Source organism: Parafrankia sp. FMc2, from assembly GCF_041008525.1.
Lineage (GTDB): Bacteria > Actinomycetota > Actinomycetes > Frankiales > Frankiaceae > Parafrankia.
This window is the reverse complement of record NZ_JBFLUG010000047.1, coordinates 1-55,479: the sequence shown is the minus strand read 5'-3', so window position 1 is coordinate 55,479 and position 55,479 is coordinate 1. Positions and strand designations below refer to the sequence as shown.

The 55,479-nt window shown below is 72.9% G+C and carries 42 protein-coding genes and 1 pseudogene; 12 read left to right on the top strand and 31 right to left on the bottom strand.

Annotation, left to right across the window (positions count from 1 at the left end; genetic code table 11):
* Positions 1 to 98: 98 nt before the first annotated feature.
* Complete coding sequence (locus AB1460_RS17995; RefSeq protein WP_368962677.1) at positions 99 to 1,583, bottom strand: glycoside hydrolase family 3 protein; 1,485 nt, start codon at positions 1,581 to 1,583, stop codon at positions 99 to 101.
* A gap of 155 nt (positions 1,584 to 1,738) precedes the next feature.
* Here AB1460_RS17995 and AB1460_RS17990 point away from each other — a divergent pair, with 155 nt between their 5' ends.
* The gene (locus tag AB1460_RS17990; RefSeq protein WP_368962675.1) at positions 1,739 to 3,643 is read left to right on the top strand and encodes a class I SAM-dependent methyltransferase; all 1,905 of its coding nucleotides are present in this window, start codon (positions 1,739 to 1,741) and stop codon (positions 3,641 to 3,643) included.
* A gap of 137 nt (positions 3,644 to 3,780) precedes the next feature.
* Positions 3,781 to 4,701, top strand: coding sequence for a L,D-transpeptidase (locus tag AB1460_RS17985; RefSeq protein ID WP_368962674.1), 921 nt, complete (start codon positions 3,781 to 3,783; stop codon positions 4,699 to 4,701).
* A 15-nt stretch (positions 4,702 to 4,716) separates the two neighbouring features.
* On the opposite strand, the gene AB1460_RS17980 is transcribed toward AB1460_RS17985, so the two are convergent.
* Together AB1460_RS17980 and AB1460_RS17975 are read right to left on the bottom strand one after the other, a co-directional pair.
* Positions 4,717 to 5,748: a M48 family metalloprotease gene (locus tag AB1460_RS17980; protein WP_368962672.1), complete on the bottom strand. Its 1,032-nt coding sequence runs from the start codon at positions 5,746 to 5,748 to the stop codon at positions 4,717 to 4,719.
* Positions 5,749 to 5,756: 8 nt separating this feature from the next.
* A complete protein-coding gene (locus tag AB1460_RS17975) occupies positions 5,757 to 6,206 on the bottom strand; it encodes a BlaI/MecI/CopY family transcriptional regulator (RefSeq protein WP_368962670.1) in 450 nt (149 codons plus the stop codon).
* Positions 6,207 to 6,504: 298 nt separating this feature from the next.
* Here AB1460_RS17975 and AB1460_RS17970 point away from each other — a divergent pair, with 298 nt between their 5' ends.
* On the top strand, positions 6,505 to 6,912 hold the full coding sequence (locus AB1460_RS17970) for a TOBE domain-containing protein (protein ID WP_071084577.1): 408 nt from the start codon (positions 6,505 to 6,507) through the stop codon (positions 6,910 to 6,912).
* Between the two features lie 88 nt (positions 6,913 to 7,000).
* On the opposite strand, the gene AB1460_RS17965 is transcribed toward AB1460_RS17970, so the two are convergent.
* A complete protein-coding gene (locus tag AB1460_RS17965; protein ID WP_368962668.1) occupies positions 7,001 to 7,969 on the bottom strand; it encodes a dihydroorotate dehydrogenase in 969 nt (322 codons plus the stop codon).
* On the bottom strand, positions 7,966 to 9,642 hold the full coding sequence (locus AB1460_RS17960) for an MFS transporter (RefSeq protein WP_368962667.1): 1,677 nt from the start codon (positions 9,640 to 9,642) through the stop codon (positions 7,966 to 7,968). Before AB1460_RS17960 ends, AB1460_RS17965 begins: the two co-directional genes overlap by 4 nt.
* Positions 9,643 to 9,785: 143 nt before the next feature.
* On the opposite strand from AB1460_RS17960, the gene AB1460_RS17955 reads away from it, so the two are divergent.
* Both AB1460_RS17955 and AB1460_RS17950 read left to right on the top strand, forming a co-directional pair.
* Complete coding sequence (locus tag AB1460_RS17955) at positions 9,786 to 10,514, top strand: TetR/AcrR family transcriptional regulator (protein WP_368962666.1); 729 nt, start codon at positions 9,786 to 9,788, stop codon at positions 10,512 to 10,514.
* Positions 10,515 to 10,615: 101 nt separating this feature from the next.
* Positions 10,616 to 11,023: a DUF962 domain-containing protein gene (locus AB1460_RS17950; RefSeq protein WP_368962664.1), complete on the top strand. Its 408-nt coding sequence runs from the start codon at positions 10,616 to 10,618 to the stop codon at positions 11,021 to 11,023.
* Positions 11,024 to 11,080: 57 nt separating this feature from the next.
* Here the strand turns inward: AB1460_RS17950 and AB1460_RS17945 are convergent, their stop codons facing one another.
* The 4 genes from AB1460_RS17945 to AB1460_RS17930 form a co-directional block, all read right to left on the bottom strand.
* Positions 11,081 to 13,840 (bottom strand): ATP-binding cassette domain-containing protein, encoded by a 2,760-nt coding sequence (locus AB1460_RS17945; protein ID WP_368962663.1) that lies wholly within the window; start codon positions 13,838 to 13,840, stop codon positions 11,081 to 11,083.
* A gap of 149 nt (positions 13,841 to 13,989) precedes the next feature.
* The gene (locus AB1460_RS17940) at positions 13,990 to 14,856 is read right to left on the bottom strand and encodes a DUF1206 domain-containing protein (RefSeq protein ID WP_368962661.1); all 867 of its coding nucleotides are present in this window, start codon (positions 14,854 to 14,856) and stop codon (positions 13,990 to 13,992) included.
* A gap of 142 nt (positions 14,857 to 14,998) precedes the next feature.
* Positions 14,999 to 15,718, bottom strand: a complete 720-nt coding sequence (locus tag AB1460_RS17935) for a RibD family protein (protein ID WP_368962660.1) — start codon at positions 15,716 to 15,718, stop codon at positions 14,999 to 15,001.
* Positions 15,687 to 16,136, bottom strand: a complete 450-nt coding sequence (locus tag AB1460_RS17930; RefSeq protein WP_368962659.1) for a hypothetical protein — start codon at positions 16,134 to 16,136, stop codon at positions 15,687 to 15,689. The genes AB1460_RS17935 and AB1460_RS17930 overlap by 32 nt, the downstream gene beginning before the upstream one ends.
* Positions 16,137 to 16,213: 77 nt before the next feature.
* Here AB1460_RS17930 and AB1460_RS17925 point away from each other — a divergent pair, with 77 nt between their 5' ends.
* The gene (locus tag AB1460_RS17925) at positions 16,214 to 17,113 is read left to right on the top strand and encodes an exodeoxyribonuclease III (RefSeq protein WP_368962658.1); all 900 of its coding nucleotides are present in this window, start codon (positions 16,214 to 16,216) and stop codon (positions 17,111 to 17,113) included.
* A 146-nt stretch (positions 17,114 to 17,259) separates the two neighbouring features.
* Here AB1460_RS17925 and AB1460_RS17920 read toward each other — a convergent pair whose 3' ends face one another.
* From AB1460_RS17920 to AB1460_RS17905, 4 genes are all read right to left on the bottom strand, one after another.
* Positions 17,260 to 17,850, bottom strand: a complete 591-nt coding sequence (locus tag AB1460_RS17920; protein WP_368962657.1) for an Hsp20/alpha crystallin family protein — start codon at positions 17,848 to 17,850, stop codon at positions 17,260 to 17,262.
* Positions 17,851 to 18,431: 581 nt separating this feature from the next.
* A complete protein-coding gene (locus AB1460_RS17915) occupies positions 18,432 to 19,184 on the bottom strand; it encodes a DUF4230 domain-containing protein (protein WP_368962681.1) in 753 nt (250 codons plus the stop codon).
* Between the two features lie 92 nt (positions 19,185 to 19,276).
* Entirely contained in the window at positions 19,277 to 21,058 is a 1,782-nt protein-coding gene (locus AB1460_RS17910) for a PP2C family protein-serine/threonine phosphatase (protein ID WP_368962656.1), read from the bottom strand.
* A 284-nt stretch (positions 21,059 to 21,342) separates the two neighbouring features.
* Positions 21,343 to 21,810 carry a GlsB/YeaQ/YmgE family stress response membrane protein gene (locus AB1460_RS17905; RefSeq protein ID WP_368962654.1) on the bottom strand — a complete coding sequence of 156 codons (468 nt, stop codon included), beginning with the start codon at positions 21,808 to 21,810 and terminating at the stop codon, positions 21,343 to 21,345.
* Between the two features lie 649 nt (positions 21,811 to 22,459).
* Between AB1460_RS17905 and AB1460_RS17900 the strand changes: the two genes are divergently transcribed.
* Positions 22,460 to 23,776 (top strand): ABC transporter ATP-binding protein, encoded by a 1,317-nt coding sequence (locus tag AB1460_RS17900; protein ID WP_368962653.1) that lies wholly within the window; start codon positions 22,460 to 22,462, stop codon positions 23,774 to 23,776.
* Positions 23,773 to 24,558 carry an ABC transporter permease subunit gene (locus tag AB1460_RS17895; protein ID WP_368962651.1) on the top strand — a complete coding sequence of 262 codons (786 nt, stop codon included), beginning with the start codon at positions 23,773 to 23,775 and terminating at the stop codon, positions 24,556 to 24,558. Before AB1460_RS17900 ends, AB1460_RS17895 begins: the two co-directional genes overlap by 4 nt.
* A 27-nt stretch (positions 24,559 to 24,585) precedes the next feature.
* On the opposite strand, the gene AB1460_RS17890 is transcribed toward AB1460_RS17895, so the two are convergent.
* Positions 24,586 to 26,397: a hypothetical protein gene (locus AB1460_RS17890; protein WP_420497304.1), complete on the bottom strand. Its 1,812-nt coding sequence runs from the start codon at positions 26,395 to 26,397 to the stop codon at positions 24,586 to 24,588.
* A gap of 346 nt (positions 26,398 to 26,743) precedes the next feature.
* Positions 26,744 to 28,303, bottom strand: a complete 1,560-nt coding sequence (locus AB1460_RS17885; protein WP_368962648.1) for a lipopolysaccharide biosynthesis protein — start codon at positions 28,301 to 28,303, stop codon at positions 26,744 to 26,746.
* A 350-nt stretch (positions 28,304 to 28,653) separates the two neighbouring features.
* Here AB1460_RS17885 and AB1460_RS17880 point away from each other — a divergent pair, with 350 nt between their 5' ends.
* The gene (locus AB1460_RS17880) at positions 28,654 to 30,369 is read left to right on the top strand and encodes a glycosyltransferase family 4 protein (RefSeq protein WP_368962647.1); all 1,716 of its coding nucleotides are present in this window, start codon (positions 28,654 to 28,656) and stop codon (positions 30,367 to 30,369) included.
* Positions 30,370 to 30,460: 91 nt separating this feature from the next.
* Here the strand turns inward: AB1460_RS17880 and AB1460_RS17875 are convergent.
* Positions 30,461 to 30,607: pseudogene (locus AB1460_RS17875) on the bottom strand (IS3 family transposase); the annotation flags it as partial.
* A 302-nt stretch (positions 30,608 to 30,909) separates the two neighbouring features.
* Entirely contained in the window at positions 30,910 to 31,671 is a 762-nt protein-coding gene (locus tag AB1460_RS17865) for an FkbM family methyltransferase (RefSeq protein ID WP_368962646.1), read from the bottom strand.
* A 730-nt stretch (positions 31,672 to 32,401) separates the two neighbouring features.
* Between AB1460_RS17865 and AB1460_RS17860 the strand changes: the two genes are divergently transcribed.
* Entirely contained in the window at positions 32,402 to 32,830 is a 429-nt protein-coding gene (locus tag AB1460_RS17860; protein ID WP_368962644.1) for a hypothetical protein, read from the top strand.
* On the opposite strand, the gene AB1460_RS17855 is transcribed toward AB1460_RS17860, so the two are convergent.
* The 5 genes from AB1460_RS17855 to AB1460_RS17835 all read right to left on the bottom strand — a co-directional run bounded on the left by AB1460_RS17855 (position 32,825) and on the right by AB1460_RS17835 (position 41,307).
* Positions 32,825 to 33,313 carry a transposase gene (locus AB1460_RS17855; RefSeq protein WP_368962642.1) on the bottom strand — a complete coding sequence of 163 codons (489 nt, stop codon included), beginning with the start codon at positions 33,311 to 33,313 and terminating at the stop codon, positions 32,825 to 32,827. The two genes, AB1460_RS17860 and AB1460_RS17855, sit on opposite strands and share 6 nt — an antisense overlap.
* A 233-nt stretch (positions 33,314 to 33,546) precedes the next feature.
* Positions 33,547 to 35,298: a chromosome condensation protein gene (locus AB1460_RS17850; protein ID WP_368962641.1), complete on the bottom strand. Its 1,752-nt coding sequence runs from the start codon at positions 35,296 to 35,298 to the stop codon at positions 33,547 to 33,549.
* A 176-nt stretch (positions 35,299 to 35,474) separates the two neighbouring features.
* Complete coding sequence (locus tag AB1460_RS17845; protein ID WP_368962639.1) at positions 35,475 to 35,648, bottom strand: hypothetical protein; 174 nt, start codon at positions 35,646 to 35,648, stop codon at positions 35,475 to 35,477.
* A gap of 33 nt (positions 35,649 to 35,681) precedes the next feature.
* Positions 35,682 to 39,758 carry an alpha-(1->3)-arabinofuranosyltransferase domain-containing protein gene (locus tag AB1460_RS17840; protein ID WP_368962679.1) on the bottom strand — a complete coding sequence of 1,359 codons (4,077 nt, stop codon included), beginning with the start codon at positions 39,756 to 39,758 and terminating at the stop codon, positions 35,682 to 35,684.
* Between the two features lie 382 nt (positions 39,759 to 40,140).
* On the bottom strand, positions 40,141 to 41,307 hold the full coding sequence (locus AB1460_RS17835) for a dolichyl-phosphate beta-glucosyltransferase (RefSeq protein ID WP_368962637.1): 1,167 nt from the start codon (positions 41,305 to 41,307) through the stop codon (positions 40,141 to 40,143).
* 824 nt (positions 41,308 to 42,131) lie between these two features.
* Between AB1460_RS17835 and AB1460_RS17830 the strand changes: the two genes are divergently transcribed.
* Complete coding sequence (locus AB1460_RS17830) at positions 42,132 to 42,614, top strand: hypothetical protein (RefSeq protein ID WP_368962635.1); 483 nt, start codon at positions 42,132 to 42,134, stop codon at positions 42,612 to 42,614.
* Here the strand turns inward: AB1460_RS17830 and AB1460_RS17825 are convergent.
* The 3 genes from AB1460_RS17825 to AB1460_RS17815 all read right to left on the bottom strand — a co-directional run bounded on the left by AB1460_RS17825 (position 42,560) and on the right by AB1460_RS17815 (position 45,139).
* On the bottom strand, positions 42,560 to 43,045 hold the full coding sequence (locus AB1460_RS17825) for a ribose-5-phosphate isomerase (RefSeq protein WP_071084611.1): 486 nt from the start codon (positions 43,043 to 43,045) through the stop codon (positions 42,560 to 42,562). The genes AB1460_RS17830 and AB1460_RS17825 overlap by 55 nt on opposite strands.
* A 167-nt stretch (positions 43,046 to 43,212) precedes the next feature.
* Positions 43,213 to 43,881, bottom strand: coding sequence for a disulfide bond formation protein DsbA (locus AB1460_RS17820; protein ID WP_368962633.1), 669 nt, complete (start codon positions 43,879 to 43,881; stop codon positions 43,213 to 43,215).
* Positions 43,882 to 43,975: 94 nt separating this feature from the next.
* A complete protein-coding gene (locus AB1460_RS17815) occupies positions 43,976 to 45,139 on the bottom strand; it encodes an AI-2E family transporter (protein ID WP_368962632.1) in 1,164 nt (387 codons plus the stop codon).
* A gap of 389 nt (positions 45,140 to 45,528) precedes the next feature.
* Between AB1460_RS17815 and pepN the strand changes: the two genes are divergently transcribed.
* Positions 45,529 to 48,087, top strand: a complete 2,559-nt coding sequence (gene pepN, locus AB1460_RS17810; RefSeq protein WP_368962631.1) for an aminopeptidase N — start codon at positions 45,529 to 45,531, stop codon at positions 48,085 to 48,087.
* A gap of 181 nt (positions 48,088 to 48,268) precedes the next feature.
* Here pepN and AB1460_RS17805 read toward each other — a convergent pair whose 3' ends face one another.
* From AB1460_RS17805 to AB1460_RS17780, 6 genes are all read right to left on the bottom strand, one after another.
* Positions 48,269 to 48,664, bottom strand: coding sequence for a DUF5130 family protein (locus AB1460_RS17805; RefSeq protein WP_368962630.1), 396 nt, complete (start codon positions 48,662 to 48,664; stop codon positions 48,269 to 48,271).
* On the bottom strand, positions 48,651 to 49,103 hold the full coding sequence (locus AB1460_RS17800) for a hypothetical protein (RefSeq protein ID WP_071084621.1): 453 nt from the start codon (positions 49,101 to 49,103) through the stop codon (positions 48,651 to 48,653). Before AB1460_RS17800 ends, AB1460_RS17805 begins: the two co-directional genes overlap by 14 nt.
* An 82-nt stretch (positions 49,104 to 49,185) precedes the next feature.
* Complete coding sequence (malQ, locus tag AB1460_RS17795) at positions 49,186 to 51,576, bottom strand: 4-alpha-glucanotransferase (RefSeq protein ID WP_368962628.1); 2,391 nt, start codon at positions 51,574 to 51,576, stop codon at positions 49,186 to 49,188.
* Positions 51,573 to 53,372, bottom strand: a complete 1,800-nt coding sequence (locus AB1460_RS17790) for a sensor histidine kinase (RefSeq protein WP_368962627.1) — start codon at positions 53,370 to 53,372, stop codon at positions 51,573 to 51,575. The genes malQ and AB1460_RS17790 overlap by 4 nt, the downstream gene beginning before the upstream one ends.
* Positions 53,347 to 54,090, bottom strand: coding sequence for a response regulator transcription factor (locus AB1460_RS17785; RefSeq protein ID WP_368962626.1), 744 nt, complete (start codon positions 54,088 to 54,090; stop codon positions 53,347 to 53,349). The genes AB1460_RS17790 and AB1460_RS17785 overlap by 26 nt, the downstream gene beginning before the upstream one ends.
* Positions 54,091 to 54,212: 122 nt before the next feature.
* On the bottom strand, positions 54,213 to 55,430 hold the full coding sequence (locus AB1460_RS17780) for a mechanosensitive ion channel family protein (protein ID WP_368962625.1): 1,218 nt from the start codon (positions 55,428 to 55,430) through the stop codon (positions 54,213 to 54,215).
* Positions 55,431 to 55,479: the final 49 nt, after the last annotated feature.

Sequence of the window (55,479 nt, the reverse complement as noted above, 5' to 3'; positions counted from 1 at the left end):
GTTGGGGGAGGTGGTGGTGCTTGTATGTTTTTTGTATTGCGTGGTCGGTGGTCTACGTGGCGCTGCAGTGGTGCGTGGGTGGGAGTCGTCAGAGGTGTCTAGGCGAGGGGCAGCAGGTCGCAGGCCGGCTGGTCGAGCAGGGTGATTGCTCGGGCGGCGATCGCCTCGGCGGCCGCGGTGCGAGCCTGTGGGGTGCCGGGGGCGGTGGGGGTGCTGTGGGCCAGCCGCCACTTGAGGCGCAGCAGGCGGCGTACGGAGGCGTCGACGCGATCGGGGGTGACCGCGCCGGAGCGCACGGCGGAGACCACGGCGTCGCGGGCCTGGACGACGTCCGGCGGCATCAACAGCATGTCCACGCCGGCCTGGATGGCTCGCACGGCCGCCGTGGCCGGAGAGTTGTGGTCGGTGATCGCGGCCATGTTGAGCGCGTCGGTGATGATGATGCCGTCGTAGCCGAGATCGTGACGGAGCAGGCCGTCGACCACCGCCCGGGACAGCGGCGCGGGGGCATCACGGTCGAGCGCGGGGACGTTCAGGTGGCCGATCATGACCATGGGGGTGTCGGCGGCGATCGCGGCGCGGAAGGGCGGCAGGTCGACGGCGTCCAGGGCCGCGCGGTCGCGGGTGATCGTCGGCAGCGCGACATGGCTGTCCACCGACGTGGCGCCGTGGCCGGGGAAGTGCTTCGCGGCCGCCGCCACGCCGGCCTGGCGGTATCCGTTGATGGCGGCCGCGGTGAACCTCCCGACGGCGCCGGGGTCGTCACCGAACGACCGTTCGCCGATCACCGGGTTCGCGGGGTCGCTGTTGACGTCCGCGTCCGGCGCGAAGTTGACGTTGATGCCGAGGGCACGCAGGTCGGTGCCGGTGATGCGCGCCGCCTCACGGGCGTCGTCCGGACGACCCGTGGCGCCCTGGGCCATCTGGCTGGGCAGCAGGGTCACGCCGTCACGGACCCGCAGGACCGGACCCTGTTCCTGGTCCGTGGCGATCAGCAGGGGCACTGCGGCCGCGGCGCGCAGGTCGGCAGACAGGCCTGTGACCTGGGCCGGGTCGACTATGTTGTCCGGCAGGGCGCCCGGGCCTGTCCCGCCGGCGTCGAAGTAGATCACCCCGCCCAGGCTGTGGGCGGCGACTGCCTCGGCCGCCGTGGCGACACCGGAGGTTCGCCGGTTGCCGGCCATCGCGGTCGGGTCCCGGTCCGATCCGGAGGTCCCGAACACGTAGCCCATGATCATTTGACCGACGCGCTGCTCCAGCGACAGCCCGGCGAGGGTGGCCTCGACCCAGCGGCTCTCCTCGGGGGACGCCTCGACCGGAAGGCCCCCCGGGCCGCCCGCGGCGAGGGCACCGCGGTCGGCGGCCTGACCGGTCGGCGTTCCGTCGCCAGGGCGCTCGCGGCCCGGCTGACCGGCGCCGGAGGTCTCCGGGGCCCTGGAATCCGCGCCGGCCGACGGCCCGAGGCGATCGGAGGCGACGTCATCAGAACCGCGCCCCCGATTGACCACAGCGAACAGTGTGATCCCGGCCAGCACAGCTGCCACGACCACGATGACCAGGCCCGCAGGCCGTATACGCCGCACATTCCACCTCCTGCCCGCCGCCGGTTCGGATACCGGTGCGAACGGTATCCACGCCACTCATTACGTCCTCGCGGTGGGGCCCGCGCGAACCGTCGCGGTGCAGGCATACCGTGCCGGTCAGGCTGATCCCGTCGGTCTTTCGTCCAGGAGGCGTCATGACGGAAAAACCCAGCATCCGCCGCGCGTGGTTGCCGATCGCGGCCTGCGTCGGCATCGGTGCCAATGGTCTGCGGCTGCGCGCCCGGGTCCGGGCGCTGCCCGTGATCGGGCCCGCCGGGCGACCCGTGCATCCCTCGCACCGGTTCCTGCTCGCCGAGGGCGTCCACCTTGACGAGGCACAGCGGCGGGCGGCGAGCGCCTACGCGCGGCGGGAGGGTCTCACCGTCCTGGACCTGGTGCCGTCCACGATGGCGGCGCACGAGTTGCTGGATCTGGCCCGCATGGTCGATCCCGAGCAGTACCGGACGCAGCGCCTCGCCCCGGGGCGAGGCGCCTACCACGCGCTGCTGGTCGACCAGGAGGTGCTCGACCGCTCCGGCCTGGCTCTCGCCCGGCCCGACCGCGCGGAGCTCGCCGCCGCGACGACCACGCTGAAACTGCACGCACCGGCGGCGACCGGCGTGGCGATCCTGCCGGGGCTTGCCGCCGCACCCGCACAGGGCGGCAGGGCGCAGGGCGGCACCACGCAGGACGACGCGCCGCGGTCCGGCAAGGCGACACCCCGGAACGGGCGGGACCGGATCGCTGTCCAGTTCGCCGCCCTGCCCTGGGACCCAGCGCTGCCGTTCCTTCCGCTCGTGCGGGATCTGGCCGTCGGCGCCGGCGCGACCGCTGCCCCGGCCTGGGCTCTCGGCGCCGCACTGCTCTCCTGGCTGCAGCCGGCGGTGGTCGGTGCGGGGCGGATCCGCGTCCCGGCGCCGGAACTCCTGCGCAGCCCGCTCACCCGCCGGCAGCCGATGGCCCGCTTCCTCACTTCGCCGCTCACGGCGGCCAGCGCGCCGCGGCCGGGGCCACCGGCCACCGATCCCGCCGCGCTGGCGGCGAAGCGGCACCAGTACCGCGCCGATCTCGCCACCGGCGTCGACCGGTTCCTGGAGGCTCCGTCCGCGGCGTGCCCCTGGTGCGGCGGCACCGACCTTTCCCTCGCTCTGACCGGGTCGGATTCCGTGCAGGCCAAGCCGGGAGTCTTCCGGTACGACCGGTGCGGCGACTGCGGCCACCTGTTCCAGAACCCGCGGCTGACCCTCGAGGGGCTCGAGTTCTACTACCGCGACGTCTACTCCGGCCTCGGCGCGGCGCTGATCGAGGAGCTGTTCCGCCGCAACACCGACATCTACCTGGCCCGGGCCCGCCTCGACATCCCCGCGCCGCGGCGCTGGCTCGACGTCGGCGGCGGCTTCGGCCACTTCTGCGCGGCCGCGCGCGAGGTCTGGCCGGGGACCTCCTTCGACGGCCTGGACATCGGCGAGAGCATCAACCTGGCCGGGCGCCGCGGCTGGGTCGATCATGTGCACCAGGGCCGCCTGCCGGACCTGGCCGCGGAGCTGAGCGGCCGTTACGACGTCGTCAGCATGTTCCACTACCTGGAGCACACCCGGGACCCGCGGGAGGAGCTGCACGCGGCCGCGCGCACCCTCGCGCCGGGCGGGCACCTGATCATCGAGGTACCGAACCCGCAGTGCCCCGCCGGCCGCTGGTTCGGCGCGTACTGGCCAGGCTGGTTCGTGCCCCAGCACCAGCACCTCATTCCGGCCGACAACCTGGTCCACGCTCTCGACGAGGCGGGCCTCAAGGTCCTCGACGTCTGCTTCGGCGGGGCGCACCAGGGTGGCGACGCGCCGATCGCCCTGTGGGGAGCGTGGCAGCGGGCCGCTCCGTCCCCGGCGCTGCCCTGGCAGGAGGTCGCGAACCCCGCGGTGGCTCGCGCCCGACGGGTGCTCACGGGAGTGGCCATGGGGGCGGCGATGCCGGCGGCGGTCGCCTGGGATGCCGCCAGCCGCCGCTACATGACGGGCGACCGGCGGTCGAACGCCTACCGGGTGCTGGCCTGCCTGCGCTAGCGCAGTGACTCGGGCGTCGGCCGGGAGCCGTACGCGCCGTGGCGGCCTGCGCATGATCGAGCACCTCCAACGGCTACCCTGAGTAACGAGCGTGACCGTAGGTAGGCGGGGCGCGCCGGGCACGCCTCGGGGGTGGCATGACCGTGGACCGGTTTCAGGGCTCGGTTCCCCGCTCCCCGTGCCAGCGCGGGCGGGCGCCGGGTGCGGATACGGGGCGGCCGCCCGGCATCGTCCCCGGCGGGCTGCCACCTCGCAGGCGGGCGCTGGCGCGGAGGATGGGGCCGGCCGGGGCACTGGTGCTGGTCGGTGCGCTGGTGCTGGTCGGTGCCCTGCTGGGCGGTTGCGGAGGGCCGGGGGACGGCTCCGACCGTGGCCCGAGCCCTGATCCGCGACCGGGCCCGAGCGCCTCCCCCGCCGGCGTGCCCACGGGTGACGATCCGGGTCTGGCGCTGCCGGCCGGCTGGAGCTGGGTCGCCTACGCGGACGTCCCTCGACTGGCGGTCTTCGGGAACCGGGGCGATGCCCAGCCAGGGTGGACCCTGGCCAACCCGAACCCGCGCGGGGTCCCGCTGGTCCTCGGTGTCGAGGAACGCCAGCCTGACTGGCTGCGGGTCAAGGTTCCCGTGCGGCCGAACAACACCATCGGCTGGGTCCGGACGGCCGACGTCAGGATGACGACGACGCCGTTCGAGCTGCAGGTTGACCGTTCCGAGCACCGCCTGACCGTCTTCCGGGACGGTTCGGTTCTCACGAAGCTCCCGGTCGGCATCGGCACTGGCGCTACGCCGACCCCCGCCGGCACCTTCTACCTGACCGAGCTGTTGCGCCCGGCAGATCCAGGTGGCCCCTGGGGACCGTTCGCCTATGGCCTGTCCGGATTCTCCGATGTGATCACCGAGTTCAACGGGGCCGAGGGGATCATCGGGCTGCACGGCACCAACCGCCCGGACCTGGTCGGTTCGGACGTCAGCCTGGGATGCATCCGGCTGCGCAACGAGGATCTGCTGCGCCTGGTGGACCTTCTCCCGCTCGGCACGCCGGTGACCATCGTCGGCTGACCGCCACCGCCGGCCCTACGAGTCGCCGGCATCGAAGACCCGCCGGTAGGGCAGGTCCATCAGCGCCTCGACGGCCACTCCGCAGGACGCCGCGGCGAGAGCCGCCGGCAGCGCGACCAGCATCAGCCTCTTCCGCCGCTGCGGAGCTGCGAGCAAAGCCGCAACCCGCCGCGGTACAGGCCCGGGCCTCGGGCCCCGGCCGGGTGCGCCCGCTCTCAGCTTCGCCGGGCGTGCCGCTCGCGTGCGCCCGGGCAGCAGGGGCCCGCGCCGGCGCCCGCCGCGCCCCGGTGCCGGATGGCCAGGCGCGTCTGACACGTCCTCCGTGGCCGGTACGGCCTGCGCGGTCGCGGCGAGCGCGGCGGTGCCGACGACGTGGGCCACCGAGTGGCGGTCGCCGACGTCCTCCGCCGCCTGCTCATCCGCCCAGCGCTCGATGGCGTAGTCGACCAGGGTGACCATCGGTCGCAGGGTGGGCAGCGCGGCCGCGGCGAGCCGGGCGGCGAAGGCGAAGAGGTGGTGCCGCCCGGTCAGGTGGGCACGCTCGTGCGCGAACAACGCCTGCTGCCGGCCCGCTCCGACCGCCGTGAGCATTCCTTCGGTGACCACGATGCGCCCGGGGAGGCCGGGAAGCGCGAACGCGTCGGCGCGACCATCCGGCAACACGACGATCTCGGTGCCGCCGGGCAGCGCCGAGGCTTCCCGCCGCGCCGCGTGCACCGAGCCACGCTGCGACCGGCCGGTCACCATGGCCGACAGGACCGCGACCGCGCCCAGCAACAGGCACGTCCAGGACAGCCATCGGGGCAGTGATGCGGCAGGCCAGGACGCCGCCGTCACCGGCTCGTCCAGGATGCCCGCGATACCGGCCACCGCCGGCATCCCGAACACGAACAGGCTCAGCGTGCCCGCCGTGGCGAACAGGCCGGCTGCCGCGGTGAACCCGAGGACCGCTGCCTTGGGGGGCAGCAGGTCGACAAGTATGCGGCACGCGACCGCGCCGGCCGCCGGAGCGAGCACAAGCGAGACGAGCAGCTGGTCGACGGCCACAGGTGTCCTTACCGGTGCTGTTCGAAGTCGGGTGCCGCGCCGCTTCCCTCGCCGCCGCGGCCCGGCACCACGCCACCGTCCGGCGCCACGGGCGCGGAGGCGAGCAGGTCACGAACGAGTGCCTCGTCGGTCGGTGAGAGCGCGGCGATGAAGTGGGTCAGGGCACGCCGATGATCGGCCTGCCCGGTGAGCAGGCGGTTCATTCGCCAGGCGACCAGGGTGGCCGGATCGCCAGGTGACGAGTAGAGGTAGCCGCGGCCGTGCCTGCGCCGCGTGACCACACCCTTGGTGTGAAGCCGGGTAAGGGTCGTGACCACGGCGCTGTAGGAAAGCCGGGCCACATCGGGCAACAGGTCACGCACCTCACCGGGCGAGAGCTCGCCAGAACGGTGCAGAACACCCAGCACCTGCTCCTCCAGCTGCCCGGGTGAGCGTCGCCGGTGGACCTGCTGGGTCACCGGCGTTTCCGAATCCTCATGCATCAGACTGGCCCCCCCGGGCAAACTCCGGGAAGTCGGGACGTCTCCGTCCGCGCTCCGCCTCCACGTCGAACACGATACGAGCCGATATCGCACAGTCCCGCGCATGGGCCGTACGGGACACGGACGGTTCACACACGACATCCGCGCATCGACGGTCACCGACCCGCGTTGACCAGCCAGGACAGGCCGCAGTGGGCGCAGGACGGCAGACCCCGCGGAGCGGCCACGGACACGGTGGAACGCGGGTGGTGTTGCGGGCGGATATGGTGCCGGCATGTCGACCTTCAGAATCAGCGAGGTCGCCGGGCTGCTCGGCGTCAGCGACGACACGGTGCGCCGGTGGGCGGATGGCGGCCGCCTCCCCACCGTGCGCGACGGCGCCGGGCGGCAGGCCGTCGAAGGAGCCGTACTGGCGCAGTTCGCCATCGACATGGCAGGCGAGCTGCCGCTGAGTTCTCCCGCCATCGTCGGCGCCTCGGCCCGCAACCGGTTCCCCGGCATCGTCACCAGGGTGCGCCGTGACGATGTCATGGCCCAGGTCGAGATCCAGTCCGGCCGGCACCGGGTGGTCTCACTGATGAGCCGGGAGGCCGCGGACGAGCTCGGCCTCGAACCGGGTGTCCTCGCCGTCGGCACGGTCAAGGCGACCAACGTCGTCATCGAGCTGCCCGAACGGCACTGACCGGCGCTGACCGGCGCTGACGGCATCGCCACGGCCGACCGGCCGACTGGCCTGCCGGCCGGGCTGCGGTACGCGGCGGACGACCGGTTCAGACCGCGGAAGGCGCAGCGGTCTCCACCGCGCCGCCCGCGTCGATCCAGCCGCTGAGAATGTCGCCGAACACGGTCGGGTCCTCTCCCCTGTTCCAGAACGCGGTCGCGCTCTGCACCGCCAGCGCGCCGGCGGCCAGGTAGTCGACCACGTCACGGCCGGTCAGGACACCGCCCACCCCGACGACATCCACCTGCCCCGGCAGCAGCCGGCGCAGCTGGCGCACCTGGCCGAGGCCGACCGGTCGCAGGGCCGCCCCGCTCAGGCCGGCCAGTCCGACGTCCAGCACCGGCCGGCGCCGGTCGTCGAGGACGAGCGCGTTGGGGAACGTGTTGACCGCCGTGACGAACCGCGGCCCGCCGGGGCCCTGCGACCGGCCACCGAGCAGCGCCGCCAGCTCCGCCAGTGCCTCGGGGTCGGAGAACGGCGAGATCTTCACCCCGTATGGCGGAGCGGGACGTTCACGACCGCTGGCCGGAGCCGCGAGCGCGCCCTCGACAGCGGCGCAGATCGCGTCGGTCTGGCCCGGGTCGAAACAGGCGATACGTTTCTGCGTCCCGCCGTCCCAGACGTTCGGGCAGGCGAGGTTGAGCTCGACGAGGTCCGCACCCGCCGCGGCGGCGAGCTGGGCGAGCTGGGCGTACTCGTCAGCGGCGAAGCCCGCCACGCTCACGACCAGCGGTTTGCCGTGCGCGTGCGCGGCCTCGACCATGGCGGGGAGCTGCTCGCGGTAGTAGTCCGCCCCGCGGTTCGGCAGGCCGAGCGCGTTGAGCGAGCAGCCGTCGCCGGACCAGTAGACCTCGCCGCTGTTGCCGGCCCGGGCGTCCCAGGTGATGGAGCCGACCACGACGGCCGCCACCGAGCTGCGGGCAAGCGCGACCACATCCTGCAGGGTCTTGCAGGTGCCGGCCGCGTTCATCACCGGGTGATCGAGCGCCACTCCGGCGAGCAGGAGCTGGCCGGTCACCGGTGCTCCTCCGGCCGTGCGGACCCGCCCACCGTCCGGACACTCCTGGCGCTACCACGCATCTGGCCAGCGTAACGGCCCTTCGTGCCGGGCCGGAGACGCAACGGCCAGCGCACCGCGCCAGCCTCCCGCACCGGGCCTGCCGAACGGGAGCGGGCCGCGGGAAGGTGCATGCCCACACCCGGCGGCGTCGTCGCCGGAACGACGGGTGCATGCACAACCGTGAGGACCCCCACCGCGCCTCGCGCGGCGGCGGCTTCCACGCCGGCGAGGTCGTCCACGCCAGCGGCGTCATCCCGGTGAAGGACACTGTCCGCGAAACCGGCGACGTCCGTCGGAACGACGGAAACTCCGCGGACCTGGTGCCACAGCACGGGCAGCACACTCGCGACCGCTGCCGCCGCGACCGCGGTGAGCAGAAACGGGAGGTGGACGTTCGCCGAGTAGAGCGCCCCGGAGGCGAGCGCCGCGACGGCCGTGGACGCAGTCTGCGTGGTCGTGAACAGGCCCTGCGCCCGGCCGGCGCCCTGCGGACCGCATTCCTGGGCCAGCAGTGACTGCGCGGACGGGAAGCTGATCGCCAGCGCGATCGCCTCCGCGCAGCAGACCATGACGATGAGCCAGAAGGACTCGATGAACGAGTAGCTGGCGACGGTGATGCCGGTGGCGACCGTCGCACCGGTCACCAGCCAACGCCGGTCGCTGTGATCAGCGAGCCAGCCGGCCGGCATCGCACACACGATGTACGGAAGGGCGAAGAGGGTGAAGCTCAGCCCGATCAGCTCGGTCGAGACGTCCCGGTCGGCCAGCAGGAGGCTCCAGCAGGTCTCGTAGGTCCCGACCGCCAGTCCGTTGACCGCCGCCACCAACAGCAGGCCGATGACGCCCGGACCCACCAGGCCGCCGAGCCGGCCCGGTGTCCGCCCGGACTGCCGCGCCCCGGAGGCCCGCGAGGAGGAGGGCGTGCCGAGAGGCGGCGACGGCGGGCGCGCCGGCTCACCGTCATGGCCGGGTGGCGGGAGGGCCCGCGGGTGGCCGTCCGGGCGGAGCAGAACGAGCGCCGGGATGGAGGCCACCGCCGCGGCCACCCCGGCGCCGAAGAAGAGCAGGTCCATCCGCTGTTCGCCGGCGAGGCCACCCAGCAGCGGGCCGATCGCGATGCCCGCGGTCTGGCCCGTGTAGACGGCGCTGACGGCTCGTCCGGTCAGACCCGGCGGCACCGTCTCCGCGACCGCGGTGAGGACCGCGACCTCGAAGGCGCCGGCGCCGGCCCCCTGCAGCGCCCGCACCACGGCGTCGGTGTGCAGCCCCGGGGAGAGGATCAGGCCGACGCAGCCGACGGCGTACAGAACGAGGCCGCCCACCAGGACCGGCCGGTGCCCCCGACCCGCGGTGAGGACACCGGCGGGGTACTGGGAAAGCAGCGACCCGACGAAGAACGCGGCCATGACGATGCCGACGCTGCTGGCCGGGACGTCGCGGTCCTCCAGGTAGAGCGGGAGCAGCGGCGCGATGGCGAAGGCCCCGCTCCACTGCAGCAGGGTGGCGACACCCAGCGCCGCGACGAGACGTCCGAGAGAGCCATGTGTCAGCGAGGCGGGTGATCCCCGCGCCGTACTTCCCATCACCGTGCCGCCCCCGTTGGCGCCGTCCCGGGCCGCCTGCTCAGGCATTCGGCCCGGATCTGACGGGTGTCCGGGCATCTGCCCGGTTGGTCCCCACGACTACTACCGTCCGTCCGGACGGTCGGTCAACCCGGGCCGACCCTCGTGCCGTCGCGGACGGCCAGCGCTGTTTGCTTGGCGGGTGGGGCACAATGGCGGTCGTGCCAGCCTCGGACCCGGCCGCTACCCGACAGCGGCTGCTCGACGCGGCCTGGCGGGTGCTCGCCCGTCACGGCGACCAGCCGTTGAGCCTGGACGCCGTGGCCCGCGAGGCCACGGTCTCCAAGGGCGGGCTGCTGCACCACTTCCCCACCCGGGCGGCGCTCATCGACGCGCTCCACGACCGGTGGAATGACGGCTTCGACACCGCGGTCACCGGCCGCGCCACGGCCGACGGCCGACCCGGCAGCCGGGCGCGCGCCTACCTCGAGGTCGGCGCCGAGGGCACCACCGCACCCGGAGAGGTGACCGCGGAGGTCGGCTTCCTGGCTGCGCTGATCGCCGAGCCCGGGCAGCTGCAGCGATTACGGGAGCGGTACGAGACGTGGCAGGAACGGCTCGTCCAGGACCGGGTCGACCCGGTCGCGGCCTCCGTCGTCCGGATGGCCGCCGACGGAATCTGGCTGGCCGACCTGCTGGGGCTGGCGCCACCGGCCGACGACCTGCGACGCCGGATGCTCGACATGCTCCGCGCGCTCGTCACCCCACCGGGCAGCACGGCCACGGCCGCGGACCCGACCACGCCCGCCCCACCGACCGCACCGGCAGCGCCAACCGCACCGACCGCACCGACCGCGACACCGTCGCCGGGTACGCCGGCCGCAGCCGACAGGCAGAGCAGTCACCGGTCGCCGCCAGCGGCCCCCCTGGCCCGCGGCTGAGTCGGGACATCACGGGCTGGAGTCCTGGCGCGGGCAGGCCCATGATGTCCGGGACGGATCCGCCGTCCGCGACGGGTCCGCGGGACACGGAGGAGCCACGGATGGCGATCGTCGACACAGGCGCGGGCCCGACTCCTGGCCGGGCGGGAGCGGCGACGGCAGCGGCCCAGCCGGCACCTCCCCCGGCCTCGGCGCCCTTCGCGGAGAAGATGGCCTTCTACCGCTCCCAGCACACCACCAGGGGTATCCGGGCGACCCACCTCTTCGGTATCCTCGGCGTGGTCTTATCCCTGCCGCTGCTCGTCGCCCGGCCGAGGGCCGGCCTGCCGCTGTTCGCGATGAGCTGGGCGCTGCAGGTCTCCGGGCACGTCGTGTTCGAGAAGAACCGGCCGGCCCTCACCCAGGGGTTCTGGACCTACCAGCTCTGCGGGCTCGCGTTCTGGTGCGAGGAGGCCGCCGAGCTCCTGCGCCGCCAGGGCCTCGGCGGCCCGGCGCGGCCTGCGCCCTGACCGCGCCCTGACCGCCGCGCTGGCGACCCCGCTCGCGCGGCTACCCGGCGCTCGCTGTCACCGCCGGGCGGGCGGCCCGGCCGACCTGGTCACCTTCGGGTCGATGCGGCGCAGCATCGCGGAGGTGAGAGCCAGCGCGGCGCCGGCGAGGAGCAGACCGATGAACACGTCGAGGATCCAGATCCCCGCGCTGTGCTCCCACAGGCCGTCCGCCGGGTCCGTCCGCAGAATCTCGTTGCCCAGCTTGGAGACCTCGTTCAGGTCGGCGGTGGATCCCAACGCGGCGAAGCCCCAGCGGGCCGGCGCGATCCACGAGATCTGCTCCATCACCGGACGCCCGACGACCGAAACCAGCCCGCTGGAAAGCACGAGCTGCGCCATCGTCACAAGCACCAGGACGGGCATCGTCTTGTCGGCGTTGTCGACGAGCGTCGAGACCAGCAGGCCGATCATCATGGAGGCCAGAGCCGCCACGATCACCGCGACCAGACATTCCAACAGCGGCGTCCCGAGCACCGAGGCCCCAGCGGGTTCCCGCCCGACCAGCCCGATCAGGGTGAAGACCACACACTGGACCGTGGTGATGGCGGTCAGCACAATGATCTTCGAGCCGAGGTAGGCGGCGCGGGACAGGCCGATCGTCCGTTCTCGGCGGTAGATGTCCCGTTCCTTGACGATCTCGCGGACCGAGTTCGCCATGCCCATGAAGCAGGCGCACAGCACCAGGACCACGAGCACCTTCATCGCGTCCGGGTTCGGTGCGTCCGGCAGCGCGTCGAGCCCGTCCGGTGCGGGGATCACCCGCGGGATGATGCCGAGCAGGAACGGGAACGCGGCGATGAGACGCAGATAGGAGCGGTCGGCCAGGACGACCCGTAGATATCTTCGGGTCAGCGTCGCGAGCTGGGAGCTGACCGGCTGCTGGCGCACGCTGGGCAGCTCGGCGGGTGCCTTGCGCACGACCGGCGCGACGATGGCCGAGGGAACGTAGTACTCGGAGGCGCGGAACCGGGCGGCGAGTTCGGTGCCGGGGATGCGCTCCAGGTCGCGGAACACCGCGGCGAACTCGCGGAAGTCCTCCTTGCCGAAGAAGCGCAGTGCGCTGTCCGCCGGGCCGAAGTACGCGACATGCCCGCCGGGGGCGAGAACCAGGATGTAGTCGCAGAGGTCGAGGAACAGCACGCTGTGCGTGACGACGATGACCGTGCGGCCGCCCTCGTCCGCCGACCCGGCACCGCCGCCCTTGGCCAGCCCCTTCAGCGTCTCCATCACCGACTGGTCGTTCGCCGGGTCGAGTCCGGAGGTGGGCTCGTCGAGGAACAGCAGGGACGGGCGGGTCAGCAGCTCCAGGGCCACCGATGTCCGCTTCTTCTGCCCGCCGGAGAGTCGGCTCACGGCCGTGTCCGCATGGGCGGTCAGCCCGAGCTCGCCGATGACCTCCTCGACCCGGGCCCGCCGCTCAGGGGCGGTGGTGTCCGCCGGGAACCGCAGCTCCGCCCCGTACTCCAGCGCCTCCCGCACCGTGAGCTGGGCGTGCAGCGGGTCGGCCTGCGGGACGTACCCGATGCGGCGGCGCAGCTCGTCGTACTCGGCGTACAGGTCACGACCGGCGTAGCGCACCGAGCCGACATCCGCGGGGCGGAAGCCGGTCAGTGCGTTGAGCAGGGTCGACTTGCCGGCGCCGCTGGGGCCGACCACGCCCAGCAGCGACCGGCCGGGCAGTCGGAAGGTCATGTCGTGCATGAGCTGCTTGGGGCCGGCGAAGACGGAGACGCCCTGCACCTCGAACGCGACGTCCCCGGAGTCGAGGTACTCGACCAGCGAGTCGCCCTCGAGCTGGTAGAGGTGATGGCCGATGGCGATGACGTCACGCTGGCCGACCGGGGCGCGCCCGATCCGCTGGCCGTTGAGGAAGGTTCCGTTGGCCGAGCCGAGGTCGACGATCTCGACACCGGACTGGCTGATCAGCAGCTCGGCGTGGTGCCGGGAGGCAAGCAGGTCGGCGACAGGAACGTCGTTGCCGCGGGAACGCCCGAGCCGGATCGTGCCGGCCCGCAGCGGGTACACCCGGCGCCGGGCGTGCACGATCGCGCTCTGCGCGGTCTGGGGCTCGATCGGCAGTGAGCCGGTACGAGGCGGCCCAGCCCCCACGGTACCGGACGGGCTCCCGCCCGCCACGGGCCCGGGCGGCGCCTGCCCCGGCATCGGGGCCGGCGGGCCGACCGGAGCGGCGGGCGCTGCCGGCGGGACCCGCCCTGCTGCCACCGTCTGCCCCCGACCGCCACCCGCGGCCGGAACCGCGCCGGGGTAGGGCGCCGGGCTCGCGGACGGTACGGGACCCGCGGGACCGGCCTGACCGGGCTGCCACGCCTGACCTGGCTGACCGAACTGACCCGGCCAACCGGGCTGACCGGGCTGACCGGGCGGTGGCGCCTGGGCCGGGGCGGGCACGCCGCCCGGCCACGCGGCGCCCGGCGGTGGGCCGGACCGGGCTGGCGGGGCGCTGCCGGGGCTGACCGTCACCGCGGGGGTGAGGACCACCTCGGGACCGTCCGCGGCTCCGAGCCGGAACCGCAGCTCCGCCGAGATGGGGGTGGTGTCGCCCATCCGGCGGCCTTCCTGCCACAGGCCGTTGGCGCTGGTGTCCCGCACCTGCCAGCCGCCGGCGACCGGCTCCAGCACCAGGTGGCTGCGGGAGACCCGACCGTCGTTGACGACGATGTCCGACGTTCGGCCGCGGCCGACCACGCATGGCGCGTCGCCCGTCAGCGTCGTCTGACCCGCCGGGGTGATCACGCTCAGCGTGGTCCGGTCCACCTGCAACTCCTCTGGCCTGCCCGCTGTGTCTGCTTCCGCCTACCCGATCACAGGGATTCTCCACCGAACCGGGACTTGTCCGGAAGGCGACCGGGTGAAAGGGCCACCACGAGGGCCGGCGGGATCGGAGGCCGGAGCCCGCGGCCGCGTCAGAGGCGCCGGTAGCGGGCCTCGACAAAGGAGTAGGCACCGAACAGGACGAGGCCGACGGCGGCGCACACCAGCAGCACCTGGCCGTAGGTCTGGTCGGCGATGGTCCGCAGCGTGCCGTCGAAGCCCTTGGCCTCGTTGGGATCGAAGTCGATCGCCGCCTTGACCACGAAGACACCGGCGAGCCCGAAGACGATCCCGCGAGCGACGTATCCCACCCGGCCGATCACACGGGCCACGCGGAGCACCGTCTGGCTCATCTCGCCGCGCTTCAGCTTCTCCTCGAACTTCGTCGTCACGCCCTTCACCAACATGCCGATGCCGACGCCGACGACAACCAGACCGACGGCGCCCACCAGCCAACGCCCGCCGGTGTGGTCCATCACCCGCGCGGTGTACGGCGCGGGCTCGCCGGAACCACCCGCGCCGGAATCAGAACCGCCCGAGGCGAGGAAGGCAATGGTGCTGCCGGTGATGGCCAGATAGATCACGCCCCGCAGAAACGACACCACCCGCTGCGCTGTGCGCTTCTTCTCGTCGCTTTCGTCACGGTGCCCGACCGCTCCCTCCAGCAGCCGCCACAGCGCATAGCCGGCGAAGCCGACGGCGACCAGAACCAGGAGCGCCGTACCGAACGGCTTGTCCGCGATCTCGCGCAGCGCGCCCGGCCGGTTCGCCTGCTCGCCCGAGCCGCCGACGGCGATCTGAACGGCAATGACACCGATCAGCACGTAGACGAGCCCGCGGGCGGCGAAACCGAGCCGTGCGGTGACGTCGACCGCACGGCTGTTCCGGGTTCGGTGGGCTGCGGACCCGCCCGCGGACGCGGCCGTGTGGCCCGCCCGGGCCACGCTGTTAACGGACACGTTCCCTCCTCGGCAATGCTGTACTGGGCACATTGCCCATACAGCGCCTGCCCGCCCGGAGGGCGACAAAACGGGTGGACGTCCCGCCGTTCGGCGACCGTCACCACAGCACGCCGCGGCGGTCACGCCGCCGCGGCGACGATCACGACATCCGATAACGCAGGAGAACCACGTCGCCGAGCTGACGGACCTCGGCGAGACGCAGCCGGTGCGCCGCGTCGAAAGGAAAGGAACCGGGCCCCACGAATGTGGGTGCCGCCGCGTCACCGACGAAGAACGGTGCCACCACGAGGTGTAGTTCGTCGACCAGACCGGCGGTGAGGAACGCCGTGTGGAGGGTCGTGCCGCCTTCCACGAGCAGCCGCCGCACGCCCCGGCCGTGCAGGTCCCGCAGGAGGCTCTCCACGACCGGGTCGACGAGGTCGACCAGCGTGGCAGCGACGCCAGGTGCTGGCAGCGCAGGTGGTGCCTGCACCTGCGCCGGGCGGGCGCGGTAGACGATCCGTTCCGCGCCGTCCAGGAAGAAGCGCGCCGCCGGATCGAGAGCTCCCTGCCCGGTCAGGACGGCGCGCAGCGGTGTCGGCGGCCGCCCCGCTGCCAGCCGGGCCGCGCGCCGGTCCGCCGAGCGGACGGCCAGGCCGGGGTTGTCCCGCCGGACGGTCCGCGCACCGACCAGGATCGCGTCGCAGCCGGCGCGGACCTCGTCCACGCGGTCGAGATCCGCCGGGCTGGACAGGACGAGGCGGTCCGGCGAGCAGTCGTCGATGCGCCCGTCGAGCGACATCGCGCAGCTCAGCAGGACGTACGGACGCCCGGCTCCGGCCGGGGCCTCAGTCGCCGCCCTGCCCGCCGTCGTCGTCACCCGCCTCCTGGTCCTCGCCGCCGCCACCATCGCCAGCACCGCCATCGCCGGCACCACCGCCGCTGCCGGCACCACCGCCGCCAACCGCACCCCCGCAGCGGTCCGCCACCCAGTCGGCGAGCTGCGCACGCGGGCTGAGCGCCGTCGGGTCCTCGGCGACCCGGCCGGCGAGATCCTTGATGTTCTGCTCGGGAGCGAGATCCCGGACGAGCAGCGCCACCAGGCGGGCCGAGTCGGGATTCTGCTGGATCTCACTCGGCTCGACCCTGATCTGCGAGCACAGGACTGTCCCCCCGGCGGCGCGGGTCTCCTCGGAGACCTGGTCGCAGCCGGTGAGACCGGCTGCGCCTGCCGCGAACGCCATGGCGACGGCGAATCTCGGTCTGCCGATCAGCTTGCTCCCCGTGGGAGCGGACATCCGCCTCATGACTCCGAGGATGTCACGCACCGGTCCGTGCGGGGATTCGTCGTAGGTGAGGACTACCGTCTGACGGTGTGCGGATCGCGACCTGGAACATCAACTCGGCCAAGGCCCGGCAGGCCCGCCTGATCGAATGGCTCGACCGGGCGAGTCCTGACGTGCTCTGCCTGCAGGAGACCAAGCTGTCGGACGACGCGTTCCTGGAGCTCTTCGACGAGGACCTGTTCCGCCGCGGCTATCGGGTCGCCCATCACGGCGACGGTCGGTGGAACGGCGTGGCGATCCTGTCCCGCGCCGGGCTGGAGGACGTGCAGCGTGGGCTGCCCGGCGATCCGGGCTTCCCGGAGCCCGAGCCGCGGGCGATCGCGGCGACCTGCGGGGGCATCCGGGTCTGGTCGCTGTACGTGCCCAACGGGCGCACCGTCGACGACCCGCACTACGCCTACAAGCTGACATGGCTGGCCGCGCTGCGTGAGGTGGTGCACGCACTGGCACCCGCGGGCCCGGTGATGACACTCGGCGATTTCAACATCGCCCCGACCGACGCCGACGTGTGGGACATCGCCGCCTTCGACGGCGCGACGCACGTGACCGAGCCGGAGCGTGCCGCCCTCGGCGCGCTGCACGACGTGGGTCTGGTCGACCTGATGCGCGCGCGGTGGCCGGCGGAGACGGTCTACACCTACTGGGACTACCGCCAGCTCTGCTTCCCCAAGAACTACGGGATGCGGATCGATCTGGCGCTGGCCACGACCGATGTCGCGACCCGCGCGCGTGCCGTCTGGGTTGACCGGGCGGCCCGCAAGGGCACCGGCACGAGCGACCACGCCCCGGTCGTGGTCGATCTGGACGAGGCACCCGACGGCGATATCGGGCCGATGGTGCCACCGCCGTCGGCCCGTGGCACCGGGTCCCGAGGTGGTTCCTCCCGCGCAGGGAGCGGCAACCGCCGCGGCGCCGGCGCCGGCGCCTGACGGGCCTTTGCCAGGCGGGTGACCAGGCCGGCGGGTGGGGTGGGGTCCCGCCCAGGGCACCAGCGGTGCCTGGGCGGGACCCCACCCGCGGGTACTTTCACCGAACCCGCGGGTGCGGGTCACCGGGCCGCGCCCGGCCCGCCGGGTCAGGAGGCGGCGTGCTCCCCGCTGCCGGTGAGCTCTGCGCCGGACCGCGAAGCCCCGGCCTGGGGCGCGGGGGCGGCGTCGGTCGCCGGCTCATCCGCTGTCGCCGGCAGCGCCGTGGCCGGGGCCGCTCCGTTGACGGGAATCCGGGTGCTGCGCGGCGCCGCAGCCGCACCGGCCAGCCGCACGGTCAGCACACCGCGGTCATAGCGGGCACTGATTGCTGTCGCGTCGACGTTCTCCGGCAGCGCGAACTCCCGGCGGAACGATCCGTGCCACCGCTCCCGGTGGACGCGCCCGTTCACCGTCTCCTCGTGCGCTGACGCGCGCTCGCCGCGGACGACGAGAGCGCCGCGGTCGATCTCCACCGTGACGTCCTTCTCGACGTCGACCCCCGGCAGCTCCAGATTGATCAGGACGTCGTCACCCGCCACCAGGACATCGGCGGAGGGCACGACGTTCTGCGGCCGGGGCGTGGCGCGCAGCGGACGCACCGAGTGTTCCCGCGAGCCCCACGAGCGCCGGACGATCTCGTTGAACTCGCGGTCCATGCGCTCGAACGCGGCGAACGGGTCCCACAGGTAGGTGCTCATTGTCGTGTGACTCCCCTCTGGGCGGTGCCTTCGCTGTGAAGCCTCTCGTTGTCTCGGCCCTACCGGCCCGCCCGAACAGTTCATGAGTCTAGGAGACTCAACCTTATGAAGGCAAGAGGACTAAGCAAGATGCATGCCTGCCTCGCACTGAACCATGCTTCGCCCTGACGCCGCTTCGCGATCGCAGACACGGCCTGCAACCGCCCCGGCCAGGCGACACGCGGCCGCGGGGACGCCAGGGTCATCCGCGTTACGGCGTGGACGTCCGGCAAACCTCACACCGCGGTGAGAAACGCCACGCCGCCGGCTCCGCGGGACGGGAGCTCGGTCGGGCGAATCCTCGACACCGGGCCGGGACAGGTGCCGTGACCTGCATGGATACGCGAAGGCCCCGCCAGGAGGTCGTTCCTGGCGGGGCCTTCACCCGTTGCCCCGGAAGTGCCGGTGCGACGGCGACGCTGCGGTCACCGGTCTGCTCCGGCGGTCACCGCTCCGCCCCGGCGGTCACCGCCCGGCGTGAGCCGTCGGCGCGCCTCCGCGCCGGTGGCCACCACGAGGCGAAGTCCTGGCGGTCCTGGCCGTCAGCGCGGGTCCGGCGCGTAGTTGACCGTGACGTCGGTGAAGCCGAGTGCACCGAGAAGCCCGCGCAGCATGGCTGTCGTGTTCGTCCTGGCGAGTTCGAGCACCTGCCCGTCAGCCTGGGCCGCCTCGGCGATCCTGCCGGCGGCCGTCCGGTAGAGCTCGGAGTCGTTCCCCTGCCCCCCGAAGAGGCCGCCGACGCGGTCCAGGGCGCCGCGCTGGCGGGCCACCACGTAGCTCCTGTCCAGGTCGAGGTTCGGGTCCGACAGGGTCGGCGCGGGCAGCGTGATGGTCACCGAGCGCCGGTCCTCCGAGACACTCACGGCGTTGTCGCCGAGCGCGCCGAAGTCCACGACGGCGTCGATGCTGCCGACACCGACGAACAGGGTGCGTTCGCCGCGCAGCGCGGAGGGGATCCAGCGGCTGTCGTCCTCGAGGTCCACGACGACCTCCATGTGGGCGCTGCCCGCGTGGTACTCACTGAGATCCTCCAGCGACCGCAGCACGACGGGTGAGCTGCGGTCGATGGTCCGCTCCTCGAACGGGTTGGGGATCGAGGGCCGCCATCCGGTGATGAGGGCGAGGCCCGACAGCACGAGAACGGCCAGCACGACGTAGGCGATCAGGCGGACCGGGCTGAAGCGCGACCGCGGGGAGCGGAAGCGCCGCGTGCCGGAAGGCTCGTCCCGCACGCTGGTACCGCCCTGCTCGGGGGCGGTCGCGCCCTTGAGCGCGGAACCGGACTCGTCAGTCATGGTGGACATGTACCCGACGAAGATTCCGTGACGCATCGGCCGCACCATCGCTCCGCCGAGAGTGCCAGTTGCCCGGTTTGCGCTGCTTTGCCTCAGCGACTCGTGCGGGCGATGACGATCGCGGTGCGGTCGTCACTCGGGCGGCCCGAGGCGTGCCGGCGGACCACCTCGAACGCGTCGTCCAGGAGCTCGGTCGGGCCGCGGTGCGCGTCCCGCAGCAGCTCGGCGACCAGGCTGTCGACGCCGAACTGCTGGTTGTCGTCGTCGCGGGCCTCCACCAGGCCGTCGGTGTAGACGAACAGGACGTCCCCCGGCTCGAGGCACAGGGTGTCGGTCCGCCACGCCCCGTCGGCGGCGACCAGGCTCGACATCATCGGCCCGGTGGAGGCCAGCAGGGTCACCTCGGTGCGCCGGCCGCCCCCCGACCCCGCACCGGTGGCAGGCTGGACGGCGTCCACGGCCGCGCCCGCCCCGGCCCGGGCAGTCGTGCTCGCGGCACCCACAGCACCCGCGGCGCTCACAGCACCCGCGGTGCCAGCAGCGCCGGCCATGGTCGCCGCGGCCGCTTCCCGCTCCGGCGGCACGGTGGTCAGGACGGCGTGGCCTCCGGTGTGATCTCCGGCGTGGCTGCCGGTTCCGAGCGCGCGTTGCGTGGCCGTGCGCCGCAGCAGCAGGACGTCGGGATGGCCGGCGTTGGCGATGCGGACCTCGCCGTTGGTCGGGTCGACCACCGCCACGACGGCGGTGGCGAACATCTCGTCCGTCTCACCGAGACTGCTGACAACCCACTCGACCGCCTGGCCGGGATCGGCACCACGGGTGAGTGCTGCGTCCAGCAGCTGCTTGAGACGCAACGCGAAGACCCCGGCGACCGCACCGTGGCCGGAGACGTCGCCGACGACGATGCCGACCCGCCCGTCAGGCAGCTGGAAGGAGTCGTACCAGTCGCCCGCGAGCTCGCCGCGCGCCGGGTCCACCCGCCCGCGGAGCAGCAGGCCCGGTGCGCGCAGGACGGACGGGGTGAGCGCGTCCCGCAGGGCCATCACCGCGGGCCCCTCCTGCGCCAGGGCCTCCCACGACCGCTCGTTCTGCCGCACCAGCTGGACGAGCTGGGCGCGCATCGCCTCGATGTTCCCACCGAGCTCGACGATCTCGGACGGCCCGACCGCCGGGATCCGGGTGTCGTAGCGCCCGGCGGCCACCGCGTTCACGGCCCGCCGGAGCGCGTCGATCGGCCGCAGCAGCCAGCGACGCAGCACGTTCATCACCGTGAAGACCACAGCGAGGATCACAACCGCAGCGCTCGCCAGCGAGCTGAGGAGCAGGACGGCGGCGCTCTCCAGCCGCCCGGACGCCGCCGTCTGCTCGGCGGCGATCGCCATCCCGAGGTCCGCCACCCGGCCGCGCAGCTCGTTGAACCGCACCCGACCGCTGGACTTCTCGATCTCCCGCGCGCCCCGCACGTCGCCGGCCTCCATCGCGGCGACCTCCGGCTCCGCGACGTCGCTGCGCCAGGCCTGGTAGGCCGTCCCGACCGCGGCGGTGTCCCTCAGCAGGTCGGGAAAGTCCGCCAGCAGCTGTTGCAGGCGGTTCATCTGCTGCGAGATGGTCCGGTCGGATTCGCTGTACGGGCCGAGGACGTTCGGCTGCTCGGTGATCAGGTAGCCGCGGACAGCGCTCTCCTGATCGACGAAGTCCGCAAGGAGCAGCGCCGTGGTCGTCGCCGCCGGGTCGAGGCGCTCACCGCGCTCGGCGGTCGCGTCGCTGGCCCGGAGCGCGGCCACGATCGCGAGCGCGAGCATCACGGCGACCGCGAGCGTCGAGACGGCGACAAGCACGCGGATGCCGCTGCGCAGGCCCGCCGACTCCCCCACGGGTCTCCCTCCGGCGCGCTGCCGCGCACATCACCACGACCACAGCAGACTCACTGTCCCTACGGGACATTGTCGTCCAGGTGGAATGACACCCCGCCATCGGCCGGCCGGAGGGCGATCTGCCGGGCCGGGCCCGCCACCAGCGATTCTGTTCCCACCCCGAACCGGCACAGCGGTGCGGCCACCATGCCCGAAACACCTCCGCACGACCCGGCCATCTGGCGCCGCTGCCCCGAAGGTGCTCATGCCGGGCCCGGCCGCGCTCCGGAGCGCGCACCGCAGGGCTACGGCCGGATGGGGCCTGCCGGGGCGCCAGCCGGCCGCCGGCCGCCAGGCTGGCCCGCAGCAGGCCCGCTCTCACCGGGCTGGCCGTCGTCCGGCTGGCCCTCACCAGGCCGGCCCTCACCAGGCCGGCCGTCAGCAGGCCGGCTCACGGAGACCGGAAGGTCCGGGAACGGTTCGGCCCACGGGCGTGGCCGCACGGGTCGCGGGCCGCTGCGGTAGGTCCGCGCCCGCACGCCCCAGCCGGCGAGCACCGCGAGCGCGGCGCCCAGGAGGGGACCCGCCAGCTCCCGCCGCAGCGGGTGCGCGGTCGGATCCGCGTCGCCGAGCAGCCGCCCGACCGCCGCACCGGCGAGAGCGCCGAGCACGCCCAGGACAGCGGCTGTCCCGAGAGTCAGCGGCCGGCGCCCGGGAAGGAGCGCGCGGGCCGCCACCGCCACCGGAAGCCCGACCGCGAGTGAAGTGAGCACGAACCAAAGCATGGGGCGCCCCCCGCCGACCACTGCCCGCCGCGGGACGCGACCCGGGCATACCGAGGTCGCGCTGAGATACCCGAACGGCATCGCCGGAAAACCACAGCCCCGTGATGTCGGGTGAGCCACACCCGTGACCGGCCCGGAATCTCCGGCCGGCCTGGTACTAACGCAGAGCGCAGGGCTACGCAGGCAAAGCCAGCCACGGAAAGACCCCGAACAGACCGGGCCGAAACGGGGCGACGTCCCTTAACCAGGCCGCTCGGCCACCCCGCTTTTTCGAGGTATGTCCGTTCAATACCGCGCACCCGCGCGAGCGGCCCTGCGCATTGCGGCTCGCCCGGCAGGACACCGTCCGGAACATTCGGCTACCGTGCGTTCGTTCCACGATCCGAGGGCCACACAAAGGCACCCCTGAACCCGGCCTGTCGATGAGGTTCGCGCCGCGCCGGTCACTCTCCGGCGCAGAGCTTCTTTCCGCACCGGCGACTGCCGTGGTTAGCCGATGGCGAGACCAGCTGCGCCATCTCAATTCCTGCCAGCCCGGGCGGAGAACGCCGGCGTCGCATCGCCGGAGCCCACGAGCGGCCAGACATCAAGCGAAGGAGACCATTCCGACGATGCTCACGACCGCGACGGCCAGGCCATGACGTCAGGTATCCCCGCGATGCCGGCGCAGCACCGGCACGCCCCTGCCGATCCGGTGACAGACGCCAGCCACGCCCAGGGCCACAGCCACGCCCAGGGCCACGGCCACGCCCAGGGCCACGGCCACGGCCATGCCGGGCCCGTCCTGCCTGCCGCCCCGGCGGCCGGTGATCTGCCGGGCAGCGCGAGCTCGGTGCCGCAGACCGCTCCGCGCCAGTCCCGGGCCGGCAGCCGGCCGGGCACCCGGCCCGGGATCCGGCGGCGACCGGGCGGGTCGGCACCCGCGCCCTCCGACGCGGCGGTGTGGACGCGTGGGCTGACCAAGCAGTACGGGCAGCGACGCGTGGTCGACCAGCTGGACCTGCTGATCCCGGCGGGGGCGCTCTCCGGGTTCGTCGGGCCGAACGGCGCGGGCAAGTCGACGACGCTGCGCATGCTGCTCGGGCTGGTCCGCCCGAGTGCGGGCAGTGCCCGGGTGCTCGGGGAGCCGGTGAGCACGCCCGACCGGTACCTGGGCCGCACCGGCGCGATGATCGAGGGGCCCACGTTCCATCCGGGCCTGTCCGCGCGGCGCAACCTGGAGCAGCTCGCGCTGTTGCGCGGGGTGGGCACCCGCGCCAGCGGCGCGCGCCGCAGCCAGCGGGGCCGGCGCGCCCGGTGGGAGCGGATCGACGAGGTTCTGCACCAGGTCGGGCTGACCAGCCGCGCGGACGACCGGTTCGGGTCGTACTCGCTGGGCATGAAGCAGCGGCTCGGTATCGCCGCCGCGCTGCTGCCGCGCCCGAGACTGCTGATCCTGGACGAGCCGACGAACGGGCTCGACCCGGCCGGCATCCGGGAGATCCGCACCCTGCTGCGGGATATCGCCGGGACCGGCATGACCATCTTCGTCTCCAGCCATCTGCTGTCCGAGGTGGAGCAGATCTGCGATCACCTGGTGATGATCCGCAGTGGTCGGATGCTCTTCCAGGGGCATGTCGCCGACCTGCTGGCGGCAGAGGACCCGCGCATTCTGATGGTGCCCGAACGCGATGACGACGCAGTCCGGCTGGCGGGCATTCTTGGTTCCGCCGGGCTGCGCATCGAGATCGAGATGACGGACGAGGCCCGTTCCGTTCCCACGTTGGTCGAACGGCATCCGGTCGTGGTGGCGCACGCCCCCGGTGGGCTGGCGGCGGACATCAACCGGCTGGCGATGCGGGCCGGCATCACCCTCCGGTCGATCCGGACCCATCGACCGAACCTGGAGGAGACGTTTCTGAAAGCGACCGGAGATGTCGACGGCGACCTGACCATGCGAGGCGGTGCCACATGATCAACGCATTCCGGGCTGAATGGGTCCCGTTGCTGCGCCGGCGCTTTCTCGTCGGCACACTGGCTGCGGTCTCCGCCGTGGCTGCACTGGGGGCAGTGCTGACGATCTTCTCGGCGGGCCGCACCGACTTCGACGGTGACCCGGTGACGGTCTCCATGCTCGCCGTGCCGGCGGGAATCGCCGAGGGCCTGGAATCCGTCACGATCCTGCTGGGCGTCGTCGCCCTGTCGGTGACGGCCGCGGCGCTCGCCGGCGAGTACTCCCGCGGGACGCTGCGGACCCAGCTGATCGCGCAGCCGCACCGGCTGCGCCTGCTGGGCGGCAAGGCACTGGCATTGGCACTCTTCGTGGTGCTGGTGGTCGCCGTGGCAGCGTTCGTCGCGGTGTCGCTGTCGTTCGCGCTGGCGCCGGTGAAGGGCGTTCCGACGGACCAGTGGCGGTCCTGGGCGGGAATGGCGACCATCGGCCGGAGCCTGGTCAATGTGTCACTCGGGTCCCTGGGGTACGCCGTCGTCGGCGCGCTGGCCGCCGTGGTGCTGCGCTCGCCGGCCGCGGCGATCGCCGTCGGGCTCGCCTACGCCCTACCGGTGGAGATGCTGGTCGGGCGGATCTACGATCCGGCCGGCGGTTGGCTGCCCGCCCACCTGATGGAGATCATGGCCGTCGGCGGAACGGGCCACACCACCCCGTGGGCGGACGCCGGCCTGCGGGTGCTGGCCTTCTGCGGGGTGTCCGCGCTGCTCACGGCAGTACTGTTCCGCCGCCGCGACGTCACCGCCTGACCGGGGCGCCACCGCCTGCTGCGCGGCTCAGTCCTCCAACAGGACGTCCAGGTTCACCCGCAGCAGCCACTGGTCGAGCTTGAACGGCGGGTAGGGCCAGGGGATGCCGTCCAGCACCAGCTGGTTCACGGGCAGCCACAGGATGCGCCGACGGGCGTCGATCGCACCGCGGCGCAGGCCGACGTAACGGGTCGCCGGGCCGCGCAGGCGGTCGAGGCCCACGTCGAGCGGCTCGAGCGTGCGGAACGTCATGCGGGCCCCGCTCCCTGCGGGTCGCACCGCTGTGACCAGGCCGTTCAGGCCGGCCAGCAGGACCGCTCCGGTCTCGGGGTCGATGGTCAGGCTGCGTACGAGCCCGCCACGGTCGGTGCCGGGGACGAGGAAGTCCGGCCGGTTCTCGGCCCCCCAGGTGTCGACGGGCCAGTTGCCGGTGGCCGGGGTGCGGGTGACGAGGCCCCGCTCCCGGCCAAGTTTCGGATAGACGGCGAGGGTGTCCGCGCGCAGGCCGTCGGCCTTCGTCCGGGCGACGTAGAGGGTGCCGTCGGCGCCGAAGGCGGCACTCTCCATCCGGGACCGGTCCTGCACGGCGCGCACGGCTGTGCTCTTCGGCGTGATCCGTCCGGTCGAGGCCTGGTAGGAGAACTCCTGAATCGGGAACGGCTGTGTGCGGTAGCCCGTGTCCCGGGTGTCGCAGATGAGGACGAACCGCTCGTCGTCGGGTTCGCTGGTCGGGTCGGCGGCCACCTCACGCGGGTTCACCACCAGCTGTATGCCCAGCGGCCGCACCTGCGGGTACTGCCAGAACGCCCGGACCTTCCCCTCCAGGTCGAGCACCATGAGCGCACCGTTGTCGGTGCCGCCCTGCCCGGTGCCCAGGTACTGGGCGACCACCAGGTGACCGCTGCGGGGCAGCCGGGCGATGGACGTCGGCCCACGCGCCGATCGCGGCTGCCCGTTCACGCCGACAGGAAAGGCGGTGGCCGCGGCCCGGGGCTCCATGCCGGCGGCCAGCGAGTCACCGGTGTGGGAGAAGCGGGGTTCGTAGTGCCAGGCATCGTCCGAGTCGTCGCGACGCAGCCGCCCGAACGCGGGCAGCTGCCCGTAGGTGCGGACGTCCCAGGAGTAGTACGGCATCAGCGAGACGAAGACGGCCCGCTCGCCCCGCTCCCCCGCCGGGGCAGGTACGACGAGGACGTCCGAGATGTCGCCGCCGCCGATGCCGGAGAGCAGCGGGTTGCTGGACGGCTGGGTCTGCCGCCCGGTGGTCGACGGAATGACCAGCCGGGCGAACCGGTGCTCGTCCGGCTCGAACACCCCCAGCTCCATGCCGGTGCCGGTGAGCTTCGACTGGTCGTCGGTGAACGGGGTGGTGGCCATGAGGACCGTCCCGTCGGCGGCGACCGCCGACATGTAGGCCGCCTGGCCGGGCCCGAACCCCCAGCCCGGAACCTCGATCACCGTGGTCGGGGACGAGCCGTCCAGCCCGCCAAAGCTGCCCGGCGCGCCGAAGATCGCCAGCATCCCCTTGGGAATCTTCCGCGACGACATGGACGGGGCGGACGCGGCGCCGTCCGCCAGTCCCGGTGCGTCCGTCTCCGACGGCCACCAGGGCTGGCTGCCGGGGTCGTCGCCGGCGAGGCGCCACGCTGCGGCGCCACCGGCGGTGAGAGCGCCGAGCCCGGCCACCCCGGTGATCAGACGCCGCCGGGTGAACAGCCCCCCACCGGCCTCCGGTACCCGTCCACCGGACTCCTGCGCCCGAGCACCGCCCCTCCTGGACCGGGCACCAGGACCGCCGGACCGGCGCTCCGGCCGCGGCGGCCGGTCGTCGGAGCCCACACGACGGCCATCCCGATCCGCCAGCGGGTCGCCCCAGGCCGGCGGCGGGGGCTGAGACGGGCCGCCCGGGCCCAGGACCCTCATCGTGTCCGGGTCGACGCCCGCTGAGTCGGGCATCAGACCCGGGCGCCCGCGAGCGCGCGGACAGGAGCGAAGCGGGGACTGATCAACGCCACGTGTACTCCGTTCGGACGGCCCTCCACGGCGACAGCGGGCCGTGCTCGGCTCCGGCCGCGGCCAGCCTGGAGGGTCGGTGCGAGGGTCGATCGGTTCTGACTCTGCTACCGCGATGCCCAGCTATGTCGCGGTTACTAATGAACAGAGGCGGCGCTTCTCCGCGCTGCCGTCACCAGACACTGGCGGGTCGCGCCTCCCCGGTCCCGGGAGCGGACGGAATCTGGCCCGAGCCCGGGACGCTGGCCCCCTCCCCCGCTGTCCCGGACGCCCACGGCGGCTTCGGCTGCGGCGGGGACAGCGGAGGCCGCGGGAACCCTGATGATCCCGACGGCAGCGACAACGGAGCCGCGGCGGCCCCGGAGGCCCCGGAGGCCGCGGAGGCCGCGGAGGCCGCGGACCCGGCGGCGGGGGACGCCGCACGGGCGTCGGCGCGGTGCAGGGAATGCACCAGCGCTCCCGCCGCGAGGGTGGTGACGACCTGGCAGACGAGCACCACTACCGCGGTGCGCATCGCGTCGCCGCCGGCCAGCCCGATCGCACCCGCGGAGACACCCGCGCAGACCGCGAGGACCACAATCACCCGGCGTTGGGAGGAGCCCAGCAGGTAGGTGGCGAACATCAGGGTCACAGCGAGGAAGGTCATACCGAGCGCGAGGATCGACAGCGAGGAGGCGGCGCCGGTGAGGTCCGGGCCGAACACGAGCGACAGCAGGGGCTTCGCCGCGACCGTGCCGAGGGCGGCGAGTGCGAGGCCCGGAGCGACGACGAGCGCGCACGCCACGGTGAGCGCGGCGGTGGCGCCGCGGCCCTCGGCCCGGCGACGGGCCGCCTCGGGCAGCAGGAAGTTCGCCACGGCGAGGCCGATGAACACCGGCACCTTGCAGGCGGTGGCGATGGCCGCGTAGGCGCCGGCGCCGTCGTGGTCCAGCCACCCGACGATGACGACGTCCATGTTCTGCAGCAGGGCCAGCGGGACCAGCGCGCCGAGTGCCAACCAGGTGCTCGCGAGCAGCCCCGGCCGCCGGACGATCTGCGCCGACGGGATCGTCAGCGGCCCGGTGGTGGCGAGCGCGGCCAACCGGGCGGCCCGCAGCGAGACCGCCATCGCCCGCGGCACCTTCGCCAGGCCCTTGCGGGCGTGGTCGGTGCCCAGCGCGACGCCCAGTACCAGCCCGAGCCCGGCGCCGTTCACGCCGAGCCCGGCGGCGACGAACGCGACGACGAGACCGGCGCGAGCCGTCGCCTCGACGATGAAGTTGCCCGCGAGGCGACGGTAGGCCCCCCGTGCCTGGAGCACCCCGCGCTCGATGCACAGCAGCGTCCACACCGCCGCCCCGATGACGGCCTCCGCGACGGCCAGGGGGTGCGCGTAGGCCAGCAGTGCGGCCACCGGCCGACAGATCAGCAGCGCCAGCACCGTGGCGACGAAGACACCGAACAGGCACCGGCGGCGCAGGTGACGGATCCAGGCCCACTGATCGCGCCGGGTGTCGCCGTCGGCGTTCGTCTCCTTCTGCACGACCGCGATGAGCAGCGCGTTGCCGGCCACCGAGAGCACCATGAAGATGCTGACCTGGACTACTACCGCCCCGTAGGCTGCTGGGTCAAGAGTCCGCGCCAGCGCCAGGTTCATCAGCAGGTTGAGGCCGTTGGCGAGTGCACCGGCGACCGCGAGGACCGCGGGGCCCGCGATCATTCCGGCGATGGTCGCCCGAGCACGCAACACCATGGGTCACTCCCGGTCTCGGTCGGCGGCGGCCGCCCGGCTCTCCCCCACCGGGCGTGAGACAGGTCACTGGTCATCATGACAGGATTTGCCGCAATCGTACGGCCTCGGCAAGGCCGGGTGTACAAGCGGTGTCCGGTGTAGGCCCGAAGGTCTGGTAGAGAACTGGGCGGTCAGCGCGAGACCGGAAACCGGTCGGACAGCGGCCGAACGGCCGCCGGACCGCCGCGGGACGGCGACCGGACGGCACGGCCCCCGGTACCGACGCCGCGGGCTCCCCGGGCCATGAGTAGCTTTCTCGGCCAAGGACGCGCAGAACAGGCGATGACAGAACAGGCGACGGGAGTCAACTGGTGACGACAGCCACACCGCGGCCCGTCCGGGCGCTGGCAGGCCGGCACCTGGTCTTTCTCAACTGGCGGGACAGCGCCCACCCACAGGCCGGCGGCGCCGAGCTGTTCTGTCACTCGATCGCCGAGCGTTTCGCCGCGGCCGGTGTCCGCGTCACACTGCTCACGTCCCGCCCCCCGGGCGCCGCGGCGCGGACGGTGGTCGACGGTGTCGCCGTCCGCCGCGGCGGTGGCACCTTCGGGGTGTACCCATCGGTCCTGGCCCGGCTCGCGCGGATGGCGCGCTCCACCGACGGCCTCGACGCGGTCGTCGACTGCCAGAACGGCATCCCCTTCTTCAGCCCGCTCGTGCTGCCCGCCCGCGTCCCTGTCGTGCAGGTCCTCCACCACGTGCACCAGAAGCAGTTCCCGCTGTACTTCCCGAGCCCGGTGGCCCGGGTCGGCCAGCTCCTGGAGGCCCCGGGCAGCCGGTGGGTCTACCGGCGGCGGCCGGTAGCTGTGGTCTCTCCGTCCACCCGGGACGAGGCCCGCGGCGTGCTGGCCCTGCCCGGTGCCCGCTTCCTCGTCCCCAACGGCGTGATGGTTCCCGGCCACCCGGAGACGACGGACGCCATGGACGCCATGGACGCCACGGACGCGAGCCAGGCAGACCAGGCGACACAGACGGGGCGGGCGGGCGACGATCTCACCGGCCGGGCGGCCAGGCCGACCATCGTGTGCGTCGGGCGGCTCGTCCCGCACAAGCGCCTGCACCTGCTGATCGAGACCCTCCCGGCGCTGCTGCGGACGCACCCGGACCTGTCCGTGCACTTCGTCGGCGACGGGCCGGACCGCGCCCGCCTCGCCGACATCGCCGCGCGGCTGATGCTCACCCAGGGCGACGGCGCCTCGGACGCGACCATCCGATGGCACGGCTTCGCCGCGGCCGAGGTGCGCGACGCCGTGCTCGCCTCAGCCTGGCTGACGGTGAACCCGTCCCACGGGGAAGGCTGGGGGCTGTCGGTGCTGGAGGCGAACGGCCTGGGGGTGCCCGCCGTCGCCTTCCGGGTGCCGGGGCTGCGGGACTCCGTCCGTGACGGAGTCACCGGCTGGCTGGTGGACGAACCAGCGCGGCTCGGCGACACCATCGCGGGCGCGTTGGCCCAGCTCGCCGACACCAGGCAGGCGATGACCATCCGTGGGGCGGCCCGGGCCTGGGCGGGCGGGTTCAGCTGGGACACCAGCGCCGACCTGCTCGCCGGGATCATCGCCTCCGAGCTCGACCGCCTCGGCGGCGCCGGATCGACGGCGCCCGGCGGGCTGGGCGAGCCCCCCACCACGACCCGCGGCCGTCGGCGCGTCGGCGCGCCACGCCCGGCCCACCGGGCGCCGGGCGCCGAGCGCCGACCAGCCCGCGACCGGCGGCGCCCCGACGACCAGCTGACCCTGGTCGAGTTCGAGCTGGCCGACACCGCCGCGCTGCCCGAGCTGCGGCGCACCGACCTGCTGTTCGAGCTGCCCCCGCGGACCGCGCCCGACGACGGGGCCGAGCCCGGCGGCGGGGCGGAAACCAGCGGTGGCCCGCGGACGCGGCGTTTCGCCGCCCTCTTCTACGGCGCCGACAACACCGGCGCGCGCACAGCGCTGGCCCGGCGCGGGCTGCGCCCGGCCAGCCGCCCACGCCCGGCCACCGGCGAGGACCTCCTGGTCGCGGTGGCACACCCGCCCACCCTCGGCTGACCCCGCGAACCACCGGAACGCGCCCACCGGATCACTCGGCTGAGGTGTATCCCGTTCCTCGGAAATCTGTGTAGCGGAAACCACATCAGCATTACACCGCTTCTGCCGTGGGCATCTTCGCTCCGTTGGAAGCGCACTCCATGCGGTCGGGGGTGCAATAGCCGAGCGCGGAATGGAGCCGTTGCCGGTTACAGAAGATCTCGATGTAGTCGGTGATCGCGAATCGGGCGGCTCGGCGGTCCGCTGACACTGGACGGCCGGAGTCGATTCGTCGAATCCGGCGAGAGGCTCGGCCGCCACCGGTGGAAGGGCCAGAAAGGACGTCGCGGGGCGGCCGGCCGCCCGCGTTCGACCGCGAGGCCCACAAGGCCCGGCGTGCGGCCGAGCGCGGGATCAACCTACTCGAACAACACCGCACGGTCCGTCCCTGACGGTAACCGGTCCGGCAGGGACAACACCCATGGTCGACCCGGGCTGCCATCAGCGACCCCGTCTCCGCCGCACCGGGCAACGGGGCGGACCAGCGCGGCGGTATCGGCTTCAGTCGTCGAACCGTCCCCGCGGGTACCGGAAGAGGATGTTGTTAACAAATTTGGCTCCCGAGCCGTCGATCACAGCCCGTAGATAGCCATGTTCGGCCTGCCCGCTCATCGCCTTCTGATGTCCGAGCAGATCGAAGTCGGCAAGCGGAATCCAACGGCCGCCCACCAGCACCAGGCCCTTGTATCCGAAGTCATGGAGGTACTCGATGGTGGGAGCAGCAGGAGACCGGGCCTCTTCGATCTCGACCAGCAGGTTCGGGCGCCATTTCTGGATGATGCCCTCGGCGCCGCGCAGCGCGGCCAGCTCATGGCCCTCGACATCGATCTTGATGAGTCCGACGTCGTCGAGCTCGAGGCTGTCGAGGCGAAAGGTCTCGACAACGATGGACCGTCCGCCCGGGAGGGGCCCGAGGGACGCCCGACCCTCAGTACCACGCCCTCCCTCGGGGAGGGACAGCTTGGCCGTCCCGGCTTCGTCGGAGGCCGCCTTGGCAATCACGGTGACGTTGGGGGAGGCCACACGGGCAATGAACGCCGCGAGTTCCGGGTTGGCTTCGACGGTCACCACGGAATGCGCGATGCGCGAGAGCCAGAAGGTCCATGGACCATACCATCCCCCCACGTCGATCACCGTCTGGCCCGGAGCCACCAGGGATCGAATCTGGCCGAGTACCGGCTCGAACCTGCGGTGCGCCAACGCGATGGCGTCCCCGAAGGCGCGATCGGGAATCAACCCGGCGACGACGCTCGAGACTTTCATCTGAGTCGTACCTCTCTGTTATGTCGCCCAGGGAAATCCGGCCAGCCACCCGCGCGACGGCCAAGCATCAAGCGACTACCGGCCACTGCGATAGCTTGGCGGGATAGTACACCCGGTCATCCCCTCGGTCGCGCCCCGTCGGTCAGGGTCCGCGGTACCCGCCAGGCCCTGCCGACCATGAGGATCCGGCACGCGGTAAGGGGTCGCAGGTGCCTCAGGTGGCGCCCGAGTCGGTACGATACGGCCATCGCCCGCGTTCCGTCGGCCGGCTCGATCTCCAGGTGATCGTCGACGACACGGGCTGATCGAATCCGCTCCCCGGCCTGGGTGAAGTCCTCACCGGCGCATCGATAACCGGTCCCGGCCGGTTCGATCGACAGAGAATCAGGGCGACTGAACAGGTGCGCTAAGGCAACGGTCCAACAGCCGAGAAGGGCCGACCAGAACATCCGCGGCAACCCGCGGCCAGTCGGGGAGGCCGATGAAGAATCCGCCGGTGACAGCGGTGAGTCACGCGGTGGACGGCTCGGCTGTCAGTTCGCCGGGCCAGCCTCCGGAGCGCGTGGCGGCCGGACTGGGGGACGCGGCGTTCTCGGAGTCGCCGATGCAGCGCAGCGGTGGCCCGCACTGCGGGATCACAAAGGTCGGCGGGGCGGATACGTCACGATGAGGGTCTGCCCGGAACCCGGTGCCAGCCGGGCCGGCAGATCGGGGTGGGTCTCGCCTGGCAATGCGGCTGGTTGGCCCAGTCCAGCGGGTTCTGGCCGCCTGCCGGGTCGCGGCACGGGCGCTGGTCGGCGCCGATGGTCTGGCCGGCAGTGTCGCGCCGACCGCCGCGGCTGCCGCTGATGTCCTTCTGCCCTTGGCCGGGCACCCGGACAGCGGGGTGCGCGCCCGACCCCGACCACACCGGCACCGTCCGCCAAGAGCGACAGCACCGTCCGGGCTGCTGGTCGGGACCGGAACCGGCTGCGGCGGCTCGTGCCGCTCGGTGTGGCACCAGCGCGACCGCCAGCTGGATCTGCCCCATCCCGAAGTTCCCAGCCTGGTCTGGTTCGCGCGGGAGGCCTGGCCGTCACCGGCCACCGGCCACCGGCCACCGGCCACCGGCACCATGGTCGAAGGCCTGCTCCCCGCCTCGGCGCGCGTCGAGCTATGAGCCGAGTCCGAACTCCTTGTGGACTTCGGCGACGGCATCGAATCCGACACGATCACCCTCACCGGGGGAAAGCGACTGTCGGTCGGCGTCGCCGAGCACCGGCTCCGCCTGCTCTGACACCGCACCGACGAGCGAGCCGACGCCGATCCCGTCGGCCCCCGCGCTCACCTGATGGGTGGCCCCGTGGGCCATGCCGACAGCACCGGCTTCTCGGAGCGTGAGATCCAGCACCTGCCACAGCCTGGCGTTCTCCTCCCGCAGCCGGCGCAGCTCCGTCAGGTCCGCGTGGTCCCAGCGGTGGTCCTGGCTCCTCGCCATCTCCGCCTGGCGCACCCAGCCACGCAGCGTCTCCGCGCTTACCCCGAGCTCCGCGGCAACGATCTTCATGGTCTGCCAGCCGGATCGCTGGTCCGGCCGGATCCGGGCGACTCTGGCCACGGCGAGGGCACGAATCTGCGGTGAACATCTGGTCGGACGACCCATGGTCAGAGGGCTCCTGCGGCGGATTAAAGATTTCCTCGACCCGAGAGTTAAACCCCCGAGAAAAAGCAGCTGCGACCCGCAGGAAACAGTCGGAATAATCTCCGACTGTTTCCTGTGACGCCCACGGCGTGGGCACGCCTGTGTCCATGCCGTCTCGACCACCGCTCGCGCGCCGGCGGGCGAACAGTCATCCACGATCGCGAAATGTCCGGAGCCCGGCCGGATCCGGCGGCTCAGGAGGACTCGGGACGCAGCGTGGTGATCAGGCCGGTCAGGCTCTCCTGGAAGATCTCCACGAACCGGGCCATCCCGGCGGGGTCGAACAGGCGCCGGTGGTGGCAGAAGGTCAGGCGGAGACGATCGCCGTTGCCGGCGACGCAGATGAGAAGACCCTGCGGCATCCCGGTGGTGCCGATGAAGGACAGGCCGGTGATCCGCACGGTGCCCTCCGGAGCGAACCGGAGGCCGTCGACCCGGCTGATGTTGCTGACCGCCACGCTCGGCGCGAGGAACGGGCGGGCCATCGCCGCGACGCAGCGCAGGACGGTGGTCCGCAGCGATCGCGGCACGGCCGTCATCACGGTCCGCACCGCGACGGTGAGACCGTCACCCGCCCAGCCGGTCGGATTCCGTTTGGCGGCGAGGGTCTGCTCCACCACGGCCGCGGCGAGAAGGCCCGGCACCGTACGCTCGGCGGCGGACGAGCTGATCATGACCTGGCCCGACCGGTTACCCAGCTCCCGCGCCCCCTCCGGATCCGGTGGCCTCCTCGCGATCGGCATGCGGACGAGCACCCTGCCGCTCGGGCGGCCGTTCTCGGCGTTCCAGCGCTCCACCGCCAGGTGTGCGGCCGCGATCAGCAGGTCGTTCACCGTCATCCGCCGTCCGTCCGCCAGCGGCATGGGAGGCGGCACGGGCAGGTCGACGGGGTGCACGCCATACCCCTGCGCATGGCTCGGACCGCACGGCGCGAGGTGTGGCACTGCCCGGCGGCGGATCGGTGGGCCGGTGGTCGCCGCCCCGGCCCCGAGTGGCGCGCCGGCGTCCGTGGCCTGTGCCGGCGGACGGCGGGAGGGCCCGGCTTGACAGTACCGCTGGAGCGGAGCCGCCGGCTGCTGGCGCTCGTTCGCCAGCCGCTGACGCGGAGCCGCCGATCGCTGCGGCGCTCGTCCACCGACCACGTCCGGGATGGTGTGATCTGCCGCGCAGCCAGCGACGATCTCCTGGAGGAGGGTGAGGACGCTCATCCCGTCCAGCGCCACATGGTGCGCGACGAGGCCGACGACGTCGCCCGCCGGCCGGTGCGCGAGCAGCAGGCGAATGGGCGGTAGTGCCCGCAGGTCGAAGGGCCGGGAGCACAGGGATTCCACCGCACGCCAGATCGCCCGCTCGGCTCCCGCCTCATCCAGGGACGCAGTGTGGATCTCATAGATGAGATCCGATGTCATGTCCGGGTCCGCCGAGAAATCCCAGGATGACGGTGTGCCCACCCCACCTGCCAGCCGTGCTCTGGCGATCGGATGGTCGCGCAGGGCCCGCTCCAGCGAATGGCGCAGGCCCACCGGATGGATCGCGGCGTCCGTCTCCGCGATCACGCCGACGGTGAGCGGCGACCGTTTTCGGTCCGACGCGACAATCAGTGCCTCGTCGAGGGTCAGGGCCCGCCGTCTTCCGGCCTTCGGCCGCCAGGCCGCCGCGGCGTCCCCGCCACCGGGCCGGGCCGCCGCCCGGACGGCGGCCCGGCCCCCACCGTCACCATCACCCGCACCGCCGCCGGGGCCACGGATACGACCCGGCGACGCATGACGCTTCGACTCACGGGTGTTCGACTCATGGCCATTCAGCTCACCGCCGTGGTGCGGGTGGCCGGCCGGCGCCCCGATCTCGCCGCGCTGCGGTTGCGGGCTCCGGCGGTTCCCGACGCCCATGGTCATCCTGGCCGGGCGGGCGGCTCCGGTGCGCCCTTGCTCAGCGAGGACATCCATCCACCTCTTCCGTTCAGTCGGTGATCGTGCTCTCGGGAGGGCTGGGCCGACCGCGTCCCGGCGGCGGGACATCGCCTACCGAGCCACCCGGCAGTCGCCCGTTGGACGGGGCAGAACCGCTCGCGCCCGCTGTCGGACGCCCCACAGCATTGTCCTCCGAGATGTTGGGCACGTGCTCAAACTCGGCACCACTTTCGGGCCGCCTCCGGTTCGGCGAGGACGCCGACGGTGAGGGGTGAGCCGCGACGCTCCGAGGCGAGGATGATCTCCTCGTCAAGCACCAGGGGACGCCGCTTCCAGGTGGTGGTCGCTGACTCGGTGCGAGGCATGCCTTTCCCCGGAAGGGACATCCGCCTGTCCTTTCAGTTCAGTCGGCGATCGTGTCAGTCGGCGATCGTGCCGCCGCGGCGGTGGGAGTGGCTGGGCCTCGAAAGCGGCAAGGTCTCCGCGCCGGGCAGAGTCTCGGAAGGCGCCTCGGCGGGTGCGGCCGGTGGTTCCGCGCCCGTGGGGCGGGACGGGGCTGCGTGGCGCAGGGCGAGGGCGGAGATCGTCGCGGCGAAGGCGAGCGCGCCCAGAGCCTGGGCCAGCCAGCTGAACGCGCCCTCGCCCGAGAACGGCATGGCGCTCGGAACGGTCGACACCACGATCCCGGAGCCGACCATGCCGACCAGTGCCAGCAGGCCCGGCAACCAGCCCAGCCGCCGACCGAGCAGAACGATCACCGGCACGGCCAGCGCGACCAGTCCGGCGACCAGGAAGACCGCCAGGGTCGCCAACACCAGGCCCACCCACAGCGTCGGCAGCCGCAGGCGCCCCAGCGACCGCATCCCGGGCAGCCGGGCGGGGCCGAGGCGGGCGATGCGGTCAGTGAAAGTGAAGCGGTCGGCAGGACCGGCGCGGCCCCTACGCTCCTGACGTTGACGCCGGCGCGCGGCGCCGACGGAGTCCGGGACGACAGCGCCCGCGACGAGGACGAGCACCAGCCCGAGCCCGATGAGAAGGTTGCGGCGGAAGGCCTGGCCGGGATGGTTCTCGATGACGATCGTCCCGCCCTGGCCCTCGGGGACGATCCAGCCCTGCGCCCAGCCGTCGATGCGCACCGCGGTGAGCTCCGCGCCGTTCAGCGTCGCCGTCCAGGAGGCGTTCGCGTTCTCCCGCACCGAGACGAAGGAGGCGGCGCCGGCGCCGATCTCGACGGTGCGCAGCTCGGAGCCCCAGTGCCCGATCGTCGTCGTCCGGGGCTTTTCGGTGCTCACGGCGGCGCTCTCACCGACCATGCTGATCGAGTCGACGACCATCGTCGAGGCACCGAGGTCGACCGACAGCATGTGCGTTCCCGCGCCGAGGGTGATCCGGCTGTTGTCGGTGCACAGCTTCAGCTGGAACGGCTTGCCCGTGGCGATGCTGCTGTAGACGCCGGAGACCTCCAGATCGTGCCGGACACCATCGATGATCAGCGACGGGCCCTGCCCGCAGGGGATGACCAGCGGCTCGTTGGATGTGCTGACGGCGGAGCCGGCCGGCGGCGGCAGGGCGGTGCCGGTGCCTTTGAGGGTGAAGGTCATCTGACGCGGGGATTCGAACCGGCGACCGAAACCGAGTTCCTCCCAGCCGCCGAAGGGCTGCAGCGGGTCGCCCCCGTAACGCTCGAACGAGTAGGCGACGATGCCCTGGCTCAGGGACTCGAACGTGCTCGTCAGATCGGACGGCGTCTGCGCGTACCGGTGGAAGCTCGCGCCGGGGATCTCGATCTCGCGCAGGCCGGCGCCGAGCGACGGGTCGTCCTCGTTGGTCACCTTCTCCAGGGTGATCCGGAACCAGCGGGTCTCCCCCGGCGGCACGGCGAGGCGCTGGATGTCCTCGATCGGACGGGTGGAGGTCACGACGGAGCCCCGTTCGGTGGTGACGCGCAGCGCGTGCACCTGCGGACGCCAGTCGCCTTCGGCCAGCAGCCGGATGTCGAGGTAGGGCGCGGCGAGCTCCCGGCCGACATCGAGCTGGATCCACTCGCCCTGTGAGGTGCCACCGCCGCGACGCAGGGCCGTCCAGGACGTCGAGGTCTGACCGTCGACGGCCGCCTGTGGGGCGAAGTCGGGGGCGGCGAGCAGCTCGTAGCCGTAGGACGAGGCGGTGACGGACATCCCGTCGGCGAAGCCGGCGACGGTCTGGTGGCCGGCGGTCGGCCGGTCCGTCCACTGGGTGGGCGGCGTCGTCTTCCCGGCGACGTTCTCCTGCGGGCCCAGCAGGTAGGAGGTGGCGTCGTGGATGATCCCGAAGGTGAAGTCACGCCGGGTGTTGGTGTCGGTCACCGCCAGGGCGGTCGTCGGGGTGATGACCTCGGAGGCGGGTGGCGGGTCGGCGATGGGTGCCAGGCTGGTCGTGCTGTTCTCGCCGGCGACGGCGGAGACCTGGTCTGCCTCGGCGAGGTCGCTGGCGAGGACGACGGCGCGGTCCGCGCCGATCAGGCCCTGGTCAGCGAGCTGGACGGTCGCCTCCGGCCCGCCGGAGACGACGACGCCGGTGTCGCGCGGGTAGGCCTGGACCAGGCTGGCGCCGCCGGGAACCGCCCAGATCTCCAGCGCCGGTACCCGCTCCTCGGAGCGGCGCAGGGTCTCGATCAGCCGTGCCTTGGAGCCGGTGCGGGCCTCCGTGGCGGGGCCGAACGAGGCGACATGCTGCAGGCCCGAGCTCTGCAACGAGCGGTGCAGCTGATCGGTGGACGGGGGGATGTCCCAGTCCTTGATCTCGACGTCGTTGCGGACGAGCACCATGCCGACCCCGGCACGGGCCAGGGTGGCCGACAGCCCCGGGGTGCTGCCGGTGGCCATCATCTCCTCGAGGCCGTCCATGAGCCGGGTGGTGCCCACACTGCCGAGCGGGATGAGGCTGCGCACGGCCCAGGGTGAGCTGGCGAGCCACTGCAGTGGCTCGTCGAGCGGGCGCCCCCACTTGTACTCGGCGAACGGCGCGCCGGGAAGAACCAGTGTGCGCCCGTTCTCGGGGTGGTCGGCCAGCCAGTCCGCCGCCTGCGCCCAGTACTCCGGAACGTTTGTGAACGGCCGGGGCTGCAGGCCCTTGCCCTGCAGCAGGGGCAGCATGGCGACGATGAGTGTCGCCACCGTGACCAGGGTGACCAGGACCCGCACGGCCTGCCGGCGGGCCGCCGCCGTCCGGCCCGCGGCGGAGGAACCGCCACCGGCACCGGCGCCGGCCGGGTCCCCGACCCCGGCACCCGACCCGGCATCGGCCTCGGCCTCGGCCCGGGACCGGCTCGGCCGCCAGGCCAGGGCCACGGCGAGCAGGTGTGCCAGCCCGAGGGCCAGCGGCAGCCGGACGACCGGCTGGAACTTGTAGACATTGCGCAGGAACCCGAACGGCTCGGTGAGCAGGGCACGCAGCCCGTCCGCGAACGGGCTGCCGGGGCTGCCGGAATAGGAGGAGGAGATCGCCACCACGCCGACAGCGAGGCTGACCAGCAGGAAGCGGCGGGCGGGCAGGTCACGCCGGGTCAGGCCGGCCAGGCCGAACGCGGTCACGGCCGCCGAGGCGACGATCGGGGCGGCGTTGGACACGTACTCCCGGGCGGCGGGCAGCCAGGGGGTGGGCAGCTCGAGGTAGGCCATCCAGTCCGCGGCGCCACGCAGCGCCTCCCCGACCGAGGTCGTCGAGGTGGTCGTCCGCGCGGTCTCGGTGAACGGCAGGAAGTTGATCCCGTAGCGGCCCTGCACGGCGAGGGAGAGCACCCACCAGGCGGTGGCCAGTACCACGCCCAGGCACCACCAGCCCCGCAGCGCCCACGCACGGCGGCTGCCGCCGGCGAACACCAGCAGCACAGCCGGGCACAGCAGAACACAGAGAGTCACGGTCGCGTTCACGCCGCCGGTGCCGAGCACGGCGAGCCCGGACAGGGCCGCGGCGCGGCGCGGCGAGGGCCGGTCACGGGTCAGTTCCCGCGCCCGCCCGCCACCGTCGTCCCGGTGGCCGGTGTCGATGCCGCCGGCCCCGTCGGGGCGCAGCGCGAGGATCAGCGGGATGACCATCCAGGGCAGCATCGCCGCGCCGGCCAGCGCGACCGAGGATGCGCCGATCTTGCCGAGGAACATCGGCGACAGGGCGTAGCTGACGCCGGCGAGGATGCGGGAGGCGCGGCCGCCGATCCCGAGCACCTCGGCGAGCCGGACGGTCCCCCACGCCGCCAGCGTGAGCAGGATCGCCATCCACAGCCGCTGGCTGATCCACGGCGGGACACCGAGCAGGTTACCGAGCCCGAAGAACGGGCCCATCGGAAACAGGTAGCCGGCGTACTGGTTCGGCAGGTAGCCGAAGTCGGACGTCGAGTTCCACAGGTGGGTGGCGGCCTTCATGAACTGCCACGGCTCGAGCGCGACGTCCATCTTGGTGTCGGCGGTGAGCTTGCCGGGCGCCTGGAGCAGGAACAGCGCGAAGAAACCAGCGAACATCACGGTCAGTGACCAGCGGGACGCCCGTTGGCTTCCCGGACGCCCCGCGTCGGGGCGCGAACGGCCCCGCCCGCGGGCGGGAAACGCGGGGGTACGGCGACCGCGGGGCTCTGCGGGTCCGGGGCCGCCCGCCGGGTCGAGCAGACCTGGCCGGACGGCGCTACCGGCCGGGATCGGAGAAATAGGAAGCTCCAGGCGATGGTCGGGACGGATCCGACCTTCATACAGCGTCACGGACGGTGCGTGGAGACCGGCCTGGCCGGTGCCAACCCCCCGGTGCCGGCTGGCCGGTGCGGTCGTGGCGATCGCACGGTGTCCGCCTTCCGTGGCCTCATGCGTACCAGACGCGTCGGCACGGCGGCGATCGCGACCAGGGCTACGATCACGAGGAGTAGGGACCGGGGATCTCCTCAAGGGTGCCCGGCGGGATCAACCAGCCGGACGCCCGCGCCAGACCCCCTGCGGCCACCCCACCCGCGGCGGGCATTACTGGCCCGGTCGCCACAGCGGGCGACCTGACGCCCAGGGTGGCGGCCGTGGGAGCGGCAGTCGCCGGAGCCGCCGGCAGCGCGGCCGGAGTCGCCGAAGCGGCCGGCAGCGCGACCGTGGGAGCGGCCGGAGCAGCGGTAGGTGGAGCAGCGGTAGGTGGAGCAGCAGGCGGCAGCGCGGCCGAAGCGGCGGCGGGCGGCCTCTCAGCCGGGGCGGCAGACCGGTCAGGCAGCACCCCCGACGGCTGCGACGGCAGCAGCTGCCCGCCGGGCTCGACAGGCCGTGGGGTGACCGGGCGCCCGAGGAGCTCGGAGGCGTCGATCACGCTCAGCTCGCCGAGACGCTGCCGGCCGTCGGGCACCGGTGGCAGGCCGGCCCGGTTGCGGTACCGGCGGGCCCGCACGACATCCACCAGCATCGCCGGGGTGTGCCGGGACATCCGGAACGTGCCTCCGGGCGTCTCGCTCCAGCGCACCGGCACCTCGGCGATGCGGTAACCCATCGAACGCGCGATCGAGAGCACCTCGACGTCGAACCCGAACCCGGTCGACCGGGTCAGGCTGAACAGGATCTTGGCTTCGGCATGGCGGAAGGCCTTGAACCCGCACTGGGTGTCGGCGACATCCAGCGCGACCAGCGAACGGGTGAGCTGGTTGAAGGCCCAGCTCCCGGCCTTCCGGCCGCTGGTCCTGGTCACGCCGGCGCCGATACGGCGCGAGCCGAGCGCGACCTCCGCGTGCTCGAGCGCGGCGAGCAGCAGCGGCAGGTCGTTGAGGTCGGAGGCGCCGTCGGCGTCCATGAACACGATGGCCTGGCCACGGGCCGCGGACACACCGGCCCGGACGGCGGTGCCCTTGCCGCAGTTCCAGGGCAGCCGGATGACCCGGTGGTGCGGGTCACCGCCGAGCAGGTCCTCGGCGACGCAGGCGGTGCCGTCGGTGCTGCCGTCGTCGACGACGATCACCTCGGCCATCTCGATCCGGCCCACGGACGCCAGCAGGCGCGGCAGCGACTCCGGCAGCCGAAGTCCCTCGTTGTAGGCAGGAATGATGATGCTCACGGGCACGCGATCCACTACTCACCCCTCGGCAGCGACGGCAGGTGCGATGACCGGAGCCTCATCGGATGGTTCCTGTCCGTGGCGACCAGTCTGAATCGCCGAGTTTCGGGGGAGTTGCGATGACTGTCAACTTCCTCCCGTCTTAGCACGGGTTGCACACCCAAGAACCGCCGGGTCGCTCGGTTACCGGCCACGCCTGGACAACATCCACCGCGAGTTGACATTCAGCATACGGAAGGCCCTGGTGACCAACTCCGCGGGCAGGCTGCACTTTGTTCGTCGGCAACAGCGGGACCGGGAATTCCGCACCCAAAGAAGCCTCCCTGCTACGCATCGCCATAGGCACCTCCCGAGAGCTCTCGACCTGTCGCCTGGCGGGGACAGGCCTGGCGGCCATCGGCGTCGAGGGCCCGTTGGCATTCTTGACGTAGACACTGGCACGACCCGCCAGCGGGTGGGCCGCCCGCAACCCGCCGGCCCGGGGCCCGAACGCCGTCCGAAGCAGTACCGACGCCAGTCCGGGCGGGCCGTCGCGGCGCCCCGGGAAGGCTGCCGGGACATGCCGCCACCAGCAATTCTCCTAGACGTCCCCGAGGGTTGCGCGGGGGGTCCCCGGCGGGCAGAAATGCAGGTCGTCACCACGGCGACGGAATGGCACCATCGAGTACTCCGCGGGTCGCGCACCGGTCACCGTGGAAGAGGGCCGTAGCACCGTCGGTGCGACCCGGCCATTCGCCAGGCAGTCACGGATAGTGTCGGCAGGTGGCGGTGGTCGGCGCTGCCGCCGCAGCCGGTGCCGGTCCCCGGAGCGGAAAGGGAGGCCCATGCCACGCGACGAGCAGCACCGCGCGGACGCGATGCTGCGCGGGCTGGTCGGCGGGGGCCGCTCGCGGCTCAGCCTCAGTGCCGCGATGCGCGCCCGGGACGTGTCACGCCTTACCGAGGAGGACCTCGCCTGGGCCGAGGAGACTGTCGTGCTGCGCCATGCCCACCCGGCCCCGCCGGCGTCCGAGCCGGCCGCGGAGGAACAGCCGCAGCCGCCCCGGGATGCCCCCACAGCGCCGCTCTCGCGACCAGGCCGGCGTCGTGCGGACGCCCGTGCACGCGACGGCGACGAGAACCGCGGCAGCAACGGAACTGACGGGAGCGAGGGGAGCGACGGGAGATCGGCCCGAGGCGGGCAGACCGGCCGGGCCGGGCGCTCCCGGCGAGGTGCCTCCCGGCGAGGCGGTCAGGACGCCGATCGGAGCGGTCAGGACGCCGATGTGGACGGGGACACGCCCGGAAGCTCACCGGAACGCTCGTAGGCCGAGATCATCCGGATCCGGCGCAGGTGTCGCTGTTCGTCGCTGAACGGGGTGGCGAGGAAAACCTCCACCAGTCCGGTCGCCTCGGGCACGGAGTGCATCCGGGCACCGACGCTGATGACGTTCGCGTCGTTGTGCTGGCGGGCGAGAGTTGCCGTCTGCTCGCTCCAGACCAGGGCCGCCCGCACGCCGGCCACCTTGTTCGCGGCGATGACCTCGCCGTTGCCGGAACCGCCGATGACGATCCCGAGACTGTCGGGCTCCGCCGCGGCCGCGGCGGCGGCGGCCATCACGAACGGCGGGTAGTCGTCGTCGGGGTCGTACTCGACGGGCCCGTGGTCGACGGGCGTGTGGCCGAGCTCCGCGAGGCGGGCGAGCAACGCCTCCTTCAGGTGGAACCCAGCATGATCAGAACCGAGATGGACGCGCATGATGCGCCATCATGCCCGGTCGCCGACGACCGCCGCACCGCCGGTGACGAAGCCCTCCCCCGCCGGCCATCCAGGCCGCGCAGGGCCACAGCGGCCTCGGCCCCGCGCGGCGGACGGCCCCGACGGGACCGGAGGGCCTCGGCGGGCCTCGGCGGGCCTCTGCGGGATCAGTCGAAGATCGGGCCCTGGTCGCGGGTGCGCTTGAGCTCGTAGAAGCCAGGGGTTTCGGCGACGAGCAGTACGCCGTCCCAGAGCCGGCCCGCGGCCTCACCGCGCGGCGTGGGAGTGATGACCGGCCCGAAGAACGCGGTGCCGGCCACGGCGATCACGGGAGTGCCGACGTCCATGCCGACCCGGCTGATGCCGTCCTCGTGGCTGGCGCGCAGCTGCTCGTCCCATGCGGTGGAGTGGGCGGCCGCGGCGAGGGCGGGGTCAAGACCGACCTCGGTGAGCGCGGCGGCGAAGGTCTCCTCGGTGAGCTCCGCCTCCTCCAGGTGCCGGCGGCGGCCGATCGCCGTGTAGAGCGGCAGCAGCACCTCGTCACCGGCGGTGGCCGCGGCGGCGATGCAGACCCGCACCGGGCCCCACGCCTGCCGCATCGCCTCCCGGTACGCCTCGGGCACCTCCCGCCCGTCGTTGAGGATCGCCAGGCTCATCACGTGCCAGCGGGTGCGCACGGGGCGGACCTTCTCCACCTCCAGCATCCAGCGGGACGTCAGCCAGGCCCACGGACACAGCGGATCGAACCAGAAGTCCGCCTCGGCCACCGGATCGTCGCCGGCGGAGCGGGAATCACCGGTGGCGGCACGTGCCGAGATCGTGGCGTCGGCTGTCATCGCATCTCCTGAATCGCTGGCCGGTCAACGTCGCGGGCGGACAGATACAGGCCGGACGAAACAGACCGGCCGCTCTCGCTGCCCCTGTGCAGCGTCAACCATCCGCAGGCTGTGGTTCCTTCCCTTCCGCGGCGAGATATGTCGCCACCCGGTTCACCACGGCGACGAAGGGAACGGCCGCGATCGCGCCGGGGATGCCGGCGAGCACCCCACCCGCCGACAGCGCGATGACGATGGCCAGCGGGTGCAGCCGCACCGCGCGCTTCATGACCAGCGGCTGCAGCAGGTGGCCCTCGATCTGCTGGACCGCCAGCACCACCCCGAGAATGATCATCGAGTCGCCGAAGCCGTTCGACACGAGCGTGACGAGGACGGCCGCGACGCCGGCGACGGTCGCCCCGATGATCGGGATGAAGCCACCGAAGAACGTGAGCAGCGCCAGCGGGGCCACGAGCGGAGCTCCGACCGCGACCAGACCGACGGTGATGCCGACCGCGTCGACCGCGGCGACGAACACCGTCCCGCGGATGTAGCCGGTGAGGGTGGACCAGGCCTCCCGGCCGGCACCGCGGACCCGGTCCTCCGCACCGGCGGGGAAGCGGGTGACGATCCAGCTCCAGATCCGCTCACCGTCGTACAGGAAGAAGAAGGTGGAGAACAGCGCGACGAGAATGCTCGTCAGCACCTCCGCGGCGACCGACGCGGTCGACAGCACGCCGTTGACCACCCGACCGCGGTTGTCGGTCAGGCTCTTGCGGATGTCGTCGACGAGATCGTCGATCTGCCCCTCGGAGAGGTGGAACGGCCCGTCCGTCAGGTAGTCGCGGATCTGGTCGATGCCTTCGCTGACCTGGTCGGCGACGGCCGGGATCTCGTTGGCCGCGTTGAAGCCGACGGCGACGCCGGCCCCCGTCACCACCAGGAAGAACACCAGCAGCGAGGCGAACGCCGCGCCCAGCCGGGGCATGCCCATCCGCTGGAAGCGGTGCGCCAGGGGATGGATGAGGGCCGCGATGAGCAGTCCGGCGATCACCGGGATCACGACTACCCGCACCCTACCGATGATCATGGCCATGACGTAGACCGCGGCACCGATGACGAGCAGCCGCCAGGACCACGCGGAGGCGACCCGCAGCGACACGGGGACATGCTGCTCGGCACGGCGTGCGGTCGAGGCGGGAACGGTGGACTCCGTCCCGTTCCCGGTCGCCCGCTGGCCGCGGACGGGCACCCGCCCCAGGCCTGCGACCCGGCGCACCGCCCACCCCCTCGCTCCGGCGCGCGCCGGTTGCTGATGGCCGACTGCCGACGGCTGACGAACGTCGGGACATCTCCTCCGGACATCCAACCCGACGGGACGGACACAGTTCCACCAAGGTCTGGAACACGCACGCTCCGTAGACAGGCGGGCGATACCCGGCGCATCGGCCGCCCAGGCTGCCGGCTGCCCGTAGCCCGGACGTGGTCGGAGCCCACGCGACCGCGTGGGAGACTGGTGCGCGACGTCACGTCATGCCCGTGCGCTCGCGCGGCGGGATCACAGTGGCACCACGCATACCAGTGGCACCACACACCAAGGGCACCACGCACACCGAGCGCGCCGCCCGTTGCCCGCCGATTCCGCGACGTTTCTGCGAAAGGATCCGGGTGCCTCACAACCTCACCCGCGACGAGGCGCGCGAACGCGCCCGCCTGCTGGCCGTCTCCGCCTACGGCGTCGAGCTCGACCTGACGGTCGGTGACGAGACCTTCCTGTCCAGCACGACCACCTCGTTCACCTGCACCGAGCCGGGCGCGTCGACCTTCGTCGAGCTGGCCGCGCCCGCGGTGCGGGAGATCGTGCTCAACGGCCGTTCTCTCGACCCGGCCGCGGTGTTCGACGGATGGCGGGTGACACTGCCCGACCTGGCCGCGACGAACGAGCTGCGCGTCGTCGCCGAGTGCGCCTACTCCCGCACCGGCGAGGGCCTGCACCGCTTCGTGGACCCGGTGGACGGCGCCGTCTACCTCTACACCCAGTTCGAGACGTATGACGCGCACCGTATGTACACCTGCTTCGACCAGCCCGACCTGAAGGCGACCTTCACCCTCGCGGTGACAGCGCCGGCGGACTGGAAGGTCATCTCCAACAGCGTCGTCACCGGCACGGCGGATGTTGCCGGCGGCGCCGCGCGGACGTCCTTCGCGCCGTCCCCGGTCATGTCGACCTACATCACCGCGCTGGTCGCCGGGCCTTACCACGAGGTGCGTGACCACCACGACGGGATCGATCTCGGGGTGTACTGCCGGCGCTCGCTCGCCGAGTTCCTCGACCCGGACGAGATCTTCCAGATCACGAAGCAGGGGTTCGACTTCTACCACCGGGTCTTCGACTACCGGTACCCGTTCGGCAAGTACGACCAGCTCTTCGTGCCCGAGTTCAACGCCGGCGCGATGGAGAACGCCGGCTGCGTGACCTTCCTCGAGGAGTACGTCTTCCGGGCGAAGGTCACCGAGGCGCGGCGCGAGCGGCGGGCCGAGACGATCCTGCACGAGATGGCCCACATGTGGTTCGGCGACCTGGTCACGATGCGGTGGTGGGACGACCTGTGGCTGAACGAGTCGTTCGCCACCTACATGTCGGTGCTGGCACAGGTGACGTCCACCCGTTTCACCAACGGCTGGACGACCTTCGCGAACGCGGAGAAGGGCTGGGCGTACCGGCAGGACCAGCTCTCCTCGACCCACCCGATCGTCGCCGACGCGCCCGACATGGACGCGGTGCGCACGAACTTCGACGGCATCACCTACGCCAAGGGCGCCTCCGTCCTCAAGCAGCTCGTCGCCTGGGTGGGCCAGGAGGAGTTCCTCGCCGGCCTGCGCAGCTACTTCCGCCGCTACGAGTACGGCAACACCTCGCTGCGTGACCTGCTCGTCGAGCTGGAGAAGGCCAGCGGGCGAGACCTGGCCCCCTGGTCGGCGGACTGGCTCGAGACCACCGGAGCGAACACGCTGCGCCCCCGTTTCACGACGGACGCCGCGGGCCTGTTCACCTCGTTCGAGGTCCTCCAGGAACCGGCGAGCGCTCCCGCCACCGCGTCACGCACGCTGCGCCCGCACCGGGTCGCGATCGGTCTGTACGACCGTGACGGGCAGGGCCGCCTCGTCCGCCGCGAGCGGGTCGAGCTGGACGTCGTCGGCGGGACCACCGAGGTCGCGAAGCTCGTCGGCGTCCGCCAGCCCGACCTGGTCGTGCTCAACGACGACGACCTCACCTACGCCAAGGTGCGCCTCGACGAGCGCTCGCTGGCCACCCTCACCGAGTCGATCGGGACGATCTCGTCCTCCCTGCCGCGGACCCTGTGCTGGGCGGCGGCCTGGGACATGACCCGGGACGCCGAGCTCGCCGCCCGCGACTACGTGCGGCTCGTGCTCTCCGGCATCGACGCCGAGGACGACATCGGCGTGGTCCAGTCACTGGTCGCCAAGGCGGCGCTGACCGTCGACAGCTACGGCGACCCGGCGAACCGGCCGGCGGCGCTGCTGGAGCTGACCACCCGGGCCGAGGAGCTGATGCGCGGCGCCGAGCCGGGCAGCGACCTGCAGCTCGTCTTCGCCACCGCCTTCGCCCAGACCGAGGACCCGGAGCAGATCACCCGGCTGCGGGCGATCTTCGAGGGTTCGGACGTCATCGGCGGGCTGGTGCTGGACACGGAGCTCCGCTGGACGCTGCTGACCCAGCTGGTGGCCCGCGGCGTCCTCGGCGACGCCGAGATCGATGCGGAGCTTGCCCGCGACAGCACCGCGACCGGGGAGAAGCGCGCCGCCGCCGCCCGCAGCGCCCGCCCGACCGCCGAGGCCAAGGCCGCGGCCTGGTCGGCGGTGATGGACTCGGACACGCTGTCGAACCACCTGGCGGTCGCGACGATGAGCGGCTTCTGGATCAGCGACCAGCAGGAGCTGACCCGGCCGTACGTCGACCGGTTCTTCACCGAGATCGGCGGCATCTGGAAGACGCGGTCGTTCGACTCGGCACAGACGATCACCCAGATGCTGTTCCCGTCCGGGGTCATCGAGCAGGCCACGGTCGACCGGACCGACACCTACCTGGCGGAGCGGGAGCCGGTGCCGGCACTGCGCCGGGCACTGATGGAGGGCCGGGACGGGCTGGTGCGGGCGCTGGCCGCCCGGGCGAAGGACACCGCCGCCGGCGCGGCGCGCGGCTGAGCCCCGCACCGGTCACGACCCGCTTCTGCTGCTCTCGCTGCTCACGGTCGACGGCGGTCCGCTGACAGCGGGCCGCCGGCGGCCGGTCACGCCGACCGGCCGGTCAGCGTGACCGGTCGGTCGACGGTCGACGTGCCGCCGCGACCATGGCCGCCGTGGTTCAGCGGCGGGTGGCCGTGGTTCAGCGGCGGGTGGCCGCGTGCATCGACGGGGCGCCAGCCGCGTCGGCGAGCTGCCGCAACCCGGTGATCACCCCTCCGACGAGGTCACCGAGCGCGAAGCTGGAGGTCATCGCCAGGGTGGCCAGGCCGGCCGCCGCATCGCTGACGCGCTTCTTCGCGACCGGGGTGGTGACCACCCGGACGAACCGCTGACCCGGGGAGACCGCGATCAGAACGGCCTCGTCGCGGTCGGGGTCAGCGAGGCTCCCCAGCAGCCGTTCGGCGGCGAGCTCCGGATCGCCGTCGAGCGGGCCGACCCGGACGGCGAACCGGATGCCGCTGGAGTTCTGCGCGGCGAGCCGGGCCCGTTCGAGCCGGTCGGTCTGCTCGGGGGTGAAGGCCTCACCAGCTGCCACTGGCACCACCCGCGCCCGGCGCGGCCCCCGAGCGCTTCTCGTCAAGGTCCTCCGGCTTCTCGCCGATCCAGGTCGTGTCGTGCTCCCATGGCTGACCCGGGCGGTAGCGCGACGGACGGCTCAGGCGGCTCGTCAGCGCGGTGAGGATGTACGCCAGCAGGAAACCACCGACGACCGTGCCACCGTAGATCGTCCAGGCGTGGACGGCCGACAGCGGGTCGGGGTCGTAGGTGGTACCCACATCCTGTGCGGACGCGGAGACCGCCAGGAAGGGCACCGTGAACAGGGACAACGCGGCGACGGTGAGCGCGCGGCGCGCAGCGACCCGTCGGCCCGACCGGGAGGTCGAGGACAGGCCGCCGGCCGCGACCGACCGCCGAGACGTACGGCGCGGACGACGTGGAATCACGATCGGAAGGGTACCGGGAACCGGTGTCACCGTCCGTTCCCAGGGGTGCGAGGTAGCTCGCCACCGCTGCCGACCGGCCCGGCCTCGTCGCCGCGACAGGCACCACAGCGGTTCAGGGGCGCCGGGGAGTGTGGCCCGCCTCCGGGTCGGCAGCCCGCGGCCCGCCCTGCTCGGGCGACCCGGGCCCGGGCTTCCCGGGCTTCCCGAGTTCCCCGAGGGCCGTGATGAGGCGCCGTGGCCGCGGGTCGGTGAGCAGCCGCTCGACGGTGACCCGTTCACCCGCCCCGTCGACGACCGGCAGCCGCCAGTTCGGGTAGCTGTCGACCGTGCCCGGCAGGTTCGGCTGGCGGGGGTCACCGAACGCGTCCCCGGGGGCGAGCAGCACCACCCGGGCCCGCGACAGCCCGAGGAGCGCATGGAGCCCGAACGCCGCCTCGTCCCGCACCGCGGGCGCGAGCAGATCCCTGGCCCGCACCGCACCCACCTCCGCCACCTCCGCCTCCGCCGCCGCCGCCGTCTCTACGTCTGCGTCTGCGGAGGCGGCCGTGAGGAGGCCCTCGTCGGCGAGCAGGCGCAGGAGGTCGGCACGTTCGGCCAGCCAGGCCGCCCGCTCCTGCGCTCCCGACCGGGCGAGCAGCCCGAGCTCCTCCCGCACACGCACATGCTCGCCGTCGAGGAACCCGGCGGCGGTCGGCAGGTCGTGCGTGGTGACGCTCGCCATGGACCGGACCCGGTACTCGCCGGGATGGCGCGGCGCCCCGTCATCGGACCGCTCGAACCACAGGACGGACGACCCGAAGATCCCGGCGTGGTCGAGTGCCACGGCCACCGAGTCCTCGACGGTGCCGAGGTCCTCGCCGACGATCAGGGCACCGGCGTGGCGGGCCTCCAGCGCGAGCAGCCCCAGCATCGCCGCCGCGTCGTACCGGACGAACGTCCCGGCGGCGGCGCCGGCGCCGCCCGGCACCCACCACAGCCGGAACAGGCCGAGGATGTGATCCACCCGTACCCCGCCGCCCCGCGCGAGGACCGCGCGGACCATCGCCCGGAAGGCGGCGTAGCCGCTCTCCGCCAGCACGGTCGGCCGCCACGGGGGCAGGCCCCAGTCCTGGCCCTGCTGGTTGAACCCGTCCGGTGGCGCGCCCACCGAGGCACCGGTGGCCAGCACGCCGCGCATCGCCCAGGCATCGGCCCCACCGGGCTCGACGCCCACCGCGAGATCGTGGACGATGCCGACCCGCATTCCCGCCGCCCGGGCCGTTGCCTGCGCGGCCGCCAGCTGGTCGTCGCACCGCCGCTGCAGCCAGGCGTGGAACGCGACGCGGTCGGCGAGCTCGGCGCGGGCCACCTCGACGGCGGGCCCGGCCGGGTCGCGCAGCTCCTCCGGCCAGGTGCGCCAGTCGCGCCCGTGCCGCTCGGCCAGGGCGCACCAGAGCGCGAAGTCGGCCAGTCCCCCGTCCGGGCCGCTGCCGCGGGCCGGCGCGGCGGTGGCCCCGTCGTCGGGCTCGTGGTGGTCGGTGAACAGCAGCTCCAGCGCCGGCAGCTTCGCCCGCCACACCGCGTCCCGGTCGATCAGACCGTCGCGGATGCCCTCACGGCGGGCCCGCTCCGCGAGCCCGTCGACCTCGGCCCGCACCCCGGCGGAGGCGTGGACGTACTCCGGGAGCAGTTCGGGACGCAGGTACAGCGGCGAGACGAACCGGCGACTCGACGGCGAGTAGGGCGACGGCTCGACGGGGAACGTCGGCGCCGCCGCATGCAGCGGGTTCACCAGCAGGACATCCGCGCCGTCCCGACCGGACCACTGCGCGATCATCGCGAGGTCGGCGTAGTCGCCGATCCCCCAGGAGCCCGCGGAGGCGAGCGCGTAGAGCTGGATCATCCAGCCCCAGGCACGCCGGTCCCCGGCCCCGTCCCGCAGGACGTCCGGCACCGCGTCCGGCACGACGATCAGCGCGCACCGGGCCACGGTGGCACCGGCGCGCAGCAGCAGGCGGTGGTCACCCAGCGGCAGGTCTGCCGGGATGTCCACGGAGGCGGCCCGCACCAGCCGGCCGTCGACGACCTCCTCGGCACCGGTCAGCCGGACCACGGCGGGCGCGGTGCCGCCGTCCGCAAGCTCCACGCTCGCGGATGGCGCCGGAGCGTCGGCCGGGACGTGCGCCTCGACCGGGGCCGGGGCGGCGGCGCGGAGCACGGCGCAGCTCGGCAGCACCCGCCGCCAGCGTGCGGCCCGGGCGTCGGCGAGCGCCCGCGCCGGATCAGCGGGGTCGACGCCGAGCAGGGCGAGCACAGCCCGGACCGCCTCGGGGGCGACTGTGACCAGCCCGCCGTCCTGGCCCTCGTAGGACGTCGCGACACCGAACTCCGCGGCGAGTTCCGCAAGATCGCCGAGCTGCGCCCAGGCTCCGGCGGACGGCTGGCCCGCTCCTGCGGAGCCGGCGGGCGGGGCGGGCTGGCGGGAGCCGGCGGGGTGCTGTGGGTCTTCGGTCGCGGACGTCACGGGCCCGATACTGCCCGCTCCCCCGACCGGGTTCGTGACCCCCCGGACCGGTCGGCCTTTCGGCCCCGTGTGGTAGGAACCGGGCCGCCGCCGTCGCCCGTGGACGGCCCCGCCCAGACCGTCGGAGAACCGGGCGAGGAGCCAGGCCGGGGGTGCCCCGGATCCGACGGGTCGGCGGGGGCCGGCGGGCGCCGCCAGGGCGAGTCGGGTGCGGGAGGATCGCTCTGACCAGCATCGGGCCAGCTGGGTGCGCCGGGGGCGAGCGGCAGGGTCAGCCGCAGGAGTGCCCCGCCGCCCGGCGTCTCCTGGGCCTGGACCGTTCCGCCGTGCATCGCCACGGCGTCCGCCACGATCGCCAGGCCGAGCCCGGAGCCGGGCTTGCCACGGGCCGAGGTCGCCCGGTAGAAGCGCTCGAACACCCTTGTCCGGTCACCCGGGGCGATGCCGGGGCCCTCATCGGCGACGGTCACCTCACCGGCGCGGCAGGCCACCCACACCGTCGACGACTCGGGGCCGAACTTGACGGCGTTGTCGAGCAGGTTGGTGACCGCGCGTTCCAGCAGGTTGGGCCGCCCGTCGACCAGGCACGGCTCCGCGGTCACCTCGATGCGGATGTTGCGGCCCTTCGCCCGCCGCCGGGCCCGTTCCGCCGCGGAGCGCACCACCTGGGCCAGGTCGAGCCGCTCCACCTCCTCGGTCGGGGCCTCGTCCCGCGCCAGCTCGATGACCTCGGTGACGAGGTGGGTCAGCTCGCGCATCTGGGCGTCGACGTCGCGCAGCAGCGCCTCCCGGTCGGCGGTGGGCAGCGCCCGGTTCGTCGACGTCTCGGCTCTCAGCAGCAGCTCGATGTTGGTTCGCAGGCTGGTCAGCGGCGTACGCAGCTCGTGGGCGGCGTCGTCGACAAGCTGGCGCTGCCGCAGCCGCGAGGCCTCCAGAGCCCGCAGCATGCTGTTGAGGCTGGTGGCGAGCCGGGCGATCTCGTCGGAGCCGGTGACGGGGATGAGCGCGGAGAGGTCCTGGGTCCGCGCGACCTCCTCCGCCGCCGCCGCGGCCGCGTCGACAGGCTTCAGCGAGCCCCGGGCGACGAGCCGCCCCGCGATCACCGAGCCGACGACGCCGACCAGGCCGACGACGAACAGCACCAGGCCGAGGTCACGCAGCGTGCGGTCGACGTCCGCGGTGGGCCGGGCGAACTGAAGGGCGCCGGTGCCGGTGAGCGGCGGCGGGTAGCGCAGCGGCACGGTGGCGACCCGGTAGCGCGCGCCGTCGACGGTGACCGTGTGCAGGTTCTTCGTACGCAGCCCCTGAGCCACCTCGGCGTCCTGGACGTCGACCGGGATCGCGAACTTCTCCAGCGACGGGAAGGCGCTCTCCAACGGCACGCCCCGGGCATCGAGGAACTGCACCTCCATGCCGAAGTTCAGTGCCCGCACGCTGATCTCGCTGGCCTGCAGGTTCCCGGCCGAAGCCCGGGCCTGTTCGACCAGCTGGTCGTCGATCGCCTGGTTGAGCACGATCCGGGTGACGCCGAGGGCGACGCTGACGACCACCGCGACGGCCGCGGCGACGGCGACACCGGCCAGCAGCGCCATCCGCGCCCGCAGGGTGAGGCTGGGCCGCAGCCCCGCCCACCGGGCCGCCGGCAGTGACCGGGCGGCCTGCCCCACCCGCCGCCCCTGGGCCTCGGCGTTGGCCTGCCCGTCCGTACCGATCACGCCCGGCCGGGCCTCGGCCCCCGAGTCGGCCTGATCGCCCGGGGCGGCCCGGCGTTCACGCCCGGTCAGCAGGAAGCTCACGCAGGACGTAGCCGACACCGCGGACGGTGTGCAGCAGGCGCGGCTCGCCGTCAGCCTCGAGCTTGCGCCGCAGGTAGCTCACGAACACCTCCAGCGAGTTCGAGGACGGACCGAAGTCGTAGCCCCAGACCTTCTCCATGATCGTCGATCGGGAGAGGACCTGCCGCGGATGGCTGAGGAACAGCTCGAGCAGCTCGAACTCGGTCTTGGTCAGCGTCAGCTCGCGGGAGCCCCGCAGCACCTGGCGGCTCACCGGGTCGAGCCGGACGTCCGCGTACATCAGCTCGTTGGCGGTGCTGTCGTCCGCCTGACCGGGGCCGAACCCGAGGCCCCGGCCCGCGCCGGCGCGGGCTGCCAGCGCGGCCCGCCGGGTCAGTGCCCGCAGCCGGGCGAACAGCTCCTCCAGCGCGAACGGCTTGACGAGGTAGTCGTCGGCGCCGACGTCGAGACCGCTGACGCGGTCGGCGAGCCCGTCGCGGGCCGTGAGCATCAGGACGGGCACGTCGTTGCCGCGTGCCCGCAGCCGACGGCAGGTCTCCAGCCCGTCCATCCGCGGCATCATCACGTCGAGCACGACGATGTCCAGCTGCTCCCGGCTCACGACGTCGAGGGCGTCGACACCGTCGGTGGCGGTGCGCACCTCGTACCCCTCGAAACGGAGCGACCGTTCCAACGACTCCCGGACGGCGTCGTCGTCGTCCACAACCAGTACCCGCACGGCTCCAGTCTGCCTGCTGCCCCCGACAGTTCCAGGCTCCGGGGGCCCGTCTCAGCAAGACCTTGCGGGATCCTCAGCCCAGCTTCAGGCAGGCCGCCCGCACCCGGCCGAACCAGGCCCGATCAGCGGGAACCGGCGCCTCCCCCCGGCCCGCCGCCGGAGCCCGCGGACGCCCCGGCCGACGACGCACCGGCCGAGGCAGCACCGGCTGAGGACGGAGCCGACGCGGGTGGGTCGAGGCGCGGCGCCGACTGCTCGCCGGCGCCCTGGCCCGCCCCACCGGGCTGGCTCGGGACGCCGCCGGTCTCGTCCTCCGCCTCGGCGGGCCGATCGTCGTCGTCGTCGACCATGACGACCTCGCTGCGCTGCACGGTGCCCAGATCGATCCCCGCCGTGCTCAGCGACGACCGGACGCGCTCACGCAGCTCGCGCGCCACGTCCCACTGCTTGAGCGGCTGGGTCTTGATCGCGATGCGCAGCGTGTACCCGTCGGCCGTCATCGTCTCCATGCCCCAGACCTCGGGTTCGGACAGGATGAGGCTCGCCCACTTGTCGTCCTTCCACAGCTCGTCGGCGGTGGTGACCAGGATGCGTTTGGCCGCCGCGACCTCGGTGTCGTAGTCGAGCGGAACGTCGAGAACGGCGCGGGCCCACTGCTGGCTCTTGTTCCCGACCCGGGTGATCTCACCGTTGCGGACATACCAGACCGTTCCCTCGACGTCGCGCAACCTGGTCATGCGCAGGCTCACGGCCTCGACGGTGCCGGAGACCGGCCCGACATCGATCACGTCACCGACGCCGTACTGGTCCTCCAGCAGCATGAACGTTCCCGACAGGAAGTCGCGCACCAGATTCTGCGCGCCGAAACCGACCGCGATGCCGAGGACACCGGCGCTGGCGACGATCGGTGCGAGATTCAGCCCGATCTCGCCGAGGATCGTCAGAAAAGCGAGCCCGAAAATAATGATGGATGTCACGCTGCGCAGCAGGGAACCGACGGTTCCAGCGCGCTGGCGACGCCGTTCCAGCAGCACGGTCGGATCACCGAACGCACCGAGCAGCGTGTTGGAGCGCAGGCCGCGCAACGGCCCACCGCTACGCCCGGAGGCGGCGCGGCCAGTAGCCCGCCGGATGAATCTGTGCAGCAGCGCCCGCACCACCGCGGCGATCAGCAGAATCAGCACAATCTTGACGGGAGTACCGAGGAACACCTCGGCACCCGACGCAAGATAGTTACTGTGCGTGACATTGTAGACGGTGCGGCAGGTGATGCTGGCGTCCGTGCCGCAGGCGTCCCGCAGCGCGTTGGCGACACCCTCGATCGAGACGATCGGGGCCATCGTCGCGTCGGGCTGTTCCCGGTGGGAGTGTCACGTACCGTCACGGAGG

Excerpts from the sequence above, each read along its gene's own strand:
- AB1460_RS17990 (WP_368962675.1), top strand. The coding sequence starts at position 1,739 with ATGACGGAAAAACCCAGCATCCGCCGCGCGTGGTTGCCGATCGCGGCC.
- AB1460_RS17985 (WP_368962674.1), top strand. The coding sequence starts at position 3,781 with ATGACCGTGGACCGGTTTCAGGGCTCGGTTCCCCGCTCCCCGTGCCAG.
- AB1460_RS17970 (WP_071084577.1), top strand. The coding sequence starts at position 6,505 with ATGTCGACCTTCAGAATCAGCGAGGTCGCCGGGCTGCTCGGCGTCAGC.
- AB1460_RS17960 (WP_368962667.1), bottom strand. The coding sequence starts at position 9,642 with ATGCCTGAGCAGGCGGCCCGGGACGGCGCCAACGGGGGCGGCACGGTG.
- AB1460_RS17955 (WP_368962666.1), top strand. The coding sequence starts at position 9,786 with ATGGCGGTCGTGCCAGCCTCGGACCCGGCCGCTACCCGACAGCGGCTG.
- AB1460_RS17950 (WP_368962664.1), top strand. The coding sequence starts at position 10,616 with ATGGCGATCGTCGACACAGGCGCGGGCCCGACTCCTGGCCGGGCGGGA.
- AB1460_RS17930 (WP_368962659.1), bottom strand. The coding sequence starts at position 16,136 with ATGTCCGCTCCCACGGGGAGCAAGCTGATCGGCAGACCGAGATTCGCC.
- AB1460_RS17920 (WP_368962657.1), bottom strand. The coding sequence starts at position 17,850 with ATGAGCACCTACCTGTGGGACCCGTTCGCCGCGTTCGAGCGCATGGAC.
- AB1460_RS17915 (WP_368962681.1), bottom strand. The coding sequence starts at position 19,184 with ATGACTGACGAGTCCGGTTCCGCGCTCAAGGGCGCGACCGCCCCCGAG.
- AB1460_RS17900 (WP_368962653.1), top strand. The coding sequence starts at position 22,460 with ATGACGTCAGGTATCCCCGCGATGCCGGCGCAGCACCGGCACGCCCCT.
- AB1460_RS17895 (WP_368962651.1), top strand. The coding sequence starts at position 23,773 with ATGATCAACGCATTCCGGGCTGAATGGGTCCCGTTGCTGCGCCGGCGC.
- AB1460_RS17885 (WP_368962648.1), bottom strand. The coding sequence starts at position 28,303 with ATGGTGTTGCGTGCTCGGGCGACCATCGCCGGAATGATCGCGGGCCCC.
- AB1460_RS17865 (WP_368962646.1), bottom strand. The coding sequence starts at position 31,671 with ATGAAAGTCTCGAGCGTCGTCGCCGGGTTGATTCCCGATCGCGCCTTC.
- AB1460_RS17860 (WP_368962644.1), top strand. The coding sequence starts at position 32,402 with ATGCGGCTGGTTGGCCCAGTCCAGCGGGTTCTGGCCGCCTGCCGGGTC.
- AB1460_RS17855 (WP_368962642.1), bottom strand. The coding sequence starts at position 33,313 with ATGGGTCGTCCGACCAGATGTTCACCGCAGATTCGTGCCCTCGCCGTG.
- AB1460_RS17850 (WP_368962641.1), bottom strand. The coding sequence starts at position 35,298 with ATGGATGTCCTCGCTGAGCAAGGGCGCACCGGAGCCGCCCGCCCGGCC.
- AB1460_RS17845 (WP_368962639.1), bottom strand. The coding sequence starts at position 35,648 with ATGTCCCTTCCGGGGAAAGGCATGCCTCGCACCGAGTCAGCGACCACC.
- AB1460_RS17840 (WP_368962679.1), bottom strand. The coding sequence starts at position 39,758 with ATGTTCGCTGGTTTCTTCGCGCTGTTCCTGCTCCAGGCGCCCGGCAAG.
- AB1460_RS17830 (WP_368962635.1), top strand. The coding sequence starts at position 42,132 with ATGCCACGCGACGAGCAGCACCGCGCGGACGCGATGCTGCGCGGGCTG.
- AB1460_RS17825 (WP_071084611.1), bottom strand. The coding sequence starts at position 43,045 with ATGCGCGTCCATCTCGGTTCTGATCATGCTGGGTTCCACCTGAAGGAG.
- AB1460_RS17820 (WP_368962633.1), bottom strand. The coding sequence starts at position 43,881 with ATGACAGCCGACGCCACGATCTCGGCACGTGCCGCCACCGGTGATTCC.
- AB1460_RS17780 (WP_368962625.1), bottom strand. The coding sequence starts at position 55,430 with ATGGCCCCGATCGTCTCGATCGAGGGTGTCGCCAACGCGCTGCGGGAC.